Source organism: Algibacter sp. AS12 (genome assembly GCF_046736315.1).
GTDB classification, from domain to species: domain Bacteria; phylum Bacteroidota; class Bacteroidia; order Flavobacteriales; family Flavobacteriaceae; genus Algibacter_B; species Algibacter_B amylolyticus.
This window is the reverse complement of the sequence record NZ_CP151841.1, coordinates 1,686,614-1,744,284: the sequence shown is the minus strand read 5'-3', so window position 1 is coordinate 1,744,284 and position 57,671 is coordinate 1,686,614. Positions and strand designations below refer to the sequence as shown.

Below are 57,671 nucleotides of genomic sequence, written 5' to 3'. Positions count from 1 at the left end.
TAAAATCCCTTCAAAATCTTTAATAACAGTTTCTTCCACACCTTTTCCAGCCAATAAACTCTTAATTTTATCCTTACTAAGTTCGTTAGTTTCAATCTGCAACTTTGCTTTTAAATAATTATGTAATGCTTTTTCTAAGGCAATATAAAATGCTTCTTTTTTACCTAAAGCCTTTTTAGCATTGCTTAAATATTTACGAGCAAGCTTATTGGCTTTTCTAATTTTATTACCAGATACATCGGCATCTCGTGTTGCCTTCTTTTTACGAATTAATATAGCCAACGGAATTGCTAAAAATGGTAAAAGAAGTAGGCTCCAAAACGTGCTAGTCTTAAAAAAGTGTTTTGGCTTTACAGCCGAAAAGTTAGTTTTTGTTTTTATAAATGCAAACTGATCGTTATTTAAAACTACAGCCTGTTTATTACTATTGGCCGCCTGATTAGCATTAGATGCTACAACATTGTTTGATGGACCATTTAAGACATTAATAACAATTTCGTTGGATGTTAGCCTTTTATAACTCTTGGATTTTAAATCGAAATAGGAAAATGAAATACTTGGTATAGGGTATTTACCTTTAAACTGGGGCACCACCGTATAACTATCTGAAATACTACCTTGCATACCCGATAAGTTAGTAGTAACATCCTCTTTATGCTCTGGCTCGTAAACTTCTAACGAGCTCGGTAACGATATTTTAGGAAGCTTAAATAGTTTTAAATTTCCGTTACCAGACACTTTTACGTTTAACAGCAAGGACTCTGTAGCGTCTAATTCTGTTTTAGAAGAAGATACATTAAGTTTAAAATCGCCAACAGCACCTGTAAAATCTGCCGGCTTACCTTCTTCTGGCAAGCCTTTTACATTAATGGTTTGGTTACCAGCCGAAACGGTTCGGTTAACACGAGTCATTAATAAACTACCAAAAATATCGCGCCTGTTTGAAGGCACACGCATAGAAAGATCTAAGGTTAAAGGCTCTATATTTAACTTTCCTGTTTTTTGGGGATATAGAACCGTTTTTCTTAACACTAAATAGCGATAATCTTCGCCCTTATACGTTCCGTTTTGAACTTTTTGACCTTGCGTATTTATATTCTGACTCCAAAAATCGTTATACCTAGGCGAATCGATTTCGTTCCAATTATCAACCGCTATTTTAGGCGACACATAAAGTTTATACACTACCGTAATAGCCTCGTTAAGGTATGGGTTTGTTTTAGATATTTCGGCAACTAAATGTATGTTTTCTGAAGCTAAATAATTAGGATCGTTAGGATCCTTAGGGATATCTACTGCGGCCGTAACCTCTATTTTTAAAGGTGTTGTTTTAAAGGTTTCACCCTCAATAGTTATAGTAGCTTGAGAAATTGTAAAATTTCCGCGTTTTTTAGGCGCTAAAAAATAAGAGTATGTTTTTTTAAATGATCTTTTACCATTTATCCACGAATTACTTACCGATTGGTTTGGGCCACCTACAACGGTAAATCCATTAAAATCTGGCGGATTAAAGTTATCGCCATCTTGATTCATTTCAAAATCAATACGCAAGCGCTCGTTAATCCCTAATTTGGTTTTACTAGGCTTCGCTTCAAACTTTACTTGTGCTGAAGCAAGTGTTGAAACCAATATGAGTAATATGTATAATTGTTTTATAATTTTCATTAGTATTAATTTGAGATGCTTAGGCTATGCCTTTTGCATGACAAAATGATTTTTATTTATTCCTTTTAACACCTACCAAGTCTTTAAAACCTCTCTGAAAAGTTCGAGTTTCGAACTCAAACTTACCAATCTTTATCGGTTTTAATTTTAACTCCTTTTTGTTTTTCGGAATTCATTTTTTCTTGAACTTTTTGTTCTTGATTATTCATAGCTTCTAACAAACTTTTAATTTGCTGAGGCGATAATTGTCCCGGTTGCTGTTGTGGTTTTTTATCTTCTTCCTTCTCCTTGTCTCCTTCATTGCCTTTATCTTCCTTTTCATCCTTTGGCTTACCATCTTCATCTTTCTCGTCTTCACCTTCTTTTTTGTCGTCGTCGCCCTCGTCCTTTTTATCCTCTTTATCTTCGCCCTCTTTATCTTTATTATCCTGGTTTTCCTTTTGGTCTTGGTTCTCTTTATTCTCGTCCTGCTTCTCGTCTTTGTTATCCTTATCTTCCTTATCGTCCTTATTCTGGTCCTCTTGCTGCTGCTGCTGCTGTTCTGCACAAACTTTTGCAACACCTAAATTGTAACGGGTTTCATTATCGGTAGGGTCGTTTCTCAATGCATTTTTATAAGCCTCAACAGCTTCCTTACATTTTTCATTTTGCATTAAAACGTTACCAATGTTATGAAATGCTTTATGCTTCTCTACCTTTGTATCTGCTGTTTTTACAGCTTGTTCCAATCGATATAAGGCTTCATTAAAATTACCACTTTTAAAATAAGATGTGCCTAAATTATAAGCTCCTGTAGCTCCTGTTGGTTGTTCGGAAATTGCTTTACGATAAGCCATTTCTGCCGAAACAAAATCTTCACTATCAATTAGCTCATTGCCTTCATAAACAAAATTATTAGCCTTTTTTGCAGCCAATAGCAAGGCTTCATTTTCTTCTTGCGAAAAAGAAAAAATCGAAGTTAATGTTATTAAGATAAGAATTATATGCTTCATTTTTTATTTCTAAATTATAGAATCTTAGGTGTTTTTGGCGTTAAAAAAATTATAAAAAATAGTACTGCTTCAATTAATAAGATTCACGCTTTCGCGGAGATTAAAAATTTTCATTAAATAAATTCAACTTCTTTAACCAGCCTGTTTTTCTTTCTAATAATAAAACATCTAATAATAAAAAGAAAATTCCGAAACCTAAAAACCATTGAAACTGATCTTTAAAATCCGCAAATTCTTTAGCTTCAAACTCCGTTTTATCCATGGTGTTTAATATCTCACGAATCTTCTCAACCACATCGTTTGTGTTTTTACCATTAATGTAAACACCGTTAGCTTCTGATGCTATATTTTCTAACGTTTCTTCGTTTAGTTTTGTAATTACAGTTTCGCCTTGACTATCCTTTTTATAACTTAAAACAACACCGTTTCTCTTTTCTGGAATTGGTCCTCCTTTTACATCGCCAACACCAATGGTGAAAATTCTAATACCTTCTTCGCTAGCTTCTTCTGCAACCACAGCTGCTTGTTCGCTATGGTCCTCGCCATCGGAAATTATTATAAGTACACGATTGGTTTGCTCCTCGTTATCAAAATAAGTTTTAGCCAATTTAATAGCTTCGTTTATGGCGGTACCTTGCGAAGATAGCATATCGGTATTCATGCTTTGTAAAAACATTTTAGCCGATGCATAATCTGTTGTAATTGGTAGTTGCGGAAACGCTTTTCCAGCATAGGCAATAATACCCACACGGTCACTTGCCAAATTATTTATAATTTGAGTAACTAATTGTTTGGATTTTTCTAATCGGTTTGGAGCAATATCTTCTGCCAACATACTTTTGGAAACATCGACTGCAAACACAATATCGACACCTTCTCGCTTAACCGTTTCTAGTTTTGTACCAATTTTAGGGTTTACCAAAGCAATGGTTAAACATAAAAATGCTAAACTTAACACGATGATTTTTAAAACGGATTTAAAAACAGACCTATTCGGGCTTAATCGCTTAAGTAATGCGGCATCAGCAAACTTTTTCTGTGTTCTATACCTCCAAAATTGAAGCACCAAAAAGAGCAGGATTATTACCGGAATAACTCCTAATGTCCAAAACCATATTTTTTCTTCTAATTGAAACATAAACTGTATAGTCGTTATTTGTTTAATTGTTTAGACAAAACTTCTAAAAACGGTGTAACGTAATAGTAATTCCATAAGCAAAAACAAGCCTGCTAAAATTACTAATGGTCTAAATTTTTCTTCGTAATTATAATATTTAAACTCTTCGATTTCTGTTTTTTCTAGCTTATTTATTTCTTCGTAAATCTCTTCAAGCTTTTTATTATTGGTAGCTCTAAAATATTTACCACCTGTAACCTCAGCGATTTCTTTAAGTAATTCTTCATCAATTTCAACTTGAATTCTACCGTATTGAAAATTACCGTTTGGTAAAATAGCCACTGGCGATAATGCCATTCCATTGGTTCCTAAACCTATGGTGTATGTCTTAATACCATACTCGACAGCCAACTCACTTGCAATTTTTGGATCTATAAACCCAGAGTTGTTTACTCCATCGGTTAATAAAATAATAACTTTACTTGATGCTTTGCTATCCTTTAATCTATTTACCGAAGTAGCTAAACCCATGCCTATGGCAGTTCCGCCTTCAATAATATTATTGTATTTAATGCTTTTAAGCGAACGTAATACAATAGACTTATCGCTAGTAATTGGTGTTTTGGTATAACTCTCGCCAGCGTACTCAACCAAACCTATTCTATCATTTGGTCTACCTTTAATAAACTCGGAAGCTACTTTTTTTAAGGCTTCTAATCTATTTGGCGATAAATCTTTAGCCAGCATACTTGCCGAAACATCAATAGCCATAACGATATCTATACCTCTGGTGGTTTTTGTTTTGGTAGACACATCTACCGATTGTGGTCTAGCTAGTGCCATAATTAAAAGCGCTAATGCTAATAAACGTAATCCAAACAACAAATGCCTAAGTTTTGGCAACCAAGAACTGGTTACTTTAAAACCTTTTAAACTTGATATTTTAAGTTCGGCTGTTTGTTTTTTATTTTTTAAAATGTACCATAGTACAACCAATGGAATTACTAACAGCAACCAGAAAAATTCTTTATTTACAAATTCAATACCTTCTAACATTATTCTTCCGCAGGTTTAAGTTCGACTGAATTTAAAATACGATCTACCATTTGTTCGGCATAAACATCTTGTTCTTTATAAAAAAGCATGACTTGTTGCACCACGCTTTCTGCGGTAAATCCTAAAATAACATATTTACCTTTTTCAAGTTTATCGGTTCCTAAAACAGGCGAATCCATAGTGCCATAAACCTTTAATCCTTCGGCACCATTTGGTGTTACAAACTTTTCGTTTTTAGTAATTATATTTTGTGCTCCAGCGTTTTCAAACACTTTTAAGGTGCCTTCCATAGCCTGCTCCAAATTAATTTTATTCTCGCCTAAATTTTTAATGTTTGTTGTGGCAACTTGTATTTGAAATTTATCAATTAAGCTTCCGTAGCTAAATTGGGTTAATTCTATTTGTTGCGCCATTTCTTCTGGCAATTCTGGCGTGCTTCGTTTTAAAACCTTAGGTGTAGAGATGGTAATTGGAGGAAAACCGTACTCACTGCGCACCCAATCACCCTCTAAAAGCTCCTTACTATCATGACCAATTATGGTATCTTTTACTAAATCGAATCCGTATTTTAAAGACAACCCTGTTAAGGTTGCAAGTAATAAAAACACACTAATACCTACTGTAAGCCAAATCTTTCTACGTTTCTTTTTGCGTTCTTGCTCTTCTCTATATTTTTCGTCTAATAGCTTTTCTTCCTCGGTAGGTTCTGGCAATGCTTCTTTTACATGATCAATTTCTACATCTATGGTATCTCTATCAATTTTAGCCAATTCGATATCTGGAGCAGATTTTGCAAATTTTACTAAATCGGCACGTTTTAAGATGTCTTCTATATTCTTGATATCATCTTTACTTAAATCGACTTGATTGCCTTGTTTTAGTATTTTTAATCTTGTAACTAGCTCGTCGGTGGTACTTTCTAAAGCTTTGTCGTATACTTTTTCGTCAAGATATTTTCTAATAATAAAGGTTAACTCTGAGTAATAATCCTTTAAATTTTGATTTTCTAAATACGTGCTTTCATCCAACTTACGAATTGCCAATTTTGCTCTATCATAAGGTGGTAATAATGCTATTTTTTCATCTTCCGTTAACGGCTTTTTTCGCCAAATAAACCAATATAACAGAAACGCTAATGCACCTATAATTAGCGAGATAAACAATAGATACTTCCACCAATCGCTCCCGCTTTTTTCTACAGCAATAATGGGTTTAATGTCGTATAAACCTTGTGTGGTGTCTACCAAAACATTATTAACCTCAATCCTTAACGAATCAGTAAAAAAGGTTTTATCGCCAATAATTATTTTTTGCCTTGGAATGGTGTAAGACCCAGAATCAAATTGGGTTAATCCGTATTTTTTAATTAGGTTGTATTTATCGCTTTTCTTTAGCGTATCAATTTCATAGGATTCAATCATCTCTAAAGGCGAAAAGGTTTGCCCTTCTGGAAAAACCACTAAAGCGGTAGAATCTGCTTCAACTTGAACGTAATACGTAATTTGCTCACCAATTTTGATTGAAGTAGAATCGATGGTTGATGAAACTTGACCTGATGAAATAAGAGAAAACAGAATAAAGAATATAGAAAAAAAGACCGTAGACGGAAGCCCGATGACGGTGTGTTTTCTATTCATATATCGTAAATCGTTATTCATAAATTGTAAATCTTTTTTATCCTCTTCTTTTAAAATAGCCTAAAAGCTTTTTTACATAACTTTCGTCTACACGACAATCTATAGCGCCTGCACCAGATTTTGTAAAGCTATCCTTGTAATACGTTACTTTTTGGTTGTAGAACTTCCCGTAATTAATTCGTACTTTTTTTGAAGATGTATTTACTAGCATGAGTTCGCCAGTTTCCTCATCTTGCATTTGTACTATACCTAAATTTGGAATTTCTTCTTCTCGTTTATCATAAACCCGAATACCTGTAACATCGTGTTTTCCAGAAACAATTTTCATGGTTTGCTTATAATCGTCTGCAATAAAATCTGAAAGCACAAATACAATGGCTTTCTTTTTCATGACGTTTTGCAAAAACTTTAAAGCCTCGGCAAAATTTGTAAGCTTACTTTCTGGCTTAAACTCTATAAGCTCCCGAATAATACGTAGTACATGCGATCGTCCTTTTTTAGGCGGAATATAAAGCTCTACTTTATCTGAAAATAAAATAAGTCCTATTTTATCGTTATTCTGTGTTGCCGAAAATGCTAAAGTTGCAGCAATTTCGGTAACCACCTCGTTTTTAAATTGCTGGTTTGTACCAAACAGCTCAGACCCCGAAACATCTACCATAAGCATCATGGTAAGTTCGCGTTCTTCTTCAAAAACTTTTACGTAAGGTTCGTTATAACGTGCGGTAACATTCCAGTCTATATTTCTGACATCATCGCCAAATTGATACTGACGCACCTCACTAAAAGTCATACCACGACCTTTGAAGGTGGAATGGTATTCTCCTCCAAAAATATGATCAGACAAACGGCGTGTCTTAATCTCAATTTTTCGTACTTTTTTTAGTAAATCTTTAGTATCCATCTTTCAGTAAACAGTTTTCAGTCGCAGTAATCAGTTATCAATAAACCGTTAAGTTTTTTTAGTATTCAGTTGAGCGAGCAACTGCTCACTGAAACTGAATACTGGAAACTCATTTATGGTACCTCTATTTCGTTTACTATTTTGTTTATAATATCTATTGAAGTAATATTTTCTGCCTCGGCTTCATAAGTAATTCCAATTCTGTGTCTTAACACATCATAAACTACAGCACGAACATCTTCTGGAATTACATAACCACGACGCTTAATAAATGCGTAACATTTTGCCGCTGTAGCTAAGTTTATACTACCACGAGGCGATGCACCAAATGAAATTAACGGTTTTAAATCTGGAAGTCTAAATTTTTCTGGATAACGTGTAGCAAAAATAATATCTAAAATATATTTTTCTATTTTTTCATCCATATAAACCTCTCGAACAGCGTCTTGCGCTCTAAGAATCTGTGCTATAGACACTACTGGGTTTACCTTCTCCCAAGCCCCTTTTAAATTGGCACGCATAATTAATTGCTCTTCGTCAATTTTTGGATAATCAATAACTGTTTTTAGCATAAAACGATCCACCTGTGCTTCCGGTAAAGGATAAGTTCCTTCCTGCTCAACCGGATTCATAGTTGCCATTACTAAAAATGGCTTATCCAGTTTGAAAGTTTCATCGCCAATAGTTACCTGCTTTTCTTGCATGGCTTCTAAAAGTGCCGATTGCACTTTTGCTGGCGCTCTATTTATCTCATCTGCTAATACGAAATTTGCAAATATCGGTCCTTTTTTAATTGAAAAGTCATTAACCTTCATGTTGTAGATTAATGTTCCTGTAACATCTGCAGGTAATAAATCTGGAGTAAACTGTATTCTACTAAAGCTACCATCTACAGCCTGTGCCAAAGTATTAATTGCTAAAGTTTTTGCTAAACCCGGAACACCTTCAAGCAAAATATGCCCTTGCCCCAGTAAACCAATTAACAAACGTTCTACCATGTGTTTTTGACCTACGATGACTTTATTCATTTCTAGCATCAGTAAATCAACAAAAGCACTTTCTTTTTCAATTTTCTCGTTAATTGACTTAATATCAATTGTACTGGTTTCTTCCATCATTTTTTGTTTTATTATAAATCCAAAAATACAGTAGTTATTTTCGGTTTGCAAAGTGTTAAAATTTTTGATGATACCATGTTAAAAAATGGTTAAAAATTTTATGGAAACCCAATGTTTACACCATTTAACAATTAATTATTATAAGTTTATCTTAAATAGTTAAAGCATCCTAACTTATATATATTAAAAAGCTTCTATTTTATAATGGCTTTTAAGTATTTTTAGGGTTTAAATAAATAACGCATTACATGAAAAAAACAGCACTAATTACTGGAGCTACAAGCGGAATTGGAGAAGCCACCGCTTATGAATTTGCAAAGCAAGGCATTAACTTGGTGCTTTGTGGCAGACGCTTACAACGCCTAAAAACCATTCAGAAAGCATTAGCACGATTAACCGATGTTCATATTATAAATTTTGATGTTCGTGATAAGGATGCAACCTTTAAAGCTATTGAAAACCTTCCGAAAGATTTTAAAACTATTGATATTTTAATAAACAACGCGGGTAACGCTCATGGTTTAGACCCTATACAAACAGGAAGTATAGACGATTGGGACGCCATGATGGATATTAATGTTAAAGGTTTGCTATACGTTAGCAAAGCTATAATTCCACAAATGACGGAGCGAAAATCCGGACAAATTATAAATATTGGATCATCGGCTGGTAAAGAAGTATACCCAAAAGGTAATGTGTACTGCGCTAGTAAACACGCTGTTTTAGCTATTACTGAAGGTATGCGTATTGATTTAAACCCGTTTGGGATTAAAGTAGGAGCCATTAATCCTGGCTTGGTAGAAACCGAATTTTCCAAAGTACGCTTTAAAGGCGATGCGGTTGCAGATAATGTTTACACAGGTTTTAAAGCCTTACAAGCAAAAGACATTGCAGAGATTATTTATTTTGCTGTTTCAAGACCACCACATGTTAATATTGCAGATTTATTGGTGTTTCCAACAGCCCAGGCCAATTCTACTACGGTAAAAAAGGAATAGCAGTAAAAAAAACACTTTAATCAAGCGTCTAAACCTTTAAAAGATAAAAAACCTATCTAATTCTATAAACTAACATTAGATATATTATACTTATTATTATAACTTTACCATGCCTTAACCTATAAATTAAAACTAAATATTTGCTCCTTTTCTAACATATAGAGTTTAAACTAAAGTATTCGTTATTAAACACATTTAATTATACTAAACATAGTGCTCAATAAATTCTTAATTATGAAAAATAGTCTAAAACCTTCAAGCTTTTTTGTTTTAATAATTTTATTATTTACATATTCCTGTGGCAGCGACGATGACTCTAGTGCCAGCAATAAAATAATCGTTGAAAACCTAGTTACTAACTTTGATGAAAACCCAACTATAAATGCTAGTATAGGCACAATTCAAGCAACAAGTAATTATACATTAAGCTTTAGCATTAGTTCTCAAACACCTGCTGGAGCATTAAAAATTAATTCTAGTACAGGTGAGTTATCAGTAGCAGATACTGCGGTTTTTGATTTTGAAACTAATCAGATAATAAATGCTGTAATATCGATTAGCGACAAAAACGATTCAGCAACTGCCATAGTAACAATTAACATTAATGATCTTGATGACACAATAATCGTTGAAAACCTAGTTACTAACTTTGATGAAAACCCAATAACAGATGCTGTTATTGCAACTATTCAAGCCACAAGTACTAAAACTTTAAGTTTTACTATAAGCTCTCAAACACCTGATGGAGCATTAAAAATTAACCCAATTACAGGTGAGTTATCGGTAGCAGACCCAATAGCCTTTGATTTTGAAACCAACCCAATAATAAGCGCCTCAATTTCTATTATTGATGCAATTGATACAGCAAGCGCTACCGCAACAATTAACCTTAACAACCTAGATGATATCGCATCTTTTTTAACAACCTCTCAAGCAGATTATTTAGCCGCTGCTGATGGCACATGGATTATTATTGAAGAAGCAGAATATAATGCACTAGCTAATAAATTAAATGCCGTTACTAAAGCAGCAACTTCCGATGATGATTATATAGCTTACCAAACCTCTAACCTAAACGCACCTACATCATTTACTTGCGCTAACAATAATGGCTCAACAATGCCTACTAACAGTTATGTTTTCGCTTTTAAAACGAACAACCATGCCGTTAGCACAATAAACAAAGTAAAATTATCTAGCACAAGTGTTTCAGATGGTTTTACAGATCTAGGCAGTGATTTACCAGCTAACGAAGCTAACACTAATAATTATTTTGTTTTAAAAGGAAGCAATACACCAACAACCGATGTGGGTTATTTAGGACTTTACTCTAACAACAGCCTTAAATACAAAAATGTTGTAGAGCGAAATGTGGCTACAGGACCGGGTGATGTTAACACCTTACCTAACTCAGTTAATCAAGTTGTTTTATATCAAGGCTTAAGCACAACCCAAAAACAATGGTAGCCACGAAAAAGATAAATTTTTAAAAAACTAAAATTACTATAATTAAAGACCATCACTTTCGTGGAAAAGAAAACCCGACCATTTTTAAATGATTAACAAACGCCTACTCATAAAACACTTACTTGCTCATAACGACGAGAATAGCTTTTATGATAAAAAGCGAAAAGTTGATATTAGCCATAAAGAAGGAAAAGCTAAGTTTTTAAAGCATGTCTGTGCCCTTTCTAACAGTAACCCTAAAAACAACTCGTTTATAGTTATTGGTGTTGAAGATGAGGATAACAAAATTATTGGTGTCGATTTTTTTGATGATAGCAAAATACAAAACCTCATTAATGCTTACTTAAGTCATCCGCCGATTGTACAATATGAGAATATTCCGTTTCCACACTTACCAGACGATAAAGTAGTTGGCTTAGTTACTATAAGACCTACCGGAAAAATAACATCACTGAGAAAAAATATTTGGAAATACTATGGTGGCTCGGTATTTTTTAGAGATGGCAGTATGAGTATGCCTAAGGTATTTGATATTGAAATTAAGGATGTAAATTCTAAAATAGTTGAAGCTATTGAAAACCATGCGCAAAACAATATAGAGCACACTTTAAATAGTGTTTTCCATTTTATGAATAGCCGTAAAGACTATAATGCTCAATACAAAGTATTTAAAGAGTATTTTGTAGTATGTTGGGCAGGACATAAAAAAAAAGTAAAAGAAAATATTTTCCACTCTAGAGTCGATATCGAATTAATAAACGAACAAGTACGTTTGTTTTTTTCTGTTTTAGATCAAGTTTCTATATCTATTAGGGATGATAGTTTTAATATCATTGAATACGTAAATCTAGGACTTCAAAATTCGGATAAATACTACCCCTTAGAAGAGACTATTATTAAGTTTGAAGATAATGCCAGTTATTCTATTGACACCCATTTGCTTTTTGAACCCCCGCAGTTTAATAAAAAAGATTTGCATCATGTTTACAATACAAACAATGCAATATTAGAAAAGTTAAAAAAAGGACAAAAACTAACAACAAGAGAAGATTTAGATTTAAAAAACTTGCCTTCAACTTATCTTATTTGTTACTTAAATTTATTTCATGAAGCTATTGATAAACTCCACGAAGCTAAGCCTTACTTAAAAGCTTATAATAAGGAATATTACAATCTTTATAAAGAAACTTTAAGAATTTTAAGGAAAGTTAAATACAGCTAATCCTTACCGTTATTAAATTTAGTAACAACAGTTAAAAGTTTCTATTCTGCTTTTAATTCAAATAGCTTTCCGTTTTATTAACATTAAAATAACAATTATACGGTTGGTTTTTATATATTTGTCATGCTATTAATCATTTAATTAAACCTTGTGCTCCAAATCGTTAAGATAGGTTCAAGGTTTTTTTTACGCCTAAACTTTCCTTGAAAACCCATAGTTTATTTAGGATGATATTGAATACACCGCACTCAATACGTCTTTATTAGGAGGAAAATTGTTGTGTTTAAATTTCCAATAAATTATTTAATAACTGCCTTTTGCAGATTTGCCCGCGTTAGGGATTGTAGTGGATAGCCCACAGCGATTCCGATGGAAATCGGGAAAGCGAGGACTTGGAACCTTTCGTCTATGCATAAGACAGGCTTCAAGCCAGACTCTTGTGGTACGCCATTAAAAATTGAAATGAGTTTTAAATAAAATCCAACTGACTGAAGGTTTTATTGAGCACTTTTTTATTATCTACTTCTAGCCATTTATCTAACACGGTGGCGTAAATGGTTCTGAAATCTATTTCGAATTTTAAATCGCCGTTATCGTCTAAATTACTTAAACTCGCCATATTATTATATAACCCTTGTTTCTTTAGGTTTTCACCAATTATAAATACATTGTTTGCTGTACCATGATCTGTACCAATACTAGCATTTTGTTTTACACGCCTCCCAAATTCCGAAAAGGTTAAAATTAAGGTGTCTTTAAAGGTGTTATTATCTTTTAAATCTTCCACAAAAGCTTCTACACTATCTGCATAATTACCTAATAATCGTTTTTGGGTATCTAATTGATTTACGTGTGTATCAAAACCTCCTAAAGAAGCATAAAACACTTTGGTGTCTAGGTGCGAATTAATGAATTGTGCTGTAGTTTTCATCTGTTTTCCAAATTTATTATTTGGATATTCTTTTTTACTAGTAACGGTTTTACTGGTTTCGAAGATATACTTTGCAGAAGACTCGGCAGCAATCATGGATTTGTATAAATAGCCCAAATTGTGCTCGCTTAAATGTGCATCGTTTTGATGGTTATGAATGTTTTTAAAATACGGGTCTTTAGACAAATTATATAAAGCTTTCGCATCTTGTGTTGCAATGGCGTTAAATTGTTCGCCTTTCATAGCTAAGGATAAACTTTCGTCCACCTCGATAGCGCTGTGTGGTTGTTTGCCATAATGATCTAAATAGCGGCCCACCCATCCGCTTTGCGAATATTTATCGGAGTCGGTAGCGGTTTGCCAAATATCCATAGACCTAAAATGAGATCGTATTGGGTTTGGATATCCTACATTATTAATGATAGATAAATAGCCCTTATTGTACAATCGTTTTAATGGCCCTAAACTAGAATTTAAACCTACCTCATCATTTAATTTTATGATATCTTTTTTTGCAATTCCTAGTGTAGGACGCTCTTTGTAATACACATCGTTTCTATAAGGAATTACAGTATTTAGCCCATCGTTACCTCCCGATAGCTGTATAATTACTAAGCGCTTATACCCCAATTTACTACTTGCAACTTCCTCGAACGCTCTTACAAAACTAGGAACAAAAAATAGGCTACTAGCTAAAGACGACTGTTTTAAAAATTTTCTTCTGTCCATAATTAACACATTTGGTATTCGGGTAACGACATAAGTTGTACACAATATTCTTTTTTAGAGACTTTTTCTAAGGATTGCAAATACGCTTTTGCACTTTCACTAACCTGACAAGCCAACAAATGCTTTTCAAAATCGCCTATCTTAACATTTTTAAATTGTGTGTTGAAATATTCCCAATTGGCATCGGTTTTAAAACGTTTGCCAAAGTTTTTCTTGAACGCCTCCTTTTTAGCTTCCACATTAGCATCAACTTCTCCTGTTTTTTCTTTAGATATATAGGCATTGTTTAATAATAAAGATGGTAATTTTAAACGTAGAACAATGGTATTGCTATCTATCCAGCTTCTACCACCTTTCCAACCAGCAACATTTGGTGGATTTAATAGAATCTGACCTAGCACTTTTTGAATATATAAAAGTTGTTTAGGGTTTTTAAAATCCATAGGCACTACGGATTCAAGACCTACTATAAATTCTATTGGCGATTTAATTTTTGAACCTATATTTTTTTTATCATAAAACCAGTTAGATGTGAGCATGTATCGCATTACGTTTTCAATATTATAATCTTTGTAAAACACATTGGCCATATCATTTACATGCTTTTCATCAATCAAATCATTTACAAAATAGCGGTATATTTTTCCGCATATATATTTAGCACATTGTTTTTGCTCTAATATAATATCGATAATATCTTCACCCGAAAAATTACCAGTTTTGCCAAAAAAGGTTTTTTCGCCATCATCATGTCTAGCCTTTCTAAATACAAAGTCTCCTTTTAAATTATGACTATAACCTGTGAATGCTTTAGCACTTTCTTTTATATCTTCTTCAGAATAATATCCAACCCCAAGTGTAAACAACTCCATTAATTCTCGAGCAAAGTTCTCGTTTGGCTTTTGCTTTTTATTTTGCTTTGTATTTAAATATTTTGTCATGGATGCTTCCTTAGAAACGGCGTTAACAAAAGCTCTAAAATCACCCAAAGCATGCTTTCTTAGCGTATTATTGAAGTTTTTTATATAAGAAATAGTACTATCCTCACAGACAAAATGGTTTGCCCAAAACAGGGTCATTTTTTCTCTTAATATCTCTGGAGTATTGGTAAGTCTATCTACCCAAGCAATATTAAATTCAATTTGTTTTTTACGACCTAATTGCTGAAGTTTTTTTCGAGTTTCAGAATCTAGTGTAGATTCCTTCTTTATAATACTACTATAAATTGCTGTTAATTCTGAAATATCAATTTCGAGTGGCGTGAATTTTTTTGAAGATTCAAACAGCTCATTAATAATTGCTTTTTCGCTCTTTTTTGACAACTTATTTAAAGTTGCGGGTAAAATGCCAAAACCAATACGTCTGTATAAATGTTGTATATGTTTTGTTTTCATAGAGCGATGGTATTAAGAAATAAAGCCAATTAAATAGTAATGTGATACATATTTAGACTTTAATTTTTTAAAATAGTTTAATCTGAAATATGAAGATACAAAAAAACCGTCTCTTTACAGAAAACGGTTTTTTCAGAGTAATAGTGATACTTATTTTCCGCCATCCAATTCATCTTGCCATTTAAGCAATTCGGCCCATTTACCTTGGTAGGCAAACTTAGCTTGTTTAGGCCATGTACCCGGTTTGTGCATTTTAAACCTATCGCCTCCACTAATTAAAATTTCTTTACATTTTTCAATGGAACATTCTGATAATGCTTTCCATGTTTCTACACCATTATTATGAAATAACTCCTGGATTTTTGGTCCAATACCCTCAACAACGGTTAAATCGTTTTCTTTTATTTTCTTACCAAGCACAGCTTTAGCCGCAGCTGCATCAAAAGGAATTAAAACAGCACTTGAAATAGAAGCCGCGGGAGGAGCAGGAGCAACTAATGATGACGCTAAAGAAGCCTTCGTTGATTTTAAATCGCCCTCTAATGAAACCTTGCTTAATTTACAAGCATCTAGCTGTGTTTGTAATCTTCCTAATTTATTGTTGCACTCATCATGGTTTCCACCACCTAAGAGTCTGCCTAATAAATAACCTAATATAGCGCAAATTGCACCGACTACTAATGGAATTAATATACACCAATTCATAATTTTATATTTTTTTTAATTTTAGTTAATTGTAATTTCTGTTCTTCTGTTTTCTGCTCGTCCTGCTTCGGTGGCATTGTCTACAATAGGCAGGTTAGGTCCTTTAGATGATGTTTCTATATTGCCTTCCAATATTCCATTTTTAACCAAATAACCTTTAGCAAAATCTGCACGCTGTTGGCCTAAAACAATATTGTTTGTGGCATCTCCTGTATTATCGGTATGTCCTACAACCTGTATTTTAACCCCTAATTTATCTACACAATGAGAAATATCTGCAATTTTCTGGCGTTGTTCTGGAGTTAAATTTATTGATGCTTGCCCAGTTTTAAAATGTAACACTAATGGGTTTGCCCTAATGGCATCGCAAGCTGTTTTTAAAGCTTCAATTGCCGAGGTATCTGATGCATCTGCTGTTGCAACACCAAACTCCACTGGCCCAAACAATGTTTTACTTTCATCTGCATTAATACCATCGTTTAATTTGCCATAAGTATCTATTTGTTTAGAAGAGATGCCATGTAAAACCAAGTAATTTTTAACCGAATTTGCTCTTGCTATCCCAAGATTTGGATAGGCAGAATTATTAGTTTCATCACTTTTATAAAAACCTGTAATATCTACCGTTTTTAAATGATTTGTTAAAAGATAGTCTTTAAGCATTACCACGCCGTTTTCAATATTAGTAGAAACGGGTTGTAAAATTGAAAAATTAGACGATTTAAAATTGAAATTCTCACTTAAGTTAAGATTAAAGTCGCCGTTAGCATCTTTTAATACAAATGCATTTTTAGTGGCATCTTTTATTTCTGGGGTTATAACACTTTTAGTTTCGTCCACTTTATTTTTACAAGATTCTTTGCCACAGCATACGCTACAACAGAGAAAGTAATACAAAATAGTACCGAGAATAATAGTGAGTATAATTCCTAAAAGATAGGATGATTTTTTACTCATTAGATTTTTAGTTTTTGGTTAATAAAATATAAGTAACTACAAGATAACACTTTAAGCTCGTAAAATAGGAACCAATAAAACCAAAAAAGTCACATTAATACAAATGTGACTTTTCAATGCGTAAATCGAAGATAAATTATAAATCGAATTTAATTCCTTGGGCCAAAGGTAATTCGTCAGTGTAATTTATTGTGTTTGTTTGACGTCGCATGTAAACCTTCCAAGCATCTGAACCCGATTCGCGTCCGCCACCTGTATCTTTCTCACCTCCAAAAGCACCTCCAATTTCAGCTCCTGAAGTTCCAATATTTACATTTGCAATGCCACAATCTGATCCTTGAACAGACAAGAAACGTTCCGCCTCGCGTAAATTATTCGTCATAATAGCAGAACTAAGCCCTTGCGCAACTTCATTTTGAATGTCTATAGCATTTTCAACCGTTCCAGAATATTTTAACAAGTATAAAACAGGAGCAAAAGTTTCGTGTTGTACAATCATAAAATTTGGTTTAGCTTCTGCAATTGCCGGCTTTACATAGCATCCGCTTTCGTAACCTTTTCCAGAAAGCTCGCCACCTTCAACTACAAGGTTTCCGCCTTCTTCAACTACTTTCTCTAAAGCATTTTGATACATTTTAACAGCATCTTTATCTATTAACGGCCCAACATGATTGTTTTCATCTAGCGGGTTTCCAATGCGCAATTGTTTATACGCATCCACAACAGCAGTTTTTACCTTATCGTAAATCGATTCGTGAATTATTAATCGGCGTGTACTTGTACAACGTTGTCCTGCAGTACCAACGGCACCAAAAACAGCACCTATAACCGTCATTTTTATATCGGCATCTGGCGTAACAATTATAGCGTTATTGCCACCTAACTCTAATAAACTTTTACCTAAACGCGCAGCAACTTCTTGAGCTACCAATTTTCCCATTCTAGTAGAACCTGTTGCAGATATTAATGGAATGCGTGTGTCCTTGCTCATAAATTCCCCAACCTTATAATCGCCATTTATTAAACATGAAATACCTTCTGGCAAGTTATTTTCGGCAAAAACTTCGGCAGCAATATTTTGGCAAGCTACACCACACATAGGTGTTTTTTCAGAGGGTTTCCAAACACAAACATCGCCACAAACCCAAGCTAAAGCCGTATTCCACGCCCAAACAGCTACTGGAAAATTAAAAGCCGAAATAATACCAACCACACCTAGCGGATGGTATTGCTCGTACATACGGTGTCCTGGACGCTCAGAGTGCATGGTTAAACCGTGTAGCTGACGCGATAATCCTACTGCAAAATCGCAGATATCAATCATTTCTTGAACTTCGCCCAAACCTTCTTGATAACTTTTACCCATTTCATAGGACACTAGTTTACCTAAAGCTTCCTTTTTTTCTCGCAATTTATTACCCAATTGGCGCACAATTTCGCCTCGTTGTGGCGCAGGCATTGTTCGCCAAGTTTTAAAGGCCGAAGTAGCAGCTTCCATAACTTTTTCGTAATCTGCCTTTGTAGTTTGTTTTATTTTACCCACCAATAATCCATCAACAGGTGAAAAAGATTCGATAATCTCACCAGAAGAAAAGCTAGTTAATCCTATAGACGAGCCTTCATTTAAACCTGTAACACCAAGTATTTTAAGTGCATTATCGATACCAAAATCTACTTCTTTATTCTTCATTAATTATTGATTTATGGGTTATACTGAATATATTTACGAATATACCAATTAAAAGTCGTTTTTACTGAAATTTACGAATGATAAAATGATTGATTTCAGTTTTAATCAACAATAGAAAAACTACCTTTAATAGAAACTAAATGAGGACTTTTTATATTCAATTTAAAACAGATTTATGGTCTTAAAACCTCTAACAGCCAATCCATTCTGTGAATAGTTATCTTCAACGGAAAAAAAATCATTAACCCCAACTTCTATTAATTATAAAAACATTTTCAAACTTATTAACTGTATTTTTTGGGAGTACTTTAACAACTACTAAAAGTCTAAACTTAAAAAAATGAACGTAATTTTATTAACGAGAAACACCTTACGCTTTCTTTTTTACCTAATTTTGTTCATATAAATCCGTCTATCCATGTCTCTAAAAAAGCTTTTTGCGTTCATTTTTATACTTTCAATTATTGTTTCTTGTAAAAAGAAAGTTGTAGAAACCGATAACCTTTTTAAATTTCGAGACTATATAAGCTACACCACTTCGGGCATAACATCGGTAGCAAATCCTATTCAAATTAATTTAGCTAATGAGGTTGAAGGCTGGGAAATGGGTCAAGAAATTACAGATAACATTATAAGTATACAACCTCATGTAGAAGGCAAATTAACAGCCGGAAATAAACACACGCTCCTTTTTACACCCGACGAAAAATTAGATCCCGATACCGAATACACAGTTACCGTTAAACTTCGCGACATTTATAAAAACATGCCCGACGGTTTTAGCGATTACACATTTCAGTTTAAAACTATTACACCAAGTTTTAATATAGATACCAATCATTTACAATCGTATAGCAAAAATTGGCAGTATTTGGAAGGCGTAATAAAATCTGCCGATATCATTTCTCTTAAAGATGCCAAAACCTTAATTGAAGCGACTCAAAATGGTAAAAACCTATCCATAGTTTTTAATGAAGCCAATACATCTTCAAAGTATTTCGAGTTTAAAATTGATAGTATTAATCGTAAAATAGACGACGATAACATACTTGTTAAATGGAATGGAAAAGCCATAAAAGCATCAAACGAGGGCGAAAACACCATGGCTATTCCAGGTATAAATAATTTTAGCATTGTAAACGTAGACGTCATTCAATCGCCCGAACAATATTTATCTATAAACTTCTCAGATCCGTTAAAAAAACAACAAAATTTTAATGGTTTAGTCACTATTCAAAAGGTAAAAAACCCAAAATACATTGTGGATGGCAATGTATTAAAAGTATATCCAGACACTAAATTAGTTGGCAACATTCAAGTAGATGTATTTCAAGGCATAAAAAACACCGATGGTTTTAAGCTGAAAAAACCTTTTTCTGAAACCATTGCTTTCGAATCTTTAAAACCACAAGTTCGACTAATTAGCAATGGTACTATTTTACCAAATTCCGAACAACTAAAATTCAATTTTGAGGCGGTTAATTTAAGTGCTGTTGATGTTCGTGTTATTAAGATTTTTGAAGACAATATCCTTCAGTTTCTTCAAGACAATAATTTAAGCAGCAATAATACTTACGATATTAAAAAGGTTGGTCGTCGTATTGCAAAACAAACTATAACATTACAAACCGCAGCCGAAAATTCTGGGAAATGGAAAGCCTATAGTATAGATTTATCTCAATATTTTAAAGCAGACGCTGGCGCCATTTACCGTATAGAATTAAGTTTTAATAAGAACTATTCGTTATACGATTGCGAATCTAATGCCGGAATTTCAAATTCTGAAAGCGATGATTATTATGAAGATGATTATGACGAGGGTGATTACACCGAAACAGATAGTGAAGATGAAGAATTACGCGAAGAAGCATATTGGGACAACAAGGCTTACCGCTACAAAAACTATACATACAATTGGCACGAAGAACAAAACCCTTGTCATGATGCCTATTACGGCGAAAATAAAATAGTGTCTCAAAATTTATTGGCTTCAAACTTGGGTGTTATTGCTAAACAAGGCGCTAACAACTCGTATTATTTTGCAGTTTCCAATATACTTAACACCAATCCTGAAGCTGGTGCTAAGGTGGCTATTTATAATTTCCAGCAGCAAGAACTAGCCAGTAGAAATACCGACGAACAAGGTTTAACCTTAATTGATTCCGATAAAAATGCAGCATTCGCCATTGTTTCAAAAGGAAAAAACAAAACCTATGTAAAACTTCATGATGGTAACTCATTATCCTTAAGCAAATTCGATGTGTCTGGAAATCGTTTACAACGCGGACTTAAAGGTTATATTTATGGCGAACGCGGAGTTTGGCGACCAGGAGACACGTTGCACTTAACCTTTATGCTAAATGATAGAGCAAATCCGCTACCAAAAAACCATCCTGTAAAACTCGAAATTACTGACCCCAATGGAAAATTGGTACATAAAAACGTTACCACCAATAATATTGATAATTTTTACAAGTTTACTGTAACAACATCTACCGAAGATAAAACAGGAAATTACAATGCCAAAGTATCTGTTGGAGGTGCTACATTTTACAAACCTTTAAAAATTGAAACTGTAAAACCTAATCGCTTAAAAATTAAAGTCGATTTTGAAAACGAGATACTTTCTAGCAAAACACCACTAGAAGGGCACTTAGATGTAAAATGGCTTCATGGCGCTCCAGGAAAAAATTTAAAAGCCGAGGTAAAAGCTAAATTTAGTATAGCCTATACGGCGTTTAAAAATTATAAAGATTATACATTTAACGACCCTACACGAAACTTTCAAACCGAAGAAATAAATGTTTTTGAAGGCAAAGTAAATAACGAAGGATTGGCCACAATAAATAAAAAACTGAGTGTTGGTAAAAATGCTTCTGGTATGCTTAACGTTCAATTTTTAGTGCGTGCCTTCGAAAATGGTGGCGACTTCTCGATGGATGCCTTTACTAAACAATACGCGCCTTACGAGTCTTTTGTAGGGTTGCGTTCGCCAAAAGGCAATGCGTACGGTTCGTTTTTTACAGACGAAAATCAAACTTTTGATGTCGTTGTAGTCGATAAAAATGGCAAGCCTATAAAACGAAACAATCTAGAAGTTAAAATTTACAAAGTAGAATGGCGTTGGTGGTGGAACTCATCTTACGATAATTTGTCTAGCTACGTGTCTAGCAACTACCACAGGCCATACACCACAACAAAAGTAAATACAGATGCCAATGGCAAAGCCACTTTCAACATTAAGGTTCCCGATAATGATAGAGGCCGCTATTTAATAAGAGTTTCCGATCCTGTAAGTGGGCATGCCACAGGACGAACAGCTTATTTTTATAAAAACTGGTGGCAAAAAGCACCATCTAGCGATAAAGAAGCGGCTAAAATGCTAGTCTTTTCTGCAGATAAAGAAAACTATAATGTTGGCGAAACCGCTAAAATCACCTTTGCATCAGGAAGCGAAGGACGTGCTTTGGTTAGCATAGAAAATGGTACCGAAGTTTTAGATTATAAATGGGTAAAAACAGCTAAAGGAGAAACCGTTGTTGATATTCCAATTAGTAAAGACATGGCACCAAATGTGTTTGTAAACATTTCATTACTACAACCGCATGCTATTACGGCTAACGATTTACCAATTCGTTTGTATGGGGTAATTCCAATTATGGTGGAAGATCCAAACACTAAATTGGAACCTCAATTACAAATGCCCGATAAGTTACGCCCAGAACAAACTTTTGAGATTAAAATATCTGAAAAAAACAAAAATACCATGACCTATACCATTGCTATGGTTGAAGAAGGCTTGCTAGATTTAACACGATTTAAAACCCCAAATGCTTGGGATGAATTTTATAAACGTGAAGCTTTAGGTGTAAAAACTTGGGATATTTTCGATGATGTAATTGGTGCCTATTCTGGCAGTATAGACCAAGTGTTTGCTATTGGTGGCGATGGTAGTGCTGCTGGCGGAAAAAACAAAAAAGCAAACCGTTTTAAACCTGTGGTTACCTATTTAGGTCCTTTTAAATTAGATGCAGGACGAACCAAAACACATCAAATAAAACTACCAAATTATATAGGTTCGGTACGCACCATGGTGGTTGCAGGAAACAACAGCAATGAAGCTTACGGAAGCACAGATAAAGCCGTAGAAGTTAAAAAACCGCTTATGGTTTTAGCAACGCTTCCGCGGAAGTTAAGCCCAGGTGAAAAAGTAACTTTACCAGTTACCGTTTTTGCTATGGAACCTAAAGTGAAAAATGTAAACATTAGCTTAAAACTGAGCGATGGCATTTCGATTGTTGGAGAAACCACTAAAACTTTGAGTTTTGCACAACCCGACGAACAAATGGCTTATTTTGAATTAGATGTTAGTAAAGCTAAAGGCGTTAATACCGTTGAAGTGATTGCTATTGGAAATGGTGAAAAATCGACTTACAAAGTAGAGTTAGATGTTTTAAACACCAACCCAATAACATCCAAAGCTCTAGATAAAACCTTGGCAGCAAACGCTTCTGAAACTTTAGACTTTACAACCTTTGGTGTGGCAGGAACAAATGCTGCAACTATTGAGTTTTCAACCTTACCTCCAATGGATTTTTCACGTAGGTTGCAATACTTAATTCAATATCCACATGGCTGTGTAGAACAAACCACATCGAGTGTATTTCCGCAATTATTTTTAGCCGATATTTTTGATTTGACCTACGATAAAAAGGAACAAATTCAAACCAATGTGGAAAATGGCATTAAGCGTTTAGGGCATTTTCAACGAGCACATGGCGGACTAAGTTATTGGATTGGAGAACAAAGCGCGAATGATTGGGGAACAAGTTACGCTGGTCATTTTATGCTTGAAGCCGAAAAGAAAGGGTATGTATTGCCACTAACCTTTAAAAAGAATTGGTTAAAATATCAAAAGCAAGCGGCTAGAAATTGGCGCCCTAGTTATAGAAGCTATAATTCCGATTTGGCTCAGGCCTACAGACTTTATACATTGGCATTGGCCGGAAGTCCCGAATTAGGAAGCATGAACAGGCTTCTAGAATTCTCCGAAATTTCTAACGAAGCTAAATGGCGATTGGCAGCAGCCTATGCTTTAGCAGGACAGCAAGAAGCTAGCGATAAGATTTCACAGTCGGCAAATATTAATTTCAAACCTCAGCGTTATAATTATTACACCTATGGATCTGTAGATAGAAACCGTGCTATGGCTTTAGAGACTATGGTATTTACCAAAAACGCTAAAATGCGAGAACTAGCCGAAACTATTGCTAAAGATTTATCGAGCAACCGATGGATGAGTACACAAACCTCGGCATATAGTTTATTGGCTATGGCTAAAATGGTTAATGCCAATGGCGGAAAAGCGTTAAACGTAAATTACACCATAAACGGAAAAACGGAAAGCATAGACACCAAAAGTGCCATTGCACAACGTGAAATAAACGTGGTTGATGGCGCTAATAATTTAGCTTTTACAAATGCGAAAGACAATGTGGTTTATGTTCGTGTGTTGAATTCTGGAAAATTACCGCTAGGTCAAGAATTGGTCGAGCAACGTGGTTTAAGCGTATCTGTTAAATACAAAGATTTAAAAGGCAATCCAATTGAAATATCTAAGCTTATGCAAGGTCAAGATTTTATGGCCACCGTTAGCGTAAGTAATTTAAAAAATGCGGCAGTAAATGATGTGGCTTTAACACAAATTTTCCCGTCGGGTTGGGACATTGTAAACACCCGTTTTACGGCCTTTGGAAGCACAGTAACAAGCGCTGCAAGACATACCGATATTAGAGACGACCGCGTAAATTTCTATTTTGATTTACCAGAAAAAGGAAAACACAGTACCAAAACGTTTAATGTAATGTTGAATGCATCGTATTTAGGCACCTATTACTTACCTGGTGTACAAGCCGAAGCCATGTACGATAATGAATTTTTGGTTAGAACTAAAGGAGAATGGGTTACGGTTGAGAAGTAATTTGCATCACAATCAACTCCTTCCCTTAAAAAAGGGAAGGTGGTTTTAATGCCCTATGAAATTAACGCGGAAAGGTACAAAAACCGAACTCGCTTAAAAACAAATTAAACTTAAAACTTAATTCCATAAGCTAGTAAACAGGTGCGTTAGGGATTGAGGCATTTGTTGAAGCTCTTTTTGTGTTGTTGCGTTTATGCAACACAAAAAAGCGACTGCCGAAAGCCCGACCCTTGAGGTAACGTCCAAATAATTGCCTTGTTAGTAGGGCTTTATTTAAATAAATGATATATTTGGTGTAAATTTTACACTTAATATAAAATGTATCTAAAAACACTCTATTTCGGCCTGATTTCTGTATTACTTATTACGTCTTGCAAACAAGCATCGCAAGATCAAGTATTAAACCAAGATATTAAAGTATCGACTAACAAAGGTCTTAAAGATTGGTCTAGTTTACCTATTGGTGGCGCTGTAAACATTAGTAAAGTATTAAAGGATAGCAAGCTTGATTCCATTACCCACACCAACTTTAATAGTATTACGGCTACCAACGACATGAAAATGTATGCGTTAGTAGAACATGATAGTATTCCCGATTTTACTCGGGTTGATAGTTTGGTGGCCTATACACGAAAACATGATATGCGCTTGTTTGGTCATGCTTTAGTTTGGTATTATCATGTGCCGGAATGGATTACTAACATGACCAACAAAAAAGGTGCTGCATGGGCAGACGCCTACCTAAAAAAATATATTACTACTGTTGTAACCCGATATAAAGATGATGTGGTTGCTTGGGATGTTGTAAACGAAGCTTTCGCCGATAAATCTGGTGAATTTAGAGGCGAGTTTTGGTTTAATACTTTTGGTAAAGATTATATTGAAAAAGCGTTTCGTTATGCGCATGATGCCGATCCTGATGCCAAGTTATTTTATAATGATTTTGGGCATGAAAGACATCCGGAAAAATTGAATGGTATAGTAGCCATGGTTAACGATCTTGTAAAACGCGATGTTCCTATACATGGTATTGGGTTGCAAATGCATTTAGAAATGGATACTACAGAAAAGGCCATTGCAAATGCATTAAAATTAGCGGCTTCTACCGGATTACTTGTTCATATTTCTGAATTGGATATTATTTTTAATACCCGCGATGAGAATGCAAAAGACAAACCAAAAATAACCACTTTAACCCATGACATGGAAATGGTACAGGCCGAAAAATTTAAACAAGTTGTTATGCTTTACCGAAAACATGTACCAAAAGCACAACAATTTGGAATTACTTTCTGGGATTTTAATGATCGTGATACATGGATTAAACCTTTCTACGATTTAAAAGAATGGCCAACTATTTTTGACGAAAATTTAGACCCTAAACCCGGATATTATGGGTTCTTAGACGGCTTAACTACAGGTCTTGAAAATGCTACCGAATAATTTATTGTTTTAAGGCTACACCCTCTGTGAATTTCTTTTTAAATTTACCTATAGCTAAATTGAACGGGGCATAATTGAATAGCATGCTTTCCCGTTCAAAAAAAACAACATGAAAGCAAAGGACATATTAAAACAAAAATCGCACAGACCTTTTGCATACCCAAAACGTTCTTGGAAGTTTTACCAAGAATGGAATAAGGCTGTTTTTTTACATTGGGAAGTTACCCCAGAATTAATTAAACCGCTACTTCCTAAACCTCTAGTAGTAGATACTCTTTACGATAAAACATGGGTGAGTTTAGTGGCTTTTAATATGAATAATATTGGTGTTAGGAGCTTACCAAAAATCCCTCATATTTCAGATTTTCAAGAAATAAATATTAGAATTTATGTAGTATATAATGGTAAACCTAGTGTTTACTTTTTAAGTATGGAAGGCAGTAAAAAAACATCTTGTAAGGTTTTAAAAACACTTTCTAAATTTCCTTATAGGCATTCTAAAATGAGTAGAAACGCATCTACTTTTACATCGGAAAATAATATATTTAATGACACGTTTTATATTAAATATGAACGTAATGAAGCGCCTATTAAAAAAGATCAAACCGATTTATGGCTTACTGAACGTTATGCGGTTTTTCAAGATTATAAAAAACATATTATTGAATACGACGTGCACCATGTGGAATGGCCCATGCAAAACATAAATATTAGTAGTTTAAAATTAAACTATGGGCGTTTTAACCATTTAATAAATAACCAACCAGATAGAATGCATTACTCTAGCGGGGTGCAAGTTTTAACTTGGGATAAGAAGAAAATGCCACTAATTAGTAATTAAATACCTTTTGAGCAATGACAAATGACTTTAAACCTTATTATGCGGTAATCTTTACATCAACTCAAAATGAAACTATTGAAGGTTATGCAGACATGGCAGATAAAATGGAACATTTAGCCAAACAGCAACCAGGTTTTCTAGGTATGGAAAGTGCAAGAGATGGTATTGGAATTACTGTTAGTTATTGGGAAACTGTTGAAGCCATTAAAAACTGGAAACAACAAACGGAGCATTTACAGGCACAACAAAAAGGAAGACAAGATTGGTACAGTTGGTATAAGGTAAGAATTTGCAAAGTAGAACGCGAGTATGAGTTTCTAAGAAACCAAGAGTCTTAATAACACCACCTCTTTTTTAGTTTCTTTTAGCAAAACTAAATCCGCTCCTGCTTTTAATGGATGAGCGTTAAATAAAAAATATTAATAAATTAAAACTAAACTCCTGCACAATTCCTTTCCTGCATGAAGGGAAGGTGTCCAAAGGACGGAAGGGTAAATGACAGGCCTAATAAACGCCATAAAGAAACATAAAATTAAATCGGCAATTATTGCTGTACTATGTGTTGCTTATATGTTTTGCTTACCAAAACAACTTTTTAAAGACCCTACGGCTACTGTAATTACAAGTTCCAATAATGAACTTTTAGGTGCACAAATTGCCAAAGATGGACAATGGCGTTTTCCGCATAACGATTCTATTCCCGATAAATTCAAAACTTGTATTCTACAATTTGAAGACGAGTATTTTTATAAACACCCTGGGTTTAATCCTATTTCTATTTTTAAGGCCATACGAGATAATTTAAAATCTGGAGGTATTAAACGTGGCGGAAGCACCCTAACGCAACAGGTTATAAGGCTATCGAGAAAAGGACAACCTAGAACATATTTTGAAAAAGTAAAAGAAATTATTCTAGCCACACGTTTGGAGTTACGAGAGTCTAAAGATGATATTTTAGCGTTTTATACCAGTAATGCCCCTTTCGGAGGAAATGTGGTAGGGCTTGAAGCGGCTTCGTGGCGGTATTTTAATAGACATGCAAACGATTTATCGTGGGCAGAAAGTGCCACCTTAGCGGTTTTACCAAACGCACCTAGTTTAATTTACCCCGGTAAAAACCTAGAGCGCTTATTAAATAAACGAAATCGCCTGCTGAAAAAGCTTTTAGATAACACGATTTTAGATTCACTTACCTATAAACTTTCTATTGCCGAAGGTTTACCTCAAAAACCTTATCCGCTGCCGCAAATAGCACCTCATTTATTACAAAAAGTAACTAAAGAGCATTACGGACAACGCATTCATACTACCATAAACGTAAAACTTCAAGACCGTGTAAACCGTATTGTAAAAACACATTACAATCAACTTAGTCAAAACGAAATTCACAACGCAGCAGTTTTAGTTTTAGATGTAAAAACCAGACAAGTTTTAGCTTATGTTGGTAATACACCAACAGATAAAGCACATCAAAAGGATGTGGATATTATTGATAAACCTAGAAGTACCGGAAGTATTTTAAAACCATTTTTATATGCTGCTATGCTAGATGCTGGCGATTTACTTCCTAATACCTTGGTAGCCGATGTACCCACACAATTTGGAAGCTACAATCCTGAAAACTACGATAAAACCTATGATGGCGCTGTACCTGCAAGTCGCGCTTTATCACGCTCTTTAAATGTGCCGGCCGTTAGAATGTTGCAAGATTTTGGTTTAGATAGATTCTACCATTATTTAAAACAGCTCCATCTTAAGGATATAAAGTATAATGCCAATCATTATGGTTTATCCTTAGTTTTAGGTGGTGCAGAAAGTAATCTTTGGGATTTATGTAAAAGCTATGCTGCTTTATCTTCAACCTTAAACCATTTCTCGGAACATTCTAGCGAGTACTTTTCAAATGAATTTTGCGAACCTACGTTTTTGGCTTCTGAAGTTGTTGATTTTGGAAACAAAACTACGGATAAAACGCTTTTTGATGCCGCCTCTATATATCTTACCTACGAAAGCTTAAAAGAAGTAAACCGACCTGAAAGTGATGAAAGTTGGGAGTTTTTTGATGGCTCGAAGCAAATAGCTTGGAAAACCGGTACCAGTTTCGGCTTTAGAGATGCTTGGGCCATTGGAACCACAAAAGATTATGTGGTTGGTGTTTGGGTTGGAAATGCCGATGGCGAAGGCCGACCAGGATTAGTTGGCGTGCAAACCGCTGCCCCAATTTTATTCGATATTTTTGATGCTTTACCAAATTCCGATTGGTTTTCTAAACCTTTTGATGAAATGCAAAACGTTATTATATGCAAACAAAGCGGCCACAGAGCCTCTCTAAATTGCGATGATACCCAAGAAAAATACATTCAAATTAGCGGACTAAAAACCAAACCGTGTCCGTATCATGTTTTAATTCATTTGGATAAAAATGATACTTTTCAAGTCAACTCTTCGTGCGAGGATTTAAGTAATATTAACCATAAGTCTTGGTTTGTGCTGCCACCATTAATGGCTTACTATTACAAAACTAAAAACCCTTTTTATAAAGCCTTACCAAAATTTAGAAGTGATTGTTTAGGCGAAAATAGCGTGTCTATAGATTTTATTTACCCAAAAGCCAATAATAGTATTTTTTTACCTAAAGATTTTGATGGCCATACCAACGATCTTGTTTTAAAAATTGCCCATTCCAAGCCAGAAACCACAGTGTTTTGGTATGTTGATGAAAGGTTTATTGGAAGCACAAAAGATATTCATGAGTTAGCGGTTAAACCAACATCAGGACAACATATTATTACGGTTGTTGATGCATTTGGAAACGAGGCAAAACGACAATTCGAAATATCTGAATAATTAGCGTCTAATGGTTGTTCTAATCATACAATGATCGCTTTTAAACGTGTTTATTTTTTTTGTAGCTACAACCTCTAAGTCTTTTGAAACCCAAATATGATCTAAAGAAAGTAACGGCATATTCCAAAACCAAGTTTCGCGAAATCCATTTCCTTTTTCATTAAAAGCATGATTAAAATTAGATTTAATGGCACTAAAAAATTTCGACTCAAAAGGCACATTAAAATCACCTAACAACACAGCTCGTTCTTTTTCTTCTATTTGTGCATCAATAAAGTCTAAACCCCAAGCTCGAGGAACATCTAAACTTCCTACGCCATCAACAGCATAAAAACGAATATCTTTCACTTTAAAACTTACAATAACGGTTCTGAATTTGTTCTGATTTACTTCAATATTTTCGATAGGTGTTCTTGAAAAAATGGAAATTTCTTCACCAGAAAAATAAAAATGATACTCAGGGAAATCGAGCTGAAGCCTTTTAATATTCATTCTTCGAGCTTCAACCAAAACAAAAACATCAGGGATATTTTCGTTTTCTATAAAAGCTTCTTTAAAATTATTTTCTCGAGATGCGTTCCATAAAACAACTTCTAAATCGTTTTCTTGAGTGTCTTCCGGAATATTAATTTTAAAACTTCGGCTTAACCAAATTATCAATAACAATCCGGTTAATATGAGATTATACCTTCTATATCTTTTAGATAAAAAAACACTTAAAATTAAAACTGTAAAAATTATAATAGGTAAAGGCAACATGTAATAAAGCAAGGAGCTTTGATGGCTACTTTCTTTAACCACAAAATGAATGGCTAATAAAGCAACAATAATTGCCATATTTAAAACGAGGTAAAGCCCTCTAATAAACTTTAGCATTAGCGTAATTCAAAACCTTTTGCGGCCCACCATGGGTGTACTTCAATAACTAATCTTCCGGCCTTAACCATTGGATCTGAATTTGCTAAACTATCGGCCATTTTTAAAGTTGGTACATTGTAAATGGTTATACCGCGAATATCGCCATCATCACCAAAGGGACCAGAGATATCGGCATAACCTAGCTGGTACATTTTTTTTAAATGTGCTAAATGCTGTTTTTGGAGTTTTGCAGATTCCTCTTCGTTTTGCATACGAATAGCACCTTTTTTTAAAAACGCCATAAAATACTGCTGCATTATGATAGTATCTTGAGTGGCTTCATCTACATAATCGAAAATTTGAAAACCTTTAGCCGTAAGTTCTTCCTTAATTTCCTTTATAGTTTTTGGTACTTCTGGTTCTATTTCAGCAACATCTTTTACAACATTAGTAACCTCATTAATAACCTCCTCTGTTTCCGGTTTTACTGAATTGTCTTTACATGCAAATAGCATGAAACTAAGCGTAAATATTACTAGAATTCTTTTCATCAATTTCATTTTGTTATAAATTATCACAGGACGTATCCCATGTGTTAAAAGGGGTATTACTTAACTGCGAGTTATAATATTTTATTTGGCCAGAAACCTCTTCGCCTAACCAATTTGGTTTTTCAAAAGTTTCATTTTCGTTTTTCAGTTCGACTTCGGCTATAATTAAACCTTCATTATCGCCATAAAACGTATCAACTTCAAAAATATGAGGTCCTACTTTTACCTCGTAACGCGTTTTATCAATAACACCAGGTTCGCACAAATTTAATAATTCTTCAACTTCTTTTAGGGGAATTTCTTTTTCCCATTCAAAACGGGATAACCCATTTTTTGATGATGCCCCTTTTATGGTTAAAAACCCTTGCTCACCTTTAATACGAACTCTTACAGCTCTGTCCTTATTGGAATTTAAATACCCTTGTGTAATCCGTGTAGATTTAAAAGCATCTGTTTTAAAAGCATTTGAAGTCACCAAAAATTTACGTTCAATTTCTATCATTTTTATCCTAATCTTATTTTAATAAACAGGCATTTAATGCCTAAATTTACGGCATGTCTACCAATTTTCCATTAAGAAAAATTATTCATGTTGATATGGATGCATTTTATGCGTCTGTAGAACAATTGGATAATCCAGAACTTAAAGGAAAAGCAATTGCTGTAGGCGGCGGCGGAAAACGCGGAGTTATTAGTGCTGCGAGTTACGAGGCTAGAAAATTTGGAGTTAAAAGTGCGATGTCTGGCTCTTTGGCCATAAAACTATGCCCGCATCTTATTTTTGTAAAAACAAACTTTGAACGGTATACCGAAATATCTAAAAAAATTAGAAAAATTTTTCATGATTATACCGATTTGGTAGAACCGTTATCTTTAGATGAAGCCTATTTAGATGTTACTGTAAACAAAAAAGGAAACCCAAGTGCCTCGAAAATTGCTGAAGAAATTAGAACTAGAATTCTTGAAGAGGTCGGTTTAACAGCTTCTGCTGGTATTTCTATTAATAAATTTATTGCCAAAGTAGCTAGTGATTACAATAAACCAAACGGACAAAAAACGGTAAATCCAGAGGAAGTTCTTGAGTTTTTAGAACAATTGGATATTCGAAAATTTTATGGCGTAGGCAAGGTAACGGCCGAAAAAATGTACCAAAAAGGCATTTTTACAGGTTTAGATTTAAAAAATAAATCATTAGAATATCTGGATAAAAACTTCGGAAAATCGGGAAGGTATTATTATCACATTGTTAGAGGTATTCAAAATAGCGAGGTAAAACCAGATAGAATTAGAAAAAGTTTGGCGGCCGAACGTACGTTTAGCGAAAATTTATCGTCGGAAATATTTATGCTAGAAAAGCTAAAACATATTGCAGACGAGGTATCGCGTAGGTTACTAAAAAGTAAAGTTGCTGGTAAAACTGTAACCTTAAAAATAAAATACAGCGATTTCACATTACAAACACGTAGTAAAACATTGCCATATTATATAAGTGATAAGGATGTTATTTTGGAAATAGCACAACAATTACTCTATCAAGAAACTTTAAATAATTCTGTTAGGCTACTAGGTATTTCAATGTCTAGCCTAAACACAGAAAAAAAAGAAAAGCCACAACCAACTGCAAGTGTGAGTGTCCAGTTAAAATTCGAGTTTTAGACTTAAAAACAGTTCTTTTCGTTTTTAAATCTCTCTTTTTTATAGAAAATCACCTTAAAAATAGCGTTATAATCAAATTATCACTATTTAGAATTGTTAAAAATAGTCATTTTTTTTAATTACTATTCAATACAAACCTCTATAAGTTTTGATATTAATAAAATTTTAACACTATAAATTAAATATATTAAAATGTGTTGTCTTTATTTGGACTAAATCTAAATAGAGCTACTTTTGTAAAAAAAACAACCATGTTTCTTAATAAAAGTCCATTTTTAATTTTACTGCTACTTAGCAGTATTACTTTTAGTCAGAATTGCACACTAGAAGGACTTGTTACTTTTAATAATAACGAACCCGTTCTTGGAGCCTATGTAACTATCCAAAACAAAACACTTAAAAAAGAAACGGCAACAGGTATAGATGGCGAATTTAAATTTAGTGCTATTCCTTATGGTGAGTATGATTTAGAAATTTATTCGATTGATGCTAAACCCAAAAAAATTAAGGTGGTTTTAAATTCAAATAAAAAATCTATAAACACAACCTTAACATTAACCGATTATCAAGATTTAGACGAAGTTCAAGTTGTTAGAAAATCTAATAAAACAATAAAAGAAACCCAAGGCTTTGCAGTAAGTGTGATTAAAACCAAAGAAGCTGGTCTTAGAAACTTGCAAACTAACGAATTGCTAAACGCGACTGCCGGTATAAAAATTAGACAGAATGGTGGCTTAGGCTCTAGCGTTAGTTACAGCTTAAATGGCTTATCGGGAAGTGCGGTGCGCATATTTATAGATGGTATACCTATTTCTATTTATGGAAACTCCTATAATTTAAACAGCATTCCGCCTTCAATGATTAAAGATATTGAGGTTTACAAAGGTGTAGTTCCAGGACATTTAGCAGACGATGCCTTAGGTGGCGCCATTAATATTGTACTGCACAAAGGCACTCGAAGTCATTTAAACGCCTCTGTGTCCTATGGTTCTTTTAACACCGTACAAACGCATGTTAATGGTTTATATCGGTTTGATAAATCTGGCTTTACCGTAAAGGGTTCTCTATTTAACAATTATTCCGATAACGACTATAAAGTTTCTGGGCGAAGCATAGTTGTTACCGGATTAGGTGGTGTACAAACTCCAATTACAGCAAGACGATTTAATGATACCTATCGCTCTACCGGCGGAATGGCACAAATTGGGTATACCAATGTAAAATGGGCAGATCAATTTTTAATTGGATTTAATGCTTCAGAAGATTATAAAGAAGTACAACACGGTGCTTTCATGACCATTACGCCGTATAAAGGTCGTTTTTTAGAATCTGATGCTTTACTAGCAAATTTAACCTACCAAAAGAAAGACCTTTTTACCGAAGGGCTAGATGTAAATATTAACGGTGTTTATGGAAAAAGAAACCGTGCCGTTAACGATACCGTTGCCGCAGCTTACAGCTGGAATGGTGAGCGCGCCATTGACTTTAGAGGTGACGAATACGAATATACTTGGGGTTCGCAACAAGAAGGTGGCCCAACGCTAGCTAAAATAAAACGTCATGTAGCCTCTATTAGAACCGGAGTGTCTTATGAGATTAATGAGCATCACAAAGTATTATTAAACCATGTGTATAGCGGTATTGATAGAGAAGATAGCGATGCTTTACAATCGTATTTAGAAAACACATTTAAAGGCACTAGAGATTTCGATAAAAATATTTACGCTTTAACTTACGAGTTATCGGCCTTTGAAAACAGGTTTAAAGCCAGCCTATTCGGAAAACACTACCAACAAAAAACAACTAGTATTGATCCTGCTATTGAAACGGATGCGGAAGGGAATAGTACAATTGTAGACGAGATAGTTAGCAGTAACAATACATTTAATGGTTATGGTTTTGCAACGTCGTATGCTATTACTCCAAAACTAACCGTATTGGCCTCGGCAGAAAAAGCAATTCGACTACCAAACGAAACCGAAGTTTTTGGTAACGATGGTGATAATGTGGTTGCCAACCCAAGTATTAAACCAGAACAAAGTAACAACTACAACTTAGGATTTCGTTTTGGTAAATTTAATTTCAATAAACATGGCTTAACGGTTTCAACCAACCTGTTTACTAGAAATATTAAGGATAGAATTGGCTTACCTATTGAAAACTCGTTTAATATTGATGACGAATTAATACTCTATGTAAATCAAGGTAGTGGAACTTCTAAAGGTATCGATGCCCAATTAAATTATACGTATAACCGCAACTTTACGCTTAATTTTAATGTTTCTAAATTCGAATTAAACATTGTAAATAGCGGTATTGAAATAGATGTACCCAACACCCCTTTTATGACCATGAATGGTAATTTACGCTATTCATTCAAAAATTTAATTCAGCAAAAATCGCGTTTAAATTTATTTTACTCATTTCATTTTACAGACGATTTCTCATACTTACCAAAACAAGGTAGTAATACGGTTGGCGACGATTTTTTTAAAGTTCCAGAACAGTTAGCTCAAGATTTCGGACTTAGTTATGCCTTTCCAAACAAGCAATTAGTGGTTAGTTTCGACATTAAAAATATATTCGATAAGCCTGTATACGATAACCTATCTGTACAAAAACCAGGACGTGCTTTTTACTTTAAACTTAATTATTCAATTCATAAATTTTAACCAAATAAATAAATCACACATGAAACGTAATTTTTTTAATATCCAAACCTTAGGGCTTTTAGTCATATCAATTGGGCTTTTAACAGCTTGTACTAGCAACGACGATAATGGTGGAACTCCAGATCCTAATCCAGAACAAACAGATTCTAGATGGATAACTGTTGCAGCAGCTAAAATGGGAACCGATCCAGGAGATGGAAATGGAGGGACATTGATTTACTCGGTAAGTACTGAAGATGCCAAAGATCCTACTGTTTCAATTGATGCTTTTAATAATGGTTTTATAGCACCATCAAATAGAACTGCAAGATTACAATCTTCTGAAGATGGAAGCACTATTTTTAATATTAGCTACGCTGGAGATACTGGTGGAAACTATACAAAATACACTGTTGGAGGCGGGCAAACCTTTACACAAACTGGTTCTGCAATTAGTATTGCGCCATACGTTGGTACCGCTCCAAGATGGATAAAACTATTTGATGGCGATAATACAGGCGCTGCTGTTTATGTAAACACAGAACACCAATTTGACGATAATGGTACTCCCGATGATGATACAGACGATTTCTATACGCATACCGAAGCCACAATAGGTGTTGTAACTTTAGATTTAGTAAACTCTGCAATAAACAACTTCCAGGAGCATGTTGTACCATTAAGCGCTGAAGAAGAAGCTGAAGGTTACTACTTTTCTAGAATTGATATGCCAACTTTAAATGCCGCTGGCGATAAACTTTATATAGGTGGACGTTTAAGTAAAGTGGATCCTGCTACTGCAGAAAGCGATACCGATTTCGAAATTTTAGGCTCTAAAACCATTGTCTTAGATTATCCTTCGTTATTAAACCCTCAAGTAATAACCTCTGCTGTAGGACATGGAAACACTAATGGTTACAGAAGTATTAATGCTTTTGAATATAACGGAAGCGTGTATCAAGCTAACCAAAGTGATCCTGAAGGGTCTCATATTTTAAAGATTGATGCCAATAACCAATATGATGATGCTTACGATTTTAATTTAGACGCTACCTTAGGCGTAGAAGGTGCTTATATTCTTGCGTGGAGACCAGCAGCAAACGGAAAAGCAGTGTTAGCTTACCGTCATAATGGTTCAGCGGAAGGTGTAGCAGGTGCGCAAGGCTTTTTTGCTTTAGTAGATTTAAACGCTAAAACAGCAGTAAAAATTGATGCTATTCCTTACAGTCCAGATTTCTACTTATTCCAGTACCAAGGTTTTGTGGTTCAAGGCAACGACATTTACTTAACTCAAGCTCCAGTAGGGCAAAATGGTAATATTTATGTTGTAGATACCGAAACTGGTAATGTAACTAAAGGTGCAGAGTTAGTAAACGTAACAGGTAGCCACTTTATTGGAACGTTCTAACCGAGCAATTATTCATGTTTTTATAAAAAGGCGGGCTTTAAAAGCTCGCCTTTTTTGTTACAAGGTATTAGTATACTTGACTTTGTCAGAAAATTTTTCTAACTTCGTTTAACGTCGGATATAAAACATTGATAACGATTTCATATCCGCGAAACATTAAACGAACCCTTCCAAAAAGAAAACAATTTTTGGAATTAAGCCATAAATTAGCCAACACCCGCGTTAGCGATTGAAATGGCATCCTTTTAAATAAAAAAAACTGCCTTAAAAGCAGTTTTTTTTATTTAAAAGATATAATGCAAAGCGCGACCCTTGTCGGGTAACGCCCAAATATATATTATACTATAAATTACAAGTTTCTATTTCTGTAACACGTAGCGTGTTTACCATACCTTTTTCTTTCATTGGCATTGCGGCTAAACTAATAACCATATCGCCAACATTTAAGTATCCTTTTTTACAGGCTATAGCGTTAACATCTTCTATAGTTTCATCGGTACTTACAAACTTATCGTAATAGAATGCACGAACACCCCAAAGTAAGCTTAAACGCGTTAAAATACGGTGGTTTGATGTAAATACTAAGATATGACATGATGGTCTCCAAGCGGAAATTTGAAATGCTGTATACCCACTATTTGTTAACGTAGAAATGGCTTTAGCATTAATTTCGTTTGCCATATTAGCCGCGTGATAACAAATTGATTTTGTTATGTAACGGTTAGTACGAATATGTGGAGGTAATTGAGGCACTTTAATTAACTCTGAATTTTCAACATTTTTTAAAATGTCGGACATTTTCTTAATAACCTGCACAGGGTATTGACCTACTGATGTTTCGCCAGATAACATTACAGCATCGGCTCCATCCATTACCGAGTTGGCAACGTCATTTACCTCTGCTCTTGTTGGCGTTAAACTATCTATCATAGTCTCCATCATTTGCGTTGCAATAATTACAGGAATTCTTGCTCTTTTTGCACGTAATACCAGTTGCTTTTGGATAAGTGGTACTTCTTCTGCAGGAACTTCTACACCTAAATCGCCACGAGCTACCATTAAACCATCGCAATGTGCAACGATTTTATCGATATTCTCTACAGCTTCTGGCTTTTCTATTTTAGCAATAATTGGAATTTTATGATCACCATGTTTTGCTATTAAATCGCGCAGTTGCATTAAATCTTCTGCATGACGTACAAATGAAAGTGCTATCCAATCTACATCTAAACTAATAGCGAAAATAGCATCTTCAATATCTTTTTCTGTTAAAGCTGGTTGCGATATATCTGTATTAGGAAGGTTTACCCCTTTTTTAGATTTTAAAGGTCCACCTTGAACTACTTTAGCTTTTACCTCAGATTTACCATCTGTAGAAACAACCGTAAACAATAATTTTCCATCATCTAAAAGAATACGTTCTCCTGGTTTTGCATCTTGCGGAAACCTATCGTAAGTCATGTAAACACGATCTTTTGTACCTTCGAAACGCTCTCCGGTAGCGAAAATAATTTCGTCTCCTGGGTTTACAATTACTTCATCCTTCATGACACCAACACGAAGCTTAGGACCTTGTAAATCGGCAAGTATAGCTGCCGTAAATCCATATTCTTCATTTAACTCACGTATCATTTGTACGCGTTCTTTCACATCATTATAATCGGCATGCGAAAAGTTAATTCTAAATACGTTAGCTCCTTCTTCAAGCATTCCTTTTAAGACTTCCTTGGTACTGGTAGCAGGCCCTAGAGTGGCTACTATTTTAGTTTTTTTATCTATTGACATTAGTTAAAAATTAGATTTTCTTTTGATTTCAATTCACTAGAATCTACACTGTAAGCGGTTGCAATTTGTGGAATACTCAATATACTATCTAATATATATTTTTCTTTACTTAAACTGATTTCGCTGTCTATTTTTAAAAAATAGTTTACAGTTTTATATTCTGGTAATAACTGAAATGTTTTAGTTATTTTTTCTTGGTTGTCGAATAACGACGTATTATCTGATTGTTTTAGCTCGGTGGTTTTACAAATATTAGACACCAAACTCCAAACTGTTAGTTGTTTTTGGTTTTCCCATTCGAAAATTGAATAGGAAACTTGTCCGTTTTTAAAATCTAAATCTGATGCTTTTCTAGCAAGTACAATACCTAAATGTTTATTTAGCAGATAAGCTAATCGATAGTCTTCAAGCCTGCAATGTATTGCGATTAAGGTATATAATGCGTCATCAAAAGCATCATCAAGAATAAGTTTGTGAACCGCCATAACTTATTTTAATTTTCGTAAATATAATATTAAAAACGTTCGGTTATATTAAGTTTATGCTAATCTTAAGAAGAAATGCGACTAAAACGTTGTAGTGAACTTCGATAAAAACTTAATGCTAAAAAAGTCGGTTTAATGCTTAAAGCATCTTCGACATTTTGTTTTGAAAGGCAAAAAAGGCACGCTTTGAAGCTTTTTCTTCGGCCTTTTTCTTGGATGTTGCTCTAGCTTTAGCAATAACCTTATTATCGATAGATAGTTTTACCGAGAAATGCCTAACATCGTCATTACCGGTATCTTCGTAAACGTTATAACCAAAGGTTTTCTTTTCTTTTTGGCACCACTCTATTAGTAAACTTTTGTAGCTTATTACTTTTCCTTCTAGCGTTTCAATATCTACATGAGGAATTATAATGCGTTTAAAAATAAACTTTTCGCAGTATTTATAACCTCTATCTAAAAATATGGCGCCTACTAAGGCTTCAAATAAGTTTCCATGAATATTATCGCCAAATTGTCCTGGTGGAATTTTACTTTCAACTAAATCTATTAGTTTTAAGTCTTTTCCTAAATCATTAAGATGCTCTCTACTTACTACTTTAGATCGCATTTTTGTTAAATAGCCTTCATCGCCACTTGGCACTTCAAGATATAAGTGAGAAGCAATAACGGAGCTTAACATGGCATCTCCTAAAAACTCTAACCGCTCGTAATTAAACGGATTACCTTTAGTGTCCTTAATATTCATAGAACGATGCGTAAAGGCTTTTTTAAAGTATTTAATGTTTTTAGGTTTAAACCCAAGAATTTTAGTTAATTCCATAAAAAAATTCCCGTTGCGTTTAAAACGGGAATTTAGTATGTTACGAATGCTTTCCATTCGGGATTTAATCTAGTTTTTTGAATATTACACAAGCGTTGTGACCGCCAAATCCAAATGTATTACTCATTGCTACTTTAACGTCTCGCTTTTGAGCCTTGTTTAAAGTTAAATTTAATTCTGGATCAATGTTTTCATCTACTGTAGTGTGGTTAATAGTTGGTGGCACCATTCCGTGTTCCATAGCCAAAATAACCGATATCGCTTCAATAGCGCCAGCTGCACCTAAAAGGTGACCTGTCATTGATTTTGTTGAATTAATATTTATGTTCTTAGCGTGACTTCCAAATACTTCTGAAATTGCTTTAAGCTCTGCAACATCACCTAGAGGTGTAGATGTACCATGTGTATTAATATGGTCTACATCTTCCGGCTTTAGGCCTGCATTTTCTAAACAATTTTTCATTACTGCAATAACACCAATACCTTCTGGATGCGGCGCCGTCATATGGTAAGCATCAGAAGATAAACCTCCTCCAATACATTCTGCATATATTTTAGCACCTCTTGCTTTTGCATGTTCGTATTCTTCAAGAATTAATGCCCCTGCACCTTCTCCTAAAACAAAACCATCTCTGGTAGCGTCAAAAGGTCTGGATGCCGTTTCTGGACTTTCATTTCTAGTTGATAACGCATGCATAGCATTAAAACCACCCATACCAGCTATAGTAACTGCTGCTTCACTTCCTCCTGTAACAACCACATCTGTATGACCTAAACGAATAGAGTTTAGAGCATCGAACATAGCGTTTGCAGACGAGGCGCAAGCAGAAACCGTTGTGTAATTAGGCCCCATAAAACCATGTTTTATAGAGATATTACCTGGTGCAATATCAGCAATCATTTTAGGAATAAAAAATGGGTTAAATCTTGGTGTTCCATCTCCAGCTGCAAAGTTTAAAACTTCATTCTGAAAGGTTTCTAATCCACCAATACCTGCTCCCCAAATAACACCAACACGTAACTTATTAACCTTGTCTAGATCTAATTTAGAATCTTCAATGGCTTCGTCTGCTGCTACCATAGCATATTGTGCAAACTTGTCCATTCTTCGAGACTCTTTTCTATCTATAAAGTCGGTAACGTTAAAGTTTTTCAATTCGCAAGCGAATTTTGTTTTAAACTTCTCGGTATCATAATATGTTATAGGCGCAGCTCCACTTTTACCACTAATTAAGCCTTCCCAATATTCGTCTTTGGTATTGCCAATTGGTGTTAAAGCGCCTAAACCTGTGACTACAACTCGCTTTAATTCCATAAAGTATTTTGATTGTTTTTTACTTATTTAGCTGCTTCAATATAAGAAATAGCTTGACCTACTGTAGCGATGTTTTCAGCTTGATCGTCTGGTATTTGAATATCGAATTCTTTTTCGAATTCCATAATTAATTCTACAGTGTCTAAAGAGTCTGCTCCTAAATCGTTTGTGAAGCTAGCTTCAGTAACAACTTCGTTTTCATCTACTCCTAATTTGTCCACGATAATCGCTTTTACTCTTGATGCAATGTCTGACATAATTTTTTAATTTAAATGTTTTAATTAGTTGGCAAAAATAAAAAACTTTATTTTATAAATCACCTTTAGTTTAAAAATGTGATGGTAATTTACTAAAATTAGTTTTAAGTATTTAGTTTTTACCTTCTAATTGTTAATAATTATTCTTTTTTTTGTTCGAATAATCTTTAACATTATAGTCTGTAAAATGAAACGTATTGTAATTTTTGCGTCCGGGAGTGGTACTAATGCTGAAAATCTAATTAAGTTTTTTCACAACAGCGATAATGCGTCTGTTATTCAGGTACTAACTAACAATCCTCATGCCAAAGTTTTAGAGCGTGCTAAAAAACTAAAAGTTAGCGCCCTATCATTCAATAGAATAGCGCTTTCCCAAACGGAAGACGTGCTTAATATTTTAAAAGCATCCAAGCCAGATTTAATTGTATTAGCTGGTTTTTTATGGAAGTTTCCTGAAAATATATTGAACGCTTTCCCTAATAAAGTAATAAATGTACATCCTGCATTATTACCAAAGTTTGGAGGAAAAGGCATGTATGGCATGAACGTTCATGAAGCCGTAGTTAATAATAAGGAAACCGAAACTGGCATAACAATTCATTATGTAAATGAACATTATGATGAAGGCGCCATCATTTTTCAGGCAAAATGCGATGTAAATCCTAAGGATTCGGCAGAAAATGTTGCTGCAAAAATTCATGAATTGGAGATGGAACACTTTCCAAAGGTTATTGATGATCTTTTAAAACCGTAAAAACACCAATTCCAAGAACCAATATTTATCAATTATTAAACGGATTTTCGCTTTCGCGGAAATGACAAAAATGAGTAAGAAAAAAAAGAAATATTATACCGTTTGGCAAGGACATAAAACTGGTGTTTTTGAAACTTGGAACGCCTGTAAAAAGCAAATTACAGATTATCCTGGTGCACAATACAAATCGTTTGCCACACTAGAAGCCGCCAACGAAGCTCTTAATGGTAATTATTTCGATTATATTGGAAAGAAATCAAAGTTTACAAGTGAATTATCTCACGAGCAACTTAAAAAAATAGGGCAACCTAACTACAATTCCATTTCGGTTGATGCTGCATCTAGCGGAAACCCTGGCATTATGGAATACAGAGGTGTAGACACCAAAACAAAAAAACAAATTTTTATTCAAGGTCCTTTTGAACAAGGCACAAATAATATTGGCGAGTTTTTAGCTTTAGTACATGGTTTGGCTATTTTAAAAAAGAATAACAGCGACCGCATTTTATATACAGACTCTAGAACTGCAATGAGTTGGGTTAAAAAGAAAAACTGCAACACCAAACTAGAACGCAATGCCAAAAACAAACCCGTTTTCGATTTAGTAGATCGTGCTGTAGATTGGCTTAAAAACAACACTTACAAAACGGTTATTGTAAAATGGGAAACCAAAGCTTGGGGAGAAATTCCAGCAGATTTTGGCCGTAAATAAACAAACACCTCTAAAATTATTCCTTTTAGCCTTAATAATTTTTACAAAAACCAAGCCGCATAAATACTTTTATAATAGCATTTAACTAAAAAATAGCGCCTAGGTAAAGCCTTCCAACAGAACACTGTTATTACTACAATCTCTATTATTGAAAAAAATATAATCGCAGTAAACTATAAAAAGACTTATATTTGCAGCTTAAATTCACACCTCATTTATGAGCAAATTAGTAATAGTAGGTACCGTAGCTTTTGATGCTATTGAAACGCCTTTCGGTAAAACCGATAAAATTCTTGGTGGTGCTGCAACGTATATAGGACTTGCTGCCTCTCACTTTAATATTGATGCCGCAGCTGTTTCTATAGTTGGTGGCGATTTTCCGCAAAAATATTTAGACTTATTATCCGATAAAAATATTGATGTTTCGGGAATTGAAATTGTAAAAGATGGTAAAACATTCTTTTGGAGTGGAAAATATCATAATGATATGAATTCTCGCGATACTTTAGTTACCGAGCTAAATACTTTGGAAGACTTCAACCCTGTTGTACCAGAAAATTATAAAGATGCCGAAGTGGTTATGTTAGGAAACTTACATCCGCTCGTCCAAGCTAGTGTATTAGATCAAATGACGACTAAACCAAAATTAGTAGTTCTAGATACTATGAATTTTTGGATGGACATCGCCTTACAAGATTTAAAAAACGTTATAAAACGTATTGATGTGATTACCATAAATGATGAAGAAGCAAGACAATTAACCGGCGAATACTCGCTAGTTGTTGCTGCGCAAAAAATTCATGAAATGGGACCAAAATATGTGGTTATTAAAAAAGGAGAACATGGTGCATTATTGTTCCATAACGAGCAAATGTTTTACGCACCGGCTTTACCGCTAGCCGAAGTTTTTGATCCTACAGGAGCAGGAGATACTTTTGCAGGTGGATTTGCAGGCTATATTGCTAAAACAGGCGACACTTCTTTTGAAAACATGAAGAACGCGGTTATTTACGGATCGACTTTAGCATCGTTTTGTGTTGAAAAATTTGGTACAGAACGCATGGAAAACCTTTCAAACCAAGAAGTACATAAACGATTGCTGCAATTTAAGCAATTAACACAATTTGAAATAGAATTAACATAAACTGACGCGCTCTAAAATAGAGTGCGTTTTTTGATTAAAATACTGTTTACCTCTTAAAAATCAAATAATCAAGATTTTAACCGAGGAAATATAATTAGTTAGTAAAGCGAAAACATTTACAAATTATGAGTGATGCCTTAAAACACGAATGCGGAATTGCAATGATTAGACTTTTAAAACCATTAGAGTTTTATAAAGAAAAATATGGCAGTGCATTTTACGGTGTAAACAAAATGTATTTAATGATGGAAAAACAGCACAATCGCGGACAAGATGGTGCGGGTTTTGCTAGTATAAAATTAGATACAAAACCGGGAGAACGATACATAAGTAGAGTACGCTCGGTACAACAACAACCTATTCAAGATATTTTTGCTCAAATTAACGACCGTATTAATAAGGAGCTTGAGGTGCACCCGGAATATAAAGATGATGTCGCAGCTCAGAAAAAAAACATACCTTATATTGGCGAAGTATTATTAGGACACGTACGTTACGGAACCTTTGGCAAAAATAGCGTAGAAAGTGTACATCCGTTTTTAAGACAAAATAATTGGATGCACAGAAACCTAATAATGGCAGGAAACTTTAACATGACTAATGTTAAGGAGCTTTTTGGTAACCTTATCGAACTAGGACAGCACCCTAAAGAATATACCGACACCATTACTATTATGGAGAAAATTGGTCATTTTTTAGATGATGCTGTTAGTAAAATTTACAAAGACTTAAAAAAAGAAGGCTATAACAAGCAAAACGCTTCGCCACAAATTGCAGAGCGCTTAAAAGTTGGTAAAATATTGCGTCGTGCAGCAAAAAATTGGGATGGTGGTTATGCCATGGCTGGCTTAATTGGACATGGTGATGCTTTTGTGTTAAGAGACCCTGCAGGAATTCGTCCAGCATATTACTATAAGGATGATGAAATTGTAGTAGTTGCATCAGAGCGCCCTGTAATTCAAACTGTTTTTAACGTTGATTTTAACGATGTGAAAGAACTAGATCCTGGGCATGCTATTATTACCAAAAAATCTGGTAAAGTTGCCATTAAAAAAATATTAGAACCTTTGGAAAGAAAATCGTGCTCGTTTGAGCGTGTTTACTTTTCTAGAGGAAGTGATGCCGAAATTTACCAAGAGCGTAAAACATTAGGAAAGTTACTTATGCCTAAAGTACTTGAGGCTATCAATAACGACACAAAAAATACGGTATTTTCATATATTCCAAACACCGCTGAAACCTCGTTTTTTGGAATGATTGAAACGGCAGATGCCTTTATAAATAAAACAAAAACGGCTGCTATTTTAAATGGTCAGCGTTCCTTATCGGCAGAAAAAGTAACCGAGATTTTATCTGAGCGTGCTAGAATTGAAAAAATAGCTATAAAAGATGTAAAACTTAGAACTTTTATTACTGAAGATAGTAGTAGAGATGATTTAGTTGCACACGTTTATGATGTTACCTATGGCGTAATTAAGCCTACAGATAACCTAGTTATTATTGATGATAGTATTGTGCGTGGTACCACTTTAAAAATGAGTATTTTAAAGATGCTAGATCGCTTAAATCCTAAAAAGATTATTGTAGTATCTTCTGCGCCGCAAATAAGGTATCCAGATTGCTATGGAATAGATATGGCTAACTTAGAGAGCCTTGTTGCTTTTAGAGCAACCTTAGAGCTTTTAAAAGAAGCTGGAAAATACGATATTGTTAAGGAGGTTTATGAAAAGTGCTTAACACAAACCGATTTAGATGATAAATTGGTTAAGAATTTTGTTAAAGAAATTTACGATCCTTTTACAGATGAAGAAATATCGGATAAAATAGCAGATTTATTAAGTCATGAATCGATTAAGGCCGAAGTAAAAATTATTTTTCAATCGGTAGAAAACTTACATAAAGCTTGTCCTGAACATTTAGGTGACTGGTATTTTACAGGAGATTATCCTACAGTAGGAGGAAATAGAGTTGTAAACCGAGCATTTATTAACTTTTATGAAGGTAATAAAGAACGTGCTTATTAATTATTAAATTAATAATTTGGATGTGGTAAAACCGTAAATTATGCATTTTAACCCAAAAAAATGCTTTTCATCTAAAAAATAATTTTAGTACTTAAAATACACATAAATTGGACTCACCATAACATAAGTAGGTTAAGTTCATGGTAGATTTGGGGCAAAAAAAGGTGAACATCTGTTCGCCTTTTTTTATGCCATAAAATGAGCGCTACAACACCGCTTTATAATCTTACACGCTAAACTTAATTAACTAGTATTATATCGTTTAAGCCAATAATTGCGTAGTTTAACTAAATTATTTCTGCGTTGGGTTAACGTACTATATATTTGCATCACCATAACATAAGTAGGTTAAGTTTATGGTAGATTTGGGGCAAAAAGGTGAACGCAAGTTCACCTTTTTCATTTTATATAATCTCGATAACTATCGGGAATATTTTTTTGTATTCTATCTCTTTCAAACTTTTTATCTTTATAGGATTACAATACAGTAATAAAAAACTTTGCATATCACGACTTGTTTGCGAGATGTGATTAATAAAAGGTTTTATATAACGAGTTGTGTATAATTTACCACAACCCTAAAAAATTGACGTTTAAGGAGATTTATAATCTGACAATTAAATATTAGCCATCTGAAATTGATATTTCGGACGTAACAATGGTTTCAACACATAGTGGAAATTTTAAAACTTTATCGGAATGCTGGGACAACGCGGAATTGAAAACAAAAAATGGACCTAAAATTCATTAAATTAGTGGTTTGGGGATTTTTTTTGCGCATATCATTAGAAACCGATTGAAAACTTTCAAATCGGAAAAATAACAGTTTCTTTGACTAAATTGGAGATGGAATGTCTAAAATACAAGGAAAGTTTACTCGATACGAAATTTGAAAAATACGCTGAATTCAGAACAGAATATAAAACTAAATAAAAAAACTATTACCAACATACGTATATAGCAAATAAAAAAGCTCAAATTCCTTCTCTAACAACCAGAAATAAAAAAGAGCAAATTTGTAGGACAAAAAATTGCCTGTTTACTAATTACTGAATTACGCAAATATACCCGCGTTAGGGATTGCCGCGGCATCCTTTTTTTGCTGCCACAAATGGCAAAAAAAGATATAGCATAAAGCCCGACCCCTGTGGTAACGCCCTAAATATTATCGTACTGAAACCATTGGGCGAACGAGGTATCGGTTTCTTGAAGTTTTAATGAATGTAGTTTGATGTGGCTTGGTAACCGTTTGCTAATTTTTTTAGCAAAGTCTAAAACCATCATCTCGCTGGTGGGTTGGTAGTCTACTAACAATACATTGTGCCCGCGGTCTGACAACTCTTTTGCTAACTCGACATGTGGCGTGTTTTTGTTGAATACAGTAGCGTGGTCGAATACGTTTACAATTTCTTCCTTAACGATTTTTTTAAGATCGCCAAAGTCTATAACCATACCGTATTTTACGTTATTAGTATCTGTAATTGGCTGACCAATAACGGTTACCGATAGTTTATAGCTGTGTCCATGTACGTTTTTACATTTTCCGTCGTAGCCGTAAAGTGCATGACCGGTTTCGAAAGAGAACTGTTTTGTAATACGAATGTTATTTGCCATTATCTTCTTTTTCTTTTATTTACAAAGTATACGATTATTAAAACGATTCCTAATATTAGGAATAATCCGCTTCCGCTTAAAAAGGACAAGATGCTCGTGATATCCATAACGCTTATTTATTTCTTTTTTTATTATAATAGTAAACTACATAGGCTAATGTAATAAGCACTGCAAATGGAAGTATAGAACCAATAAAAACACCTATTTCGTAGCCTTTATCTGGTGCATTATTAATTTTTTCTTCAATATCTACTTGCTGAAGTAAAGCAATGAATAGATTCATATTAGTTTGTTATGCTATGATGCAAAGTTAATTGTTTTGAGCTAGTGGCAAAAATAGTTGCCTGAATTTTATAATTAATGGTATGCCTCGTGCAATTATCCAAAAGGTGATGGCTATAAAAATAGCATGCAACTTATAGTCGAAATTATCTAACCAGAACAATATGGGTATAAAAACAATAAAGGTAGAAAAGAGCAGTACGTTACGTAAATATTTCATTTTACCTAAGCCTTTAAAAATACCATCGAAAATAAACGCCAACGTACATAACGGCTGCATAACAAGCACGAGCCAAAAGACGTTATAGAACGCGTCTAGAACTTCGGGCTCTTTAGTAAATATTCGACCTATTGGATAATAGAATATACCTCCTAAAACTCCTAATATAACCCCAATAACTACGCCATATTTAATAAGTTTGTTACTTAGCGCAATGAGTGTTACATATGCTTTTTCGCCAAATAGCCTGCCTGATAAAATATTACCTGCACTGGCATAACCATCGACAATAAAGGCTCCTAAAAACCATAAGTTTATGGCTATAGTGTAGGCCGCTATATATGCTGCGCCATAACTGGTTGCAAAAGAACTTGCGTAATACAGCGTTACGTTTAAAGCAATGGTGCGTATAAAGAGATTTAAAATCATTAACAAAAATCGTTTGATTTCTGGATTAAGAGGAAAACTTGGTTTTAGCGGAATCTCTGTTTTTTTAAGCAGGAAATATGCTGAAAACAAAGCCATTAAAATTTGAGCTATAACACTGGCATACGCTGCTCCTTCTATATGCATTGGGTTTATAAAACCACTTATTCCATAAACCAAAATAATATCTAAAATAATATTTGATATGGCACCTATAATAGCAATGATCATGGGATGGTATGTGTTTTGCAACCCTCTAAAAGCTCCAAAAACAGCAATTGTAAATAAGGTAAAAGGAAACCCTAGTACGCGGATTTTATAATATACCACGGCATAATCTAAAACTAAATCTGTAGCGTTATAAAGTTTAAAAATATATTTTGCAAACGGATAGGTGCTAACAATTATAAGTACACTAAGTGAGGTTATTATAAAAATAGCCTGAGCAGGCAGGTTTTTAATTTTCTCTAACCTATTAGCACCAACGTACTGCGATACGATAGAGGAAATGGCACTTCTAGTTTGCCCCAACACCCATATAAGCATAGACATAAAGGTGGTTACAATACCAACAGCTGCTAAAGACTGGGTTGCATTTACAGGAATATTTCCAACAATGGCCGCATCGGTTAACGATAAAATAGGCTCTGATACTCCCGCAATTAATGCGGGAATAGCCAATTTATTTATATGCTTTAAACTTATGTTTGTGCTCATAAAACTAATTCGTAACAATGAAATGGATAGCTGCTTTGTTTGGGAAAGTAAATATCTCCTATTTTTTGATAGCCTCTAAGTTTATAGAATTTATAGTTTCTTTTGTTCTGTGAAAAGGTATCTAACCTAACAGAAGCATACTTGTTTTGCCTTGCGTAATGCTCTGCAAAATCCATTAATTGTTGTGCGTAACCCTTACCTTGATAATTTGGATTAACGGCTAATCTATGGATATATACGTTATTATTTTCAGTTAGCCATGAAATAGGCTGGCACTCCGTATCCATAAAAGTAGAAATGGTGATGCTTCCTATAATTAGACTATCGACTTCTAAAACATATAACTCACTACGATCAACATCTTTTTGAAAAGCTATTTTATTGGGGTACCCTTCATTCCATTGATAAATATTATTTGCCACCATATGAACCGCACACGCTCTTGTAATATCCAAAATCTTATTTATATCGGTGCCGGTTCCTTTTCTAATCATTAAAATGTTTATTTTTGCATCAAATTTATTGTAAATTTAGCTTTAAAACTCTTAGGTATGAAGAATATTTTAGTCCCAGTTGGATCGTCGAAAAATGCAGTAAGCCATTTACAGTACGCTGTAGATTTTGCAGAAGCCTTTAACGCCAAACTTTTTATTGTACAAGTGTATAATGTGTACACAAAAGCAGGTACTATGATACGTGTGGACGATATTATCCAAAGAGAAAGTAAAATGTTTTTAGATGATTTGGTATCTAAAATTGACCCAAAAAATGTTGAAATTGTTGTTAAAACCTTAAAAGGAAAATTAGTTGACACTTTAGAGTTAGCTTGTAAAGCTGCTGATATTGATTTGGTTTTAATTGAACCGAGAACCAACTCCATTAAAGATGAAGTCTATTTAGGAAAAACATCGGGTAAGATTGTTAAACAAATGGATGTTCCGGCGCTAATTATTCCTGAGGGATATAAGTTTTCGCCAGTAAAAACCATTTTAATGGCGGTAAAATCGGCTATTATAAAAAAAGAAAATGCCTTAAACCCGTTACTTGACGTTAAAAAGAAATTTGATGCTACTTTAAATTTATTACTTGTAAAAACGCCTTTTTATAATGAAGGTGATTTTGAAGTTAAAGAGGAACTTAGTACTATTGTTGATCAAGTTACTAAAAGCGGAAACGCCACTACATTTCAAGGTGTTTTGGAGCATTTTCAATCTAACAATCCAGACATGTTGTGCGTTGTTAGAAGAAAAAGAGGTTTCTTTGTTAAAAAATGGGAAAAGAGCACCATTCTAAAAAAGGACTTTTTTAGTAAAGTGCCTGTTTTAGTTTTAAGTGGCTTAAAATAAAGACAAGGGGATGTAGCTCAGTTGGCTAGAGCGCTTGACTGGCAGTCAAGAGGTCGTCGGTTCGAATCCGATCTTCTCCACAATGATTACAGGGCTTTAGAAGATTTTATCTTTTGAAGCCTTTTTAATTTGCACGCAATTTGCACGCAAAAATGAATTTAAATAAATTTATTTTTATTTGATATGAATAGACCTTATTTAATAGTAAAATCAATAAATTCCAGTTAATTCTTGATAATAAACATCAATTTCCCCTAGACTATATATCATGTGTCTATAACCAACAAAATTTATGAAATTAGCGTTTCCAATCTCTAATATTTTCATAAACTCTTGTTTTCTATTGTTAATAACTCAAAATAGGTCTTAAAACGATCATTAATTTTCAATTTTGAATAGTGTCATTTGTTATCATAAAATGACAAATAAAATTGTGCTATATTAATTTCATGAAATTTGATTAAATATAGGTTAATCTGTTGTTTGTCAAATACTTGTGAATAAATAATTGAATTTTTTTCTTCTTTCAAAAGCCACATTTTTTACTTTTATATCCATAATCCCATAAGGGAAAACAAAAGCGCTTTTGTTCATTTTATAAATCTAAAACAATAAAAATGGACAATTTATTAATTCTTGAACGACTCGATCGTTTAGAAAAACTGTTAGTAGGCCATAAAGAAGTACTAACCTTTGACGAAGCCTGTGATTATTCAGGTATATCCAGAAGCTATCTCTATAAACTAACGGCTTCAGGAAGAATTCCACACTCTAAACCCAACGGAAAAATGCTCTTCTTTGAGAAAGCAAAACTCGTTGAATGGTTACTCCAAAACAAACGAAAGTCAAAACACAATATAGAAGCAGAAGCTTTAGCATATACCATGCGTCGTAAAGTATAATAGGATAATCTTTATTTAAAAATAATTCTTATGAAAAAGATACCTTATATACGTGTAGGCACGTCCTATTATAAGCAAGTCAAAGCTCCGACTATAGCTGGTCATTTTAATGAAATCTTGGTGCATTGGAATATGGAAACCATAAAACAAGACCACGGAAAGGATCATTTAAGTAAAATATCTAAATATGATGGCTTTACTTGTATGCCAAGTCATTTGGACTTTAAGCAAGAATATCTAGGTTTTTATAATATCTATTCGCCTTTAGGAAAACAACCCAAAGCAGGGGATGTATCATTATCTCTAGAATTTGTAAAACACATTTTTGGAAAACACTATGAATTGGGCTTGGACTATCTTCAATTATTATATCTAAAACCCATCCAAGTATTACCTATTTTATGTTTAGTATCCAAAGAGCGCTCCACAGGAAAAAGCACCTTTTTAAAATGGCTCAAGGAGATCTTTGATAACAACCTGACCTATTTAACCAATGACAGCTTTAGCAGTCAGTTTAATGCCGATTGGGCAAACAAGCTTTTAATCTGTATTGATGAAGTATTGTTCAATAAAGAAGAACTTACAGAGCGCATTAAATATTTAAGTACTACTAATATTAATAAGCTGGAAGCTAAAGGCAAGGATAAACGGGAAGTCGAATTCTTTGGGAAATTTATTCTATGCAGCAATAACGAAGAGAGTTTTATTAAGATTGATGCTAACGAAACCCGATTTTGGGTTATAAAAGTACCTGTTTTAGAAACGGAGAATATACAATTCTTAAGAAATCTGATTAAAGAAATTCCTGCCTTTATGCACTATTTGAATCAAAGGAAAATAGCATCAAAACACTTAACAAGAATGTGGTTTACTCCACAACAAATAAAAACTAAGGCACTAGTGAAACTTGTTCAGAACAATCGTAACCGAGTAGAAAAGGAACTGGCAAGTATTCTGTTGAGTGTCATTGAAAAATTTGATTTAGAAGAAGTGCATTTATGTCCCATGGATGCCTTATTGGTGCTTAATAAGACCAGAGTAAAAACAGATTTGACACAATTAAGACGATTGCTGAAAAGAGATTGGAAATTAAGCAATCAGGACAACTCCAATAGCTACCAGAAATTTGTAATCTGGACGGATGGCGATATCAATTTATTGGATGCCAAAGGGCGATATTTTACCGTACAAAAATCATTTTTAACCAAAAATTTTGATGATACGATGACAGAATGAAGAAACCGCTGTATTTACTGGGGCTAAACCTGTCATCATTTATTCATCATTTTGTCATCAAAAAATATAATGATGACAGGATAAGGCTTTTAAAAATCAAGAATGATGAAACGATGAAAAATTGATGACTAAGAAATCGTAGTTTTTATAGGGCTTCACAAGTGAAATCATCAAAATATCAAAAAAACACCTAAAAACACATTGGCTTATGAAAAGAAAAATAAACTGTGAAACTGCCCGTAACTTTTCTATCGTGAAGGCGCTAGAAAAATTAGGACACTTTCCCAAAAAGTCAACGGAAAAAGAAGCTTGGTTTCTAAGTCCTTTCAGGTCAGAAACCCAAGCCTCTTTTAAAGTTTCTAAAACTAAAAATCGGTGGTACGATCATGGTGCTGGTATTGGAGGAAATGTAATTGATTTGACTTGCAAGATTTTGAAATGTTCTATTAATGAAGCGTTATCATTTTTGAATAGTGATACTTTGTTTTTTTCTTTTCAACAGCAGCAACTTTTTAGCAAATCAGAAATAGGAATCAACATTGTCAAAGTTCATGATATAATCCATCCAGCTTTAATTCAATATCTAAATTTCAGATGTGTTTCGCTTTCAATCGCAAAAATATATTGTAAAGAAATTTGGTATGCCTATAAAGGCAAACAATTTTTTGCGATTGGATTAGAGAATGACAAAAGTGGTTGGGAATTACGCAACAAGATTTTTAAAAATAGTAGTAGTCCTAAATGCTATACTTATATCCAAAACAACAAAGAGCAATTAACCATTTTGGAAGGGATGTTCGATTTATTGTCGTTAGCAGTTCGAAATGAAACTCTATTAGATATCTCTGATATTTTAGTTTTAAACTCCATTGCTTTCGCAAAAGATATTGAACAATATATTCCTAAGTATGATTTAGTAAACCTCTATTTGGATAACGACAAAGCTGGAAAAAACACTACTGAATATTTGAAAGAAACTCATAAGAACATTATCGACCAAAGTAATATTTATAAAAATCATAAAGATTTAAACGATTTATTATGCTATGAAAACAAAAAAGAAGTTTGATTTTAAGTCAAATGATGAAAAGGTGCAGTCTGTAAAGATTCCTACTGATGTACTAAATAATTTAGATAGTATCGAATTGGATTTGCAGCAGACTTCAATTGAAACGAAAATGGTCTTAGGTAGGAATTCAAGATGTGTGTCTGTGGACACATTCTTGTTTGCTCCCCTTGGTCGCAAAGAAAAAAAAAGAGTGTTTAAGGGAAAAAGTGACCTCGTTAAATTTAGATGTTCTGTTTACGAAAAGAAGCTACTCAAAATTAAAGCAACTAGCTGTGGATTAACATTAAGTGAATATATGAGACGCAGTTTATTTGAAAAGGGAATTACAGTACGATTTACAGAAGAACATATTAACATTTATAAAATGCTCATCAAATATCACAATAATTTAAGTCTATCGGTAATATGTACAGAAAGCGAAATCCAAAACTGACTAAAGAAGTTTATGACTTAGCTAATGAAATTAAAGCACATCTAAAAAAATTTCAGAAATGATAGGTAAAGGTAAAAGTATATCGCATACTAGAGCTTCGATGTCTTATGGTTGGAATCAGGAAAAAGATGCTGAAATTATACTCAAGGAGTTTTTACATGGAGATTCTCCTGCAGAAATTACTAAGGAATTTAAAATGCTCCAGGACCAAAATTACCATTGTACCAAAAACACGTTGTCTTTTGTAATTAGTCCAACAATAAAAGATGGTAAAAAATTAAATAAAAAGGAATTACAAGCCATAACAAAACGTTTTATCCATGAAATGAAATTGGGCGAACGACAAGCGATAGCTTTTATACATCAAGATAAAGACCATAAACACATTCATTTATATGTTAATCGAATTGATTTTAAAGGTGTAGCCTATAATGATAGCTTTATTGGAAAGCGTAGTCAGTTAGCAGCAGAAAAAGTTGCGGAACACATGGGCTTAACCACCGTAAAACAAGTGCAATTTGAAAAGGAATTTAATCTAAAGGAAATTAGAACAGAAATTAAACGCAGGCATGACCTGACGATGAAACAATTTAAACCCAAATCTTTTGATGATTATATAAAAGCGATGCAGGTAAATAGCGTAAAAGTAATCCCGACTATAAATAACCAAAAGAAGTTACAGGGTTTTCGGTTTGAGTTTGATGGGCATAACTTAAAAGGTAGTGAAGTGCATCGGAATATGTCGGTTGGTAATATTGGAAAACAAATATCAGGAATAAATGGAGCAAGTATATTAAAAGACAACAATGTAACTGTTAAACTAGCTGGTAAAATGATAGATTAGACACCAAGTTTAGCTTTGAAAATCACAAAATTTGTTATTAAAAAAATAATCCAAAAAGGAATTGGATATTAAATAGAGGTACTATGACAAAATTAGAAGAGTTAACAACCTTATTAGTGGATGAAATCAATGATTTTAATAAGGGCATTGACAAACTGGAAAAAATCAATGAACAATTAAAGAATACTAAAATCAAAATGGATTTTTCCGAATACAAATCCATCAATGAAGCTCATCAACAGAAAATAGCAGATCATTTAAAAAGCATTGAACGCTTTGAAAGTCGTTTTGAAAACAAAATAAAGGCAGCTAAAATTTATCCTACTTGGGCGGTTGCGGCTTTTATAATCGCTTTACTGATAGCTATCAGTTCTATATTATATATTTTAGTATAATGAAAATTTGAGTTTAATAAGATAAGCACATTATAAAAAGATTTTTAAACCAACTCTCTTAACATTTTAGCAGCAATTTCTGCAGAAATATCTCTTTGAGGCGAACCAAACATTTCATAACCAACCATGAATTTTTTTACTGTAGCACTTCTTAATAAAGGCGGATAAAAACTCATATGCCAGTGCCAATGACTGTTATCATTTCCATCGGTTGGTGCTTGATGGATACCACTAGAATAAGGGAAGGAGATGCTAAATAACTTATCATAGGCTTTTGTTAATACCGAAATGCTTTCAGCATACAATAAAGCATCGTTTTCATTTAATTCTGAAATGTTGGCCTGCTGTTTTTTAGGGACAATCATTGCTTCAAATGGCCATACTGCCCAAAACGGAATTAAAACTACAAACAATTCATTTTCAAAAATAATGCGTTCTTGTTTTTCTAATTCTTGGGTTAAATAATCACCTAAAATACTACATCTGTTTTATGTGTAATAGTCAAGTTGGCGGGTGTTTTTTTTGTCCACTTCGTTAGGAAGCGTGGACTGGCTCCAGATTTGCCCGTGAGGATGTGGATTACTACAACCCATAACAGCACCTTTATTCTCAAAGGTTTGAACATAGTTGATACTTGGATTTTTAGCCAGTTCACTATACTCTTTCTGCCAAGCAAAAACCACTTTTTGAATGTCTTTAACATCCATGTCTGCTAAACTTTTCGAATGGTCTGGACTAAAACAAATCACTTTACAAATACCTGATTCACTTTGAGCCCTCAATAAACCATCGCTAACTTCAAAAGTAGGAGAATCGTTTTGTAAGGCCGCAAAATCGTTTGTAAAAACAAAAACGTCTTTATAGTTCGGATTTATTTTACCATTAATTCTAGTATTACCAGCACATAAATAACAGGATTTATCATGTGAAGGTCTTACTTCATTTGATACCGATTCGTTTTGTCCTTGCCAAGGGCGTTTTGCTCTGTGTGGAGAAACTAAAACCCATTCACCAGTTAAAATATTATATCGTTTATGAGAGTAATCTTGTAAATTTGTATGCATCTTATTAAATGGAATCGTCTATTATTTTACTATGTGTGTTCCTTCAGAAAGTTCTATAAAATAGACAGAACAGTCTTTATTGAATTTATTTTTACACGCTTTATAGGCTGTTTCAGCAAAAGTTTTAGCTTCATCTTTTCCTACTAAATTAATAGTGCAACCGCCAAAACCACCACCCATCATTCTGGCTCCCAATACATGCGTGTTTAATTTTGCTTGATCTACAAGAAAGTCTAACTCTTCACAACTTACTTTATATTGATGTTGTAACCCGTTATGCGATTTGTAGATTAATGCTCCTAAAGCTTCTAAGTCGTTTTCTTCAATAGCTTTGGCCGCTTTTAAGACTCTCTGATTTTCTTGAACAACATAAAGGGCTTTTTGATAGTTTTCGGGAGTGACTTCATCTTTAATACCTTCTAAATCATTTTCTATGGCATCTCTTAAAGCTTTAATACCTAATAAGTCTGCAATACTTTCACAAGCCGATCGTCTGTCGTTATAAGCACTATCAGACAAGCTATGTTTTACATTAGTATTGATAAGCATGAGCTGATGATCTTTAAAATCTATTTCATAAGATTTAGATTCCACCGTTCTGCAATCCAAAAGTAAAGCATTGTTTTTTACACCAAACATACTTGCGAATTGATCCATAATACCACACTTAACACCTACATAATTATGCTCTGCCTTTTGCGAAATGAGAATCATCTCAAGCTTGGTAAGACCCAAGTTAAATATTTCGTTTAACCCAAAAACCACACTATTTTCTAATGCAGCAGAAGATGACATACCAGCTCCACCTGGAATATTACCAGTAAAAACGATATTAAAGTTTGCAATAACTTTATTTTTGTTTTGAATTTCTGCGACCACACCAAGCACATAATTTTCCCAACTTCCTAAAGAAGATGGTTTTAAATTGTCTAACTGAAACTCTATTTTACTATCCATGTCTAAAGCATAAGCAGTAGAATAGTTGGCCTCAATTTTTTTGAATGGCT

At 34.0% G+C, this 57,671-nt stretch carries 48 protein-coding genes, 1 tRNA gene and 1 pseudogene (3 of these 50 only partly in view); 23 read left to right on the top strand and 27 right to left on the bottom strand.

The genetic code is table 11. From position 1 onward, the window contains the following. From AAFN75_RS07270 to AAFN75_RS07240, 7 genes are all read right to left on the bottom strand, one after another. Positions 1–1,665, bottom strand: the 5' portion of a protein-coding gene (locus AAFN75_RS07270) for a BatD family protein (protein WP_411808932.1). Its footprint begins 108 nt before the window's first position; the window shows 1,665 of its 1,773 coding nt (coding positions 1–1,665); its start codon is at positions 1,663–1,665; the stop codon falls past the left edge of the window. Between the two features lie 122 nt (positions 1,666–1,787). Then, the gene (locus AAFN75_RS07265; RefSeq protein WP_411808931.1) at positions 1,788–2,657 is read right to left on the bottom strand and encodes a tetratricopeptide repeat protein; all 870 of its coding nucleotides are present in this window, start codon (positions 2,655–2,657) and stop codon (positions 1,788–1,790) included. Positions 2,658–2,757: 100 nt separating this feature from the next. Further along, a complete protein-coding gene (locus AAFN75_RS07260; RefSeq protein WP_144114921.1) occupies positions 2,758–3,795 on the bottom strand; it encodes a vWA domain-containing protein in 1,038 nt (345 codons plus the stop codon). A gap of 30 nt (positions 3,796–3,825) precedes the next feature. Beyond that, positions 3,826–4,830 (bottom strand): vWA domain-containing protein, encoded by a 1,005-nt coding sequence (locus AAFN75_RS07255; RefSeq protein WP_411808930.1) that lies wholly within the window; start codon positions 4,828–4,830, stop codon positions 3,826–3,828. Continuing rightward, on the bottom strand, positions 4,830–6,488 hold the full coding sequence (locus AAFN75_RS07250) for a hypothetical protein (protein ID WP_411808929.1): 1,659 nt from the start codon (positions 6,486–6,488) through the stop codon (positions 4,830–4,832). Before AAFN75_RS07250 ends, AAFN75_RS07255 begins: the two co-directional genes overlap by 1 nt. 16 nt (positions 6,489–6,504) lie before the next feature. Then, positions 6,505–7,371: a DUF58 domain-containing protein gene (locus AAFN75_RS07245; protein ID WP_411808928.1), complete on the bottom strand. Its 867-nt coding sequence runs from the start codon at positions 7,369–7,371 to the stop codon at positions 6,505–6,507. Positions 7,372–7,484: 113 nt separating this feature from the next. Continuing rightward, the gene (locus AAFN75_RS07240; RefSeq protein ID WP_144115555.1) at positions 7,485–8,486 is read right to left on the bottom strand and encodes an AAA family ATPase; all 1,002 of its coding nucleotides are present in this window, start codon (positions 8,484–8,486) and stop codon (positions 7,485–7,487) included. 251 nt (positions 8,487–8,737) lie between these two features. Here AAFN75_RS07240 and AAFN75_RS07235 point away from each other — a divergent pair, with 251 nt between their 5' ends. The 3 genes from AAFN75_RS07235 to AAFN75_RS07225 all read left to right on the top strand — a co-directional run bounded on the left by AAFN75_RS07235 (position 8,738) and on the right by AAFN75_RS07225 (position 12,176). Beyond that, the gene (locus tag AAFN75_RS07235; protein WP_411808927.1) at positions 8,738–9,487 is read left to right on the top strand and encodes an SDR family NAD(P)-dependent oxidoreductase; all 750 of its coding nucleotides are present in this window, start codon (positions 8,738–8,740) and stop codon (positions 9,485–9,487) included. A gap of 234 nt (positions 9,488–9,721) precedes the next feature. Beyond that, positions 9,722–10,954: a cadherin repeat domain-containing protein gene (locus AAFN75_RS07230; protein ID WP_411808926.1), complete on the top strand. Its 1,233-nt coding sequence runs from the start codon at positions 9,722–9,724 to the stop codon at positions 10,952–10,954. Positions 10,955–11,042: 88 nt separating this feature from the next. Further along, the gene (locus AAFN75_RS07225) at positions 11,043–12,176 is read left to right on the top strand and encodes an ATP-binding protein (protein ID WP_411808925.1); all 1,134 of its coding nucleotides are present in this window, start codon (positions 11,043–11,045) and stop codon (positions 12,174–12,176) included. A gap of 469 nt (positions 12,177–12,645) precedes the next feature. On the opposite strand, the gene AAFN75_RS07220 is transcribed toward AAFN75_RS07225, so the two are convergent. The 5 genes from AAFN75_RS07220 to AAFN75_RS07200 all read right to left on the bottom strand — a co-directional run bounded on the left by AAFN75_RS07220 (position 12,646) and on the right by AAFN75_RS07200 (position 18,582). Next, the gene (locus AAFN75_RS07220) at positions 12,646–13,836 is read right to left on the bottom strand and encodes a DUF1501 domain-containing protein (protein ID WP_411808924.1); all 1,191 of its coding nucleotides are present in this window, start codon (positions 13,834–13,836) and stop codon (positions 12,646–12,648) included. A gap of 2 nt (positions 13,837–13,838) precedes the next feature. Then, positions 13,839–15,230 carry a DUF1800 domain-containing protein gene (locus AAFN75_RS07215; protein WP_411808923.1) on the bottom strand — a complete coding sequence of 464 codons (1,392 nt, stop codon included), beginning with the start codon at positions 15,228–15,230 and terminating at the stop codon, positions 13,839–13,841. Positions 15,231–15,380: 150 nt separating this feature from the next. Beyond that, positions 15,381–15,935 (bottom strand): hypothetical protein, encoded by a 555-nt coding sequence (locus AAFN75_RS07210; protein WP_411808922.1) that lies wholly within the window; start codon positions 15,933–15,935, stop codon positions 15,381–15,383. Between the two features lie 21 nt (positions 15,936–15,956). Then, positions 15,957–16,892: an OmpA family protein gene (locus AAFN75_RS07205; protein ID WP_411808921.1), complete on the bottom strand. Its 936-nt coding sequence runs from the start codon at positions 16,890–16,892 to the stop codon at positions 15,957–15,959. A gap of 136 nt (positions 16,893–17,028) precedes the next feature. Then, positions 17,029–18,582, bottom strand: a complete 1,554-nt coding sequence (locus AAFN75_RS07200; RefSeq protein ID WP_411808920.1) for an aldehyde dehydrogenase family protein — start codon at positions 18,580–18,582, stop codon at positions 17,029–17,031. Between the two features lie 418 nt (positions 18,583–19,000). Here AAFN75_RS07200 and AAFN75_RS07195 point away from each other — a divergent pair, with 418 nt between their 5' ends. The 5 genes from AAFN75_RS07195 to pbpC all read left to right on the top strand — a co-directional run bounded on the left by AAFN75_RS07195 (position 19,001) and on the right by pbpC (position 29,693). Further along, a complete protein-coding gene (locus AAFN75_RS07195; protein WP_411808919.1) occupies positions 19,001–24,562 on the top strand; it encodes an alpha-2-macroglobulin family protein in 5,562 nt (1,853 codons plus the stop codon). Between the two features lie 318 nt (positions 24,563–24,880). Beyond that, complete coding sequence (locus AAFN75_RS07190; protein ID WP_411808918.1) at positions 24,881–26,005, top strand: endo-1,4-beta-xylanase; 1,125 nt, start codon at positions 24,881–24,883, stop codon at positions 26,003–26,005. A 109-nt stretch (positions 26,006–26,114) separates the two neighbouring features. After that, on the top strand, positions 26,115–26,846 hold the full coding sequence (locus AAFN75_RS07185; RefSeq protein WP_411808917.1) for a YqjF family protein: 732 nt from the start codon (positions 26,115–26,117) through the stop codon (positions 26,844–26,846). A gap of 14 nt (positions 26,847–26,860) precedes the next feature. After that, on the top strand, positions 26,861–27,184 hold the full coding sequence (locus AAFN75_RS07180) for an antibiotic biosynthesis monooxygenase family protein (protein ID WP_411808915.1): 324 nt from the start codon (positions 26,861–26,863) through the stop codon (positions 27,182–27,184). Between the two features lie 157 nt (positions 27,185–27,341). Beyond that, a complete protein-coding gene (gene pbpC, locus AAFN75_RS07175) occupies positions 27,342–29,693 on the top strand; it encodes a penicillin-binding protein 1C (protein ID WP_411808914.1) in 2,352 nt (783 codons plus the stop codon). Here the strand turns inward: pbpC and AAFN75_RS07170 are convergent, their stop codons facing one another. Genes AAFN75_RS07170 through AAFN75_RS07160 form a run of 3 tightly spaced genes read right to left on the bottom strand, consistent with a single transcriptional unit; the run spans position 29,694 to position 31,604 of the window. Next, positions 29,694–30,530 (bottom strand): endonuclease/exonuclease/phosphatase family protein, encoded by an 837-nt coding sequence (locus AAFN75_RS07170; protein WP_411808913.1) that lies wholly within the window; start codon positions 30,528–30,530, stop codon positions 29,694–29,696. Between the two features lie 38 nt (positions 30,531–30,568). Next, entirely contained in the window at positions 30,569–31,102 is a 534-nt protein-coding gene (locus AAFN75_RS07165; RefSeq protein ID WP_411808912.1) for a YciI family protein, read from the bottom strand. Between the two features lie 13 nt (positions 31,103–31,115). Further along, a complete protein-coding gene (locus tag AAFN75_RS07160) occupies positions 31,116–31,604 on the bottom strand; it encodes a CYTH domain-containing protein (RefSeq protein WP_411808911.1) in 489 nt (162 codons plus the stop codon). A 53-nt stretch (positions 31,605–31,657) separates the two neighbouring features. On the opposite strand from AAFN75_RS07160, the gene dinB reads away from it, so the two are divergent. The 3 genes from dinB (at position 31,658) to AAFN75_RS07145 (ending at position 36,817) form a co-directional block, all read left to right on the top strand. After that, on the top strand, positions 31,658–32,758 hold the full coding sequence (gene dinB / locus AAFN75_RS07155) for a DNA polymerase IV (protein WP_411808910.1): 1,101 nt from the start codon (positions 31,658–31,660) through the stop codon (positions 32,756–32,758). A gap of 251 nt (positions 32,759–33,009) precedes the next feature. Next, a complete protein-coding gene (locus AAFN75_RS07150) occupies positions 33,010–35,430 on the top strand; it encodes a TonB-dependent receptor domain-containing protein (RefSeq protein ID WP_411808909.1) in 2,421 nt (806 codons plus the stop codon). Between the two features lie 19 nt (positions 35,431–35,449). Then, positions 35,450–36,817 carry a hypothetical protein gene (locus AAFN75_RS07145; protein WP_411808908.1) on the top strand — a complete coding sequence of 456 codons (1,368 nt, stop codon included), beginning with the start codon at positions 35,450–35,452 and terminating at the stop codon, positions 36,815–36,817. A 342-nt stretch (positions 36,818–37,159) separates the two neighbouring features. On the opposite strand, the gene pyk is transcribed toward AAFN75_RS07145, so the two are convergent. From pyk to AAFN75_RS07120, 5 genes are all read right to left on the bottom strand, one after another. Then, entirely contained in the window at positions 37,160–38,602 is a 1,443-nt protein-coding gene (gene pyk, locus AAFN75_RS07140) for a pyruvate kinase (protein ID WP_144114896.1), read from the bottom strand. Further along, positions 38,602–39,087 (bottom strand): IPExxxVDY family protein, encoded by a 486-nt coding sequence (locus tag AAFN75_RS07135; RefSeq protein WP_411808907.1) that lies wholly within the window; start codon positions 39,085–39,087, stop codon positions 38,602–38,604. The genes pyk and AAFN75_RS07135 overlap by 1 nt, the downstream gene beginning before the upstream one ends. Positions 39,088–39,226: 139 nt before the next feature. After that, positions 39,227–39,967, bottom strand: coding sequence for a ribonuclease III (rnc, locus tag AAFN75_RS07130; RefSeq protein ID WP_144114894.1), 741 nt, complete (start codon positions 39,965–39,967; stop codon positions 39,227–39,229). Positions 39,968–39,974: 7 nt separating this feature from the next. Beyond that, entirely contained in the window at positions 39,975–41,225 is a 1,251-nt protein-coding gene (gene fabF, locus AAFN75_RS07125) for a beta-ketoacyl-ACP synthase II (RefSeq protein WP_144114893.1), read from the bottom strand. 23 nt (positions 41,226–41,248) lie between these two features. Next, positions 41,249–41,482 (bottom strand): acyl carrier protein, encoded by a 234-nt coding sequence (locus AAFN75_RS07120; protein WP_007647141.1) that lies wholly within the window; start codon positions 41,480–41,482, stop codon positions 41,249–41,251. A 187-nt stretch (positions 41,483–41,669) separates the two neighbouring features. Between AAFN75_RS07120 and AAFN75_RS07115 the strand changes: the two genes are divergently transcribed. The 4 genes from AAFN75_RS07115 to AAFN75_RS07100 all read left to right on the top strand — a co-directional run bounded on the left by AAFN75_RS07115 (position 41,670) and on the right by AAFN75_RS07100 (position 46,116). After that, complete coding sequence (locus tag AAFN75_RS07115) at positions 41,670–42,236, top strand: phosphoribosylglycinamide formyltransferase (protein WP_411808906.1); 567 nt, start codon at positions 41,670–41,672, stop codon at positions 42,234–42,236. A 70-nt stretch (positions 42,237–42,306) separates the two neighbouring features. Continuing rightward, entirely contained in the window at positions 42,307–42,948 is a 642-nt protein-coding gene (locus AAFN75_RS07110; RefSeq protein ID WP_411808905.1) for a viroplasmin family protein, read from the top strand. Positions 42,949–43,165: 217 nt separating this feature from the next. Then, positions 43,166–44,092 carry a PfkB family carbohydrate kinase gene (locus AAFN75_RS07105; protein ID WP_411808904.1) on the top strand — a complete coding sequence of 309 codons (927 nt, stop codon included), beginning with the start codon at positions 43,166–43,168 and terminating at the stop codon, positions 44,090–44,092. A gap of 125 nt (positions 44,093–44,217) precedes the next feature. Beyond that, entirely contained in the window at positions 44,218–46,116 is a 1,899-nt protein-coding gene (locus AAFN75_RS07100; RefSeq protein WP_411808903.1) for an amidophosphoribosyltransferase, read from the top strand. Between the two features lie 1,158 nt (positions 46,117–47,274). On the opposite strand, the gene AAFN75_RS07095 is transcribed toward AAFN75_RS07100, so the two are convergent. The 4 genes from AAFN75_RS07095 to AAFN75_RS07080 form a co-directional block, all read right to left on the bottom strand. After that, positions 47,275–47,730: a 6-pyruvoyl trahydropterin synthase family protein gene (locus tag AAFN75_RS07095; RefSeq protein ID WP_411808902.1), complete on the bottom strand. Its 456-nt coding sequence runs from the start codon at positions 47,728–47,730 to the stop codon at positions 47,275–47,277. Between the two features lie 112 nt (positions 47,731–47,842). After that, on the bottom strand, positions 47,843–48,013 hold the full coding sequence (locus tag AAFN75_RS07090; protein WP_411808901.1) for a hypothetical protein: 171 nt from the start codon (positions 48,011–48,013) through the stop codon (positions 47,843–47,845). Between the two features lie 27 nt (positions 48,014–48,040). Next, complete coding sequence (locus tag AAFN75_RS07085) at positions 48,041–49,375, bottom strand: MATE family efflux transporter (RefSeq protein ID WP_411808900.1); 1,335 nt, start codon at positions 49,373–49,375, stop codon at positions 48,041–48,043. After that, entirely contained in the window at positions 49,372–49,869 is a 498-nt protein-coding gene (locus tag AAFN75_RS07080) for a GNAT family N-acetyltransferase (protein WP_411808899.1), read from the bottom strand. Before AAFN75_RS07080 ends, AAFN75_RS07085 begins: the two co-directional genes overlap by 4 nt. Positions 49,870–49,926: 57 nt before the next feature. On the opposite strand from AAFN75_RS07080, the gene AAFN75_RS07075 reads away from it, so the two are divergent. The 8 genes from AAFN75_RS07075 to AAFN75_RS07040 all read left to right on the top strand — a co-directional run bounded on the left by AAFN75_RS07075 (position 49,927) and on the right by AAFN75_RS07040 (position 55,600). Continuing rightward, entirely contained in the window at positions 49,927–50,721 is a 795-nt protein-coding gene (locus tag AAFN75_RS07075) for a universal stress protein (RefSeq protein ID WP_144114881.1), read from the top strand. A 6-nt stretch (positions 50,722–50,727) separates the two neighbouring features. Next, a tRNA-Ala gene (locus AAFN75_RS07070) sits at positions 50,728–50,801 on the top strand. A 537-nt stretch (positions 50,802–51,338) separates the two neighbouring features. Further along, positions 51,339–51,623 carry a helix-turn-helix domain-containing protein gene (locus AAFN75_RS07065; RefSeq protein ID WP_411808898.1) on the top strand — a complete coding sequence of 95 codons (285 nt, stop codon included), beginning with the start codon at positions 51,339–51,341 and terminating at the stop codon, positions 51,621–51,623. A gap of 30 nt (positions 51,624–51,653) precedes the next feature. Further along, the gene (locus tag AAFN75_RS07060; protein WP_411808897.1) at positions 51,654–52,859 is read left to right on the top strand and encodes a primase-helicase family protein; all 1,206 of its coding nucleotides are present in this window, start codon (positions 51,654–51,656) and stop codon (positions 52,857–52,859) included. 208 nt (positions 52,860–53,067) lie between these two features. Further along, a complete protein-coding gene (locus tag AAFN75_RS07055; RefSeq protein WP_411808895.1) occupies positions 53,068–53,928 on the top strand; it encodes a toprim domain-containing protein in 861 nt (286 codons plus the stop codon). Continuing rightward, the gene (locus tag AAFN75_RS07050; protein WP_411808894.1) at positions 53,906–54,361 is read left to right on the top strand and encodes a plasmid mobilization protein; all 456 of its coding nucleotides are present in this window, start codon (positions 53,906–53,908) and stop codon (positions 54,359–54,361) included. Before AAFN75_RS07055 ends, AAFN75_RS07050 begins: the two co-directional genes overlap by 23 nt. A gap of 58 nt (positions 54,362–54,419) precedes the next feature. Then, on the top strand, positions 54,420–55,205 hold the full coding sequence (locus tag AAFN75_RS07045) for a relaxase/mobilization nuclease domain-containing protein (RefSeq protein WP_411808893.1): 786 nt from the start codon (positions 54,420–54,422) through the stop codon (positions 55,203–55,205). 83 nt (positions 55,206–55,288) lie between these two features. Then, positions 55,289–55,600, top strand: coding sequence for a DUF6730 family protein (locus AAFN75_RS07040; protein WP_411808892.1), 312 nt, complete (start codon positions 55,289–55,291; stop codon positions 55,598–55,600). A gap of 44 nt (positions 55,601–55,644) precedes the next feature. Here the strand turns inward: AAFN75_RS07040 and AAFN75_RS07035 are convergent. Continuing rightward, positions 55,645–56,664: pseudogene (locus tag AAFN75_RS07035) on the bottom strand (UDP-glucose--hexose-1-phosphate uridylyltransferase). Between the two features lie 21 nt (positions 56,665–56,685). Further along, positions 56,686–57,671 carry the 3' portion of a galactokinase gene (gene galK, locus AAFN75_RS07030; protein WP_411808891.1) on the bottom strand. It continues 7 nt past the right edge of the window, so 986 of the gene's 993 nt are visible here — the last part of the coding sequence; its start codon lies off the right edge, out of view; its stop codon occupies positions 56,686–56,688. Continuing rightward, on the bottom strand, positions 57,653–57,671 hold the end of the coding sequence (locus AAFN75_RS07025; RefSeq protein ID WP_411808890.1) for a galactokinase family protein. 164 nt of this gene lie beyond the right edge of the window; only the last 19 of its 183 coding nucleotides appear in the window; its start codon lies off the right edge, out of view; it ends in the stop codon at positions 57,653–57,655. The genes galK and AAFN75_RS07025 overlap by 26 nt, the downstream gene beginning before the upstream one ends.

Excerpts from the sequence above, each read along its gene's own strand:
- AAFN75_RS07160 (WP_411808911.1), bottom strand. The coding sequence starts at position 31,604 with ATGATAGAAATTGAACGTAAATTTTTGGTGACTTCAAATGCTTTTAAA.
- AAFN75_RS07105 (WP_411808904.1), top strand. The coding sequence starts at position 43,166 with ATGAGCAAATTAGTAATAGTAGGTACCGTAGCTTTTGATGCTATTGAA.
- AAFN75_RS07200 (WP_411808920.1), bottom strand. The coding sequence starts at position 18,582 with ATGAAGAATAAAGAAGTAGATTTTGGTATCGATAATGCACTTAAAATA.
- AAFN75_RS07090 (WP_411808901.1), bottom strand. The coding sequence starts at position 48,013 with ATGAATCTATTCATTGCTTTACTTCAGCAAGTAGATATTGAAGAAAAA.
- AAFN75_RS07170 (WP_411808913.1), bottom strand. The coding sequence starts at position 30,530 with ATGGCAATTATTGTTGCTTTATTAGCCATTCATTTTGTGGTTAAAGAA.
- AAFN75_RS07145 (WP_411808908.1), top strand. The coding sequence starts at position 35,450 with ATGAAACGTAATTTTTTTAATATCCAAACCTTAGGGCTTTTAGTCATA.
- AAFN75_RS07210 (WP_411808922.1), bottom strand. The coding sequence starts at position 15,935 with ATGAATTGGTGTATATTAATTCCATTAGTAGTCGGTGCAATTTGCGCT.
- AAFN75_RS07095 (WP_411808902.1), bottom strand. The coding sequence starts at position 47,730 with ATGGCAAATAACATTCGTATTACAAAACAGTTCTCTTTCGAAACCGGT.
- AAFN75_RS07220 (WP_411808924.1), bottom strand. The coding sequence starts at position 13,836 with ATGGACAGAAGAAAATTTTTAAAACAGTCGTCTTTAGCTAGTAGCCTA.
- AAFN75_RS07085 (WP_411808900.1), bottom strand. The coding sequence starts at position 49,375 with ATGAGCACAAACATAAGTTTAAAGCATATAAATAAATTGGCTATTCCC.
- AAFN75_RS07050 (WP_411808894.1), top strand. The coding sequence starts at position 53,906 with ATGAAAACAAAAAAGAAGTTTGATTTTAAGTCAAATGATGAAAAGGTG.
- AAFN75_RS07230 (WP_411808926.1), top strand. The coding sequence starts at position 9,722 with ATGAAAAATAGTCTAAAACCTTCAAGCTTTTTTGTTTTAATAATTTTA.
- AAFN75_RS07250 (WP_411808929.1), bottom strand. The coding sequence starts at position 6,488 with ATGAATAACGATTTACGATATATGAATAGAAAACACACCGTCATCGGG.
- AAFN75_RS07215 (WP_411808923.1), bottom strand. The coding sequence starts at position 15,230 with ATGAAAACAAAACATATACAACATTTATACAGACGTATTGGTTTTGGC.
- AAFN75_RS07065 (WP_411808898.1), top strand. The coding sequence starts at position 51,339 with ATGGACAATTTATTAATTCTTGAACGACTCGATCGTTTAGAAAAACTG.
- AAFN75_RS07235 (WP_411808927.1), top strand. The coding sequence starts at position 8,738 with ATGAAAAAAACAGCACTAATTACTGGAGCTACAAGCGGAATTGGAGAA.
- AAFN75_RS07135 (WP_411808907.1), bottom strand. The coding sequence starts at position 39,087 with ATGGCGGTTCACAAACTTATTCTTGATGATGCTTTTGATGACGCATTA.
- pbpC (WP_411808914.1), top strand. The coding sequence starts at position 27,342 with ATGACAGGCCTAATAAACGCCATAAAGAAACATAAAATTAAATCGGCA.
- AAFN75_RS07045 (WP_411808893.1), top strand. The coding sequence starts at position 54,420 with ATGATAGGTAAAGGTAAAAGTATATCGCATACTAGAGCTTCGATGTCT.
- AAFN75_RS07150 (WP_411808909.1), top strand. The coding sequence starts at position 33,010 with ATGTTTCTTAATAAAAGTCCATTTTTAATTTTACTGCTACTTAGCAGT.
- AAFN75_RS07080 (WP_411808899.1), bottom strand. The coding sequence starts at position 49,869 with ATGATTAGAAAAGGAACCGGCACCGATATAAATAAGATTTTGGATATT.
- AAFN75_RS07180 (WP_411808915.1), top strand. The coding sequence starts at position 26,861 with ATGACAAATGACTTTAAACCTTATTATGCGGTAATCTTTACATCAACT.
- AAFN75_RS07255 (WP_411808930.1), bottom strand. The coding sequence starts at position 4,830 with ATGTTAGAAGGTATTGAATTTGTAAATAAAGAATTTTTCTGGTTGCTG.
- AAFN75_RS07115 (WP_411808906.1), top strand. The coding sequence starts at position 41,670 with ATGAAACGTATTGTAATTTTTGCGTCCGGGAGTGGTACTAATGCTGAA.
- AAFN75_RS07245 (WP_411808928.1), bottom strand. The coding sequence starts at position 7,371 with ATGGATACTAAAGATTTACTAAAAAAAGTACGAAAAATTGAGATTAAG.
- dinB (WP_411808910.1), top strand. The coding sequence starts at position 31,658 with ATGTCTACCAATTTTCCATTAAGAAAAATTATTCATGTTGATATGGAT.
- AAFN75_RS07120 (WP_007647141.1), bottom strand. The coding sequence starts at position 41,482 with ATGTCAGACATTGCATCAAGAGTAAAAGCGATTATCGTGGACAAATTA.
- rnc (WP_144114894.1), bottom strand. The coding sequence starts at position 39,967 with ATGGAAAGCATTCGTAACATACTAAATTCCCGTTTTAAACGCAACGGG.
- AAFN75_RS07205 (WP_411808921.1), bottom strand. The coding sequence starts at position 16,892 with ATGAGTAAAAAATCATCCTATCTTTTAGGAATTATACTCACTATTATT.
- AAFN75_RS07100 (WP_411808903.1), top strand. The coding sequence starts at position 44,218 with ATGAGTGATGCCTTAAAACACGAATGCGGAATTGCAATGATTAGACTT.
- AAFN75_RS07075 (WP_144114881.1), top strand. The coding sequence starts at position 49,927 with ATGAAGAATATTTTAGTCCCAGTTGGATCGTCGAAAAATGCAGTAAGC.
- AAFN75_RS07185 (WP_411808917.1), top strand. The coding sequence starts at position 26,115 with ATGAAAGCAAAGGACATATTAAAACAAAAATCGCACAGACCTTTTGCA.
- AAFN75_RS07265 (WP_411808931.1), bottom strand. The coding sequence starts at position 2,657 with ATGAAGCATATAATTCTTATCTTAATAACATTAACTTCGATTTTTTCT.
- AAFN75_RS07060 (WP_411808897.1), top strand. The coding sequence starts at position 51,654 with ATGAAAAAGATACCTTATATACGTGTAGGCACGTCCTATTATAAGCAA.
- AAFN75_RS07260 (WP_144114921.1), bottom strand. The coding sequence starts at position 3,795 with ATGTTTCAATTAGAAGAAAAAATATGGTTTTGGACATTAGGAGTTATT.
- AAFN75_RS07240 (WP_144115555.1), bottom strand. The coding sequence starts at position 8,486 with ATGGAAGAAACCAGTACAATTGATATTAAGTCAATTAACGAGAAAATT.
- AAFN75_RS07110 (WP_411808905.1), top strand. The coding sequence starts at position 42,307 with ATGAGTAAGAAAAAAAAGAAATATTATACCGTTTGGCAAGGACATAAA.
- fabF (WP_144114893.1), bottom strand. The coding sequence starts at position 41,225 with ATGGAATTAAAGCGAGTTGTAGTCACAGGTTTAGGCGCTTTAACACCA.
- pyk (WP_144114896.1), bottom strand. The coding sequence starts at position 38,602 with ATGTCAATAGATAAAAAAACTAAAATAGTAGCCACTCTAGGGCCTGCT.
- AAFN75_RS07165 (WP_411808912.1), bottom strand. The coding sequence starts at position 31,102 with ATGAAAAGAATTCTAGTAATATTTACGCTTAGTTTCATGCTATTTGCA.
- AAFN75_RS07055 (WP_411808895.1), top strand. The coding sequence starts at position 53,068 with ATGAAAAGAAAAATAAACTGTGAAACTGCCCGTAACTTTTCTATCGTG.
- AAFN75_RS07225 (WP_411808925.1), top strand. The coding sequence starts at position 11,043 with ATGATTAACAAACGCCTACTCATAAAACACTTACTTGCTCATAACGAC.
- AAFN75_RS07040 (WP_411808892.1), top strand. The coding sequence starts at position 55,289 with ATGACAAAATTAGAAGAGTTAACAACCTTATTAGTGGATGAAATCAAT.
- AAFN75_RS07195 (WP_411808919.1), top strand. The coding sequence starts at position 19,001 with ATGTCTCTAAAAAAGCTTTTTGCGTTCATTTTTATACTTTCAATTATT.
- AAFN75_RS07190 (WP_411808918.1), top strand. The coding sequence starts at position 24,881 with ATGTATCTAAAAACACTCTATTTCGGCCTGATTTCTGTATTACTTATT.